At 64.7% G+C, this 57,671-nt stretch carries 46 protein-coding genes (2 of these 46 only partly in view); 26 read left to right on the top strand and 20 right to left on the bottom strand.

The window, feature by feature from the left end; all coding sequences use genetic code 11:
* From RM190_RS10555 to RM190_RS10565, 3 genes are all read left to right on the top strand, one after another.
* A protein-coding gene (locus tag RM190_RS10555; RefSeq protein WP_311759397.1) for a hypothetical protein crosses the window boundary here: on the top strand, nucleotides 1-381 show its 3' portion. Its footprint begins 225 nt before the window's first position; only the last 381 of its 606 coding nucleotides appear in the window; its start codon lies off the left edge, out of view; it ends in the stop codon at nucleotides 379-381.
* On the top strand, nucleotides 378-1,442 hold the full coding sequence (locus tag RM190_RS10560) for a YihY/virulence factor BrkB family protein (protein ID WP_311759398.1): 1,065 nt from the start codon (nucleotides 378-380) through the stop codon (nucleotides 1,440-1,442). Before RM190_RS10555 ends, RM190_RS10560 begins: the two co-directional genes overlap by 4 nt.
* 191 nt (nucleotides 1,443-1,633) lie before the next feature.
* Nucleotides 1,634-1,930 carry a PRC-barrel domain-containing protein gene (locus tag RM190_RS10565; RefSeq protein WP_311759399.1) on the top strand — a complete coding sequence of 99 codons (297 nt, stop codon included), beginning with the start codon at nucleotides 1,634-1,636 and terminating at the stop codon, nucleotides 1,928-1,930.
* 93 nt (nucleotides 1,931-2,023) lie between these two features.
* On the opposite strand, the gene RM190_RS10570 is transcribed toward RM190_RS10565, so the two are convergent.
* The 19 genes from RM190_RS10570 to RM190_RS10660 form a co-directional block, all read right to left on the bottom strand.
* Complete coding sequence (locus RM190_RS10570) at nucleotides 2,024-2,737, bottom strand: PP2C family protein-serine/threonine phosphatase (protein WP_311759400.1); 714 nt, start codon at nucleotides 2,735-2,737, stop codon at nucleotides 2,024-2,026.
* Nucleotides 2,734-3,384, bottom strand: coding sequence for a type VI secretion system-associated protein TagF (gene tagF / locus RM190_RS10575; RefSeq protein WP_311759401.1), 651 nt, complete (start codon nucleotides 3,382-3,384; stop codon nucleotides 2,734-2,736). Before tagF ends, RM190_RS10570 begins: the two co-directional genes overlap by 4 nt.
* Nucleotide 3,385: 1 nt before the next feature.
* Nucleotides 3,386-6,988 carry a type VI secretion system membrane subunit TssM gene (tssM, locus tag RM190_RS10580; RefSeq protein ID WP_311759402.1) on the bottom strand — a complete coding sequence of 1,201 codons (3,603 nt, stop codon included), beginning with the start codon at nucleotides 6,986-6,988 and terminating at the stop codon, nucleotides 3,386-3,388.
* Nucleotides 6,988-8,382, bottom strand: coding sequence for a type VI secretion system protein TssL, long form (gene tssL, locus RM190_RS10585; protein ID WP_311759403.1), 1,395 nt, complete (start codon nucleotides 8,380-8,382; stop codon nucleotides 6,988-6,990). Before tssL ends, tssM begins: the two co-directional genes overlap by 1 nt.
* 12 nt (nucleotides 8,383-8,394) lie before the next feature.
* Nucleotides 8,395-9,735 carry a type VI secretion system baseplate subunit TssK gene (tssK, locus tag RM190_RS10590; protein WP_311759404.1) on the bottom strand — a complete coding sequence of 447 codons (1,341 nt, stop codon included), beginning with the start codon at nucleotides 9,733-9,735 and terminating at the stop codon, nucleotides 8,395-8,397.
* Nucleotides 9,736-9,757: 22 nt separating this feature from the next.
* Nucleotides 9,758-11,182, bottom strand: coding sequence for a type VI secretion system-associated FHA domain protein TagH (tagH, locus tag RM190_RS10595; RefSeq protein WP_311759405.1), 1,425 nt, complete (start codon nucleotides 11,180-11,182; stop codon nucleotides 9,758-9,760).
* A 1-nt stretch (nucleotide 11,183) separates the two neighbouring features.
* Nucleotides 11,184-11,474 carry a PAAR domain-containing protein gene (locus RM190_RS10600; protein WP_311759406.1) on the bottom strand — a complete coding sequence of 97 codons (291 nt, stop codon included), beginning with the start codon at nucleotides 11,472-11,474 and terminating at the stop codon, nucleotides 11,184-11,186.
* Nucleotides 11,471-12,052, bottom strand: coding sequence for a DUF6931 family protein (locus tag RM190_RS10605; protein ID WP_311759407.1), 582 nt, complete (start codon nucleotides 12,050-12,052; stop codon nucleotides 11,471-11,473). The genes RM190_RS10600 and RM190_RS10605 overlap by 4 nt, the downstream gene beginning before the upstream one ends.
* Nucleotides 12,053-12,064: 12 nt before the next feature.
* Complete coding sequence (locus tag RM190_RS10610) at nucleotides 12,065-14,125, bottom strand: type VI secretion system Vgr family protein (protein WP_311759408.1); 2,061 nt, start codon at nucleotides 14,123-14,125, stop codon at nucleotides 12,065-12,067.
* 31 nt (nucleotides 14,126-14,156) lie between these two features.
* A complete protein-coding gene (gene tssH / locus RM190_RS10615; RefSeq protein ID WP_311759409.1) occupies nucleotides 14,157-16,868 on the bottom strand; it encodes a type VI secretion system ATPase TssH in 2,712 nt (903 codons plus the stop codon).
* A gap of 12 nt (nucleotides 16,869-16,880) precedes the next feature.
* Nucleotides 16,881-17,915, bottom strand: coding sequence for a type VI secretion system baseplate subunit TssG (gene tssG, locus RM190_RS10620; protein WP_311759410.1), 1,035 nt, complete (start codon nucleotides 17,913-17,915; stop codon nucleotides 16,881-16,883).
* The gene (gene tssF, locus RM190_RS10625) at nucleotides 17,879-19,753 is read right to left on the bottom strand and encodes a type VI secretion system baseplate subunit TssF (RefSeq protein WP_311759411.1); all 1,875 of its coding nucleotides are present in this window, start codon (nucleotides 19,751-19,753) and stop codon (nucleotides 17,879-17,881) included. The genes tssG and tssF overlap by 37 nt, the downstream gene beginning before the upstream one ends.
* 4 nt (nucleotides 19,754-19,757) lie before the next feature.
* On the bottom strand, nucleotides 19,758-20,255 hold the full coding sequence (gene tssE / locus RM190_RS10630) for a type VI secretion system baseplate subunit TssE (RefSeq protein ID WP_311759412.1): 498 nt from the start codon (nucleotides 20,253-20,255) through the stop codon (nucleotides 19,758-19,760).
* Entirely contained in the window at nucleotides 20,248-21,057 is an 810-nt protein-coding gene (locus RM190_RS10635; RefSeq protein WP_311759413.1) for a type VI secretion system accessory protein TagJ, read from the bottom strand. Before RM190_RS10635 ends, tssE begins: the two co-directional genes overlap by 8 nt.
* 61 nt (nucleotides 21,058-21,118) lie before the next feature.
* Complete coding sequence (locus RM190_RS10640) at nucleotides 21,119-21,610, bottom strand: Hcp family type VI secretion system effector (protein ID WP_311759414.1); 492 nt, start codon at nucleotides 21,608-21,610, stop codon at nucleotides 21,119-21,121.
* 76 nt (nucleotides 21,611-21,686) lie between these two features.
* Nucleotides 21,687-23,180, bottom strand: coding sequence for a type VI secretion system contractile sheath large subunit (gene tssC, locus RM190_RS10645; RefSeq protein WP_311759415.1), 1,494 nt, complete (start codon nucleotides 23,178-23,180; stop codon nucleotides 21,687-21,689).
* 3 nt (nucleotides 23,181-23,183) lie between these two features.
* The gene (tssB, locus tag RM190_RS10650; protein WP_311759416.1) at nucleotides 23,184-23,687 is read right to left on the bottom strand and encodes a type VI secretion system contractile sheath small subunit; all 504 of its coding nucleotides are present in this window, start codon (nucleotides 23,685-23,687) and stop codon (nucleotides 23,184-23,186) included.
* Nucleotides 23,688-23,743: 56 nt separating this feature from the next.
* The gene (gene tssA / locus RM190_RS10655) at nucleotides 23,744-24,772 is read right to left on the bottom strand and encodes a type VI secretion system protein TssA (RefSeq protein WP_311759417.1); all 1,029 of its coding nucleotides are present in this window, start codon (nucleotides 24,770-24,772) and stop codon (nucleotides 23,744-23,746) included.
* A 172-nt stretch (nucleotides 24,773-24,944) separates the two neighbouring features.
* The gene (locus RM190_RS10660) at nucleotides 24,945-25,850 is read right to left on the bottom strand and encodes a M15 family metallopeptidase (protein ID WP_311759418.1); all 906 of its coding nucleotides are present in this window, start codon (nucleotides 25,848-25,850) and stop codon (nucleotides 24,945-24,947) included.
* 174 nt (nucleotides 25,851-26,024) lie between these two features.
* On the opposite strand from RM190_RS10660, the gene RM190_RS10665 reads away from it, so the two are divergent.
* Nucleotides 26,025-26,504, top strand: a complete 480-nt coding sequence (locus RM190_RS10665; protein ID WP_311759419.1) for an OmpA family protein — start codon at nucleotides 26,025-26,027, stop codon at nucleotides 26,502-26,504.
* A 7-nt stretch (nucleotides 26,505-26,511) separates the two neighbouring features.
* Nucleotides 26,512-28,644: a serine/threonine protein kinase gene (locus RM190_RS10670; protein WP_311759420.1), complete on the top strand. Its 2,133-nt coding sequence runs from the start codon at nucleotides 26,512-26,514 to the stop codon at nucleotides 28,642-28,644.
* On the opposite strand, the gene RM190_RS10675 is transcribed toward RM190_RS10670, so the two are convergent.
* Nucleotides 28,633-28,962 (bottom strand): hypothetical protein, encoded by a 330-nt coding sequence (locus RM190_RS10675; protein ID WP_311759421.1) that lies wholly within the window; start codon nucleotides 28,960-28,962, stop codon nucleotides 28,633-28,635. The two genes, RM190_RS10670 and RM190_RS10675, sit on opposite strands and share 12 nt — an antisense overlap.
* A 31-nt stretch (nucleotides 28,963-28,993) precedes the next feature.
* Here RM190_RS10675 and RM190_RS10680 point away from each other — a divergent pair, with 31 nt between their 5' ends.
* From RM190_RS10680 to RM190_RS10780, 21 genes are all read left to right on the top strand, one after another.
* Nucleotides 28,994-30,595, top strand: a complete 1,602-nt coding sequence (locus RM190_RS10680) for a ShlB/FhaC/HecB family hemolysin secretion/activation protein (protein WP_311759422.1) — start codon at nucleotides 28,994-28,996, stop codon at nucleotides 30,593-30,595.
* A gap of 58 nt (nucleotides 30,596-30,653) precedes the next feature.
* Entirely contained in the window at nucleotides 30,654-35,531 is a 4,878-nt protein-coding gene (locus RM190_RS10685) for a two-partner secretion domain-containing protein (RefSeq protein ID WP_311759423.1), read from the top strand.
* Complete coding sequence (locus RM190_RS10690; RefSeq protein ID WP_311759424.1) at nucleotides 35,515-37,452, top strand: caspase family protein; 1,938 nt, start codon at nucleotides 35,515-35,517, stop codon at nucleotides 37,450-37,452. The genes RM190_RS10685 and RM190_RS10690 overlap by 17 nt, the downstream gene beginning before the upstream one ends.
* Before the next feature lie 266 nt (nucleotides 37,453-37,718).
* Nucleotides 37,719-38,648, top strand: coding sequence for a hypothetical protein (locus RM190_RS10695; RefSeq protein ID WP_311759425.1), 930 nt, complete (start codon nucleotides 37,719-37,721; stop codon nucleotides 38,646-38,648).
* A 290-nt stretch (nucleotides 38,649-38,938) separates the two neighbouring features.
* Nucleotides 38,939-39,997 carry a LacI family DNA-binding transcriptional regulator gene (locus tag RM190_RS10700; RefSeq protein WP_311759534.1) on the top strand — a complete coding sequence of 353 codons (1,059 nt, stop codon included), beginning with the start codon at nucleotides 38,939-38,941 and terminating at the stop codon, nucleotides 39,995-39,997.
* A gap of 96 nt (nucleotides 39,998-40,093) precedes the next feature.
* The gene (locus tag RM190_RS10705; protein WP_311759426.1) at nucleotides 40,094-41,341 is read left to right on the top strand and encodes an ABC transporter substrate-binding protein; all 1,248 of its coding nucleotides are present in this window, start codon (nucleotides 40,094-40,096) and stop codon (nucleotides 41,339-41,341) included.
* Nucleotides 41,342-41,441: 100 nt separating this feature from the next.
* Nucleotides 41,442-42,359 carry a carbohydrate ABC transporter permease gene (locus RM190_RS10710; RefSeq protein WP_311759427.1) on the top strand — a complete coding sequence of 306 codons (918 nt, stop codon included), beginning with the start codon at nucleotides 41,442-41,444 and terminating at the stop codon, nucleotides 42,357-42,359.
* Nucleotides 42,356-43,186, top strand: coding sequence for a carbohydrate ABC transporter permease (locus RM190_RS10715; protein ID WP_311759428.1), 831 nt, complete (start codon nucleotides 42,356-42,358; stop codon nucleotides 43,184-43,186). The genes RM190_RS10710 and RM190_RS10715 overlap by 4 nt, the downstream gene beginning before the upstream one ends.
* A gap of 6 nt (nucleotides 43,187-43,192) precedes the next feature.
* The gene (locus tag RM190_RS10720; protein ID WP_311759429.1) at nucleotides 43,193-44,803 is read left to right on the top strand and encodes a glycoside hydrolase family 43 protein; all 1,611 of its coding nucleotides are present in this window, start codon (nucleotides 43,193-43,195) and stop codon (nucleotides 44,801-44,803) included.
* Nucleotides 44,804-44,815: 12 nt separating this feature from the next.
* Nucleotides 44,816-45,826 carry an ABC transporter ATP-binding protein gene (locus tag RM190_RS10725; protein ID WP_311759430.1) on the top strand — a complete coding sequence of 337 codons (1,011 nt, stop codon included), beginning with the start codon at nucleotides 44,816-44,818 and terminating at the stop codon, nucleotides 45,824-45,826.
* A complete protein-coding gene (locus RM190_RS10730; protein ID WP_311759431.1) occupies nucleotides 45,823-46,935 on the top strand; it encodes a Gfo/Idh/MocA family protein in 1,113 nt (370 codons plus the stop codon). Before RM190_RS10725 ends, RM190_RS10730 begins: the two co-directional genes overlap by 4 nt.
* Complete coding sequence (locus RM190_RS10735; protein ID WP_311759432.1) at nucleotides 46,932-47,585, top strand: ThuA domain-containing protein; 654 nt, start codon at nucleotides 46,932-46,934, stop codon at nucleotides 47,583-47,585. The genes RM190_RS10730 and RM190_RS10735 overlap by 4 nt, the downstream gene beginning before the upstream one ends.
* Nucleotides 47,586-47,678: 93 nt before the next feature.
* A complete protein-coding gene (xylB, locus tag RM190_RS10740) occupies nucleotides 47,679-49,124 on the top strand; it encodes a xylulokinase (protein ID WP_311759433.1) in 1,446 nt (481 codons plus the stop codon).
* A gap of 25 nt (nucleotides 49,125-49,149) precedes the next feature.
* Nucleotides 49,150-50,460, top strand: coding sequence for a xylose isomerase (gene xylA, locus RM190_RS10745; RefSeq protein WP_311759434.1), 1,311 nt, complete (start codon nucleotides 49,150-49,152; stop codon nucleotides 50,458-50,460).
* A 223-nt stretch (nucleotides 50,461-50,683) separates the two neighbouring features.
* Entirely contained in the window at nucleotides 50,684-52,192 is a 1,509-nt protein-coding gene (locus RM190_RS10750; protein ID WP_311759435.1) for an ABC transporter substrate-binding protein, read from the top strand.
* An 80-nt stretch (nucleotides 52,193-52,272) separates the two neighbouring features.
* A complete protein-coding gene (locus RM190_RS10755; RefSeq protein WP_311759436.1) occupies nucleotides 52,273-53,214 on the top strand; it encodes an ABC transporter permease in 942 nt (313 codons plus the stop codon).
* The gene (locus tag RM190_RS10760; protein ID WP_311759437.1) at nucleotides 53,214-54,077 is read left to right on the top strand and encodes an ABC transporter permease; all 864 of its coding nucleotides are present in this window, start codon (nucleotides 53,214-53,216) and stop codon (nucleotides 54,075-54,077) included. The genes RM190_RS10755 and RM190_RS10760 overlap by 1 nt, the downstream gene beginning before the upstream one ends.
* 1 nt (nucleotide 54,078) lies before the next feature.
* Nucleotides 54,079-55,203, top strand: coding sequence for an amidohydrolase/deacetylase family metallohydrolase (locus RM190_RS10765; protein WP_311759438.1), 1,125 nt, complete (start codon nucleotides 54,079-54,081; stop codon nucleotides 55,201-55,203).
* 22 nt (nucleotides 55,204-55,225) lie between these two features.
* Nucleotides 55,226-56,233, top strand: a complete 1,008-nt coding sequence (locus tag RM190_RS10770) for an ABC transporter ATP-binding protein (RefSeq protein ID WP_311759439.1) — start codon at nucleotides 55,226-55,228, stop codon at nucleotides 56,231-56,233.
* Nucleotides 56,230-57,192, top strand: a complete 963-nt coding sequence (locus RM190_RS10775; RefSeq protein ID WP_311759440.1) for an ABC transporter ATP-binding protein — start codon at nucleotides 56,230-56,232, stop codon at nucleotides 57,190-57,192. Before RM190_RS10770 ends, RM190_RS10775 begins: the two co-directional genes overlap by 4 nt.
* On the top strand, nucleotides 57,182-57,671 hold the 5' portion of the coding sequence (locus RM190_RS10780) for a RidA family protein (protein WP_311759441.1). It continues 20 nt past the right edge of the window; 490 of the gene's 510 nt are visible here — the first part of the coding sequence; it begins with the start codon at nucleotides 57,182-57,184; its stop codon lies off the right edge, out of view. The genes RM190_RS10775 and RM190_RS10780 overlap by 11 nt, the downstream gene beginning before the upstream one ends.

Here is a 57,671-nt window from a genome sequence, read left to right on the forward strand (position 1 = left end):
GAGCGCGAGCGGGCAAGACTGATCTGCCGTCCGCAGGCAAGGGCAAGGCAGGCGTCCATTCCCGGCCAATGGCCCCGCCGCGAATTCGATCTGATCCTGCTGTCGGATATCATCGCCCGGCTTGGGCGGGGGGAACTGCGCCTGCTTGCGCAGCGCTGCGCCGAAAGCCTGAGCGATTGTTGCGAACTGGTGATCTTCTGCGACCTGACGGACGGACAACGAAGCCAACGCCTCGCAGCAGCCGAAGAGATCGGGAACGCGCTTGGCCAGTTGCGGCAGATCCAGCTGACCCGGCATGCATCCGCCCCGGGCTATCTGCACCAGACCATCCTTGCGCGGCATGTGGCCCCTTCGCGTCGCGAGACATTCGAGGCGGCATGAAACCCGCCCCGCACGCGCCAGACCAACTCGCCGGCGCTGCGGCGGCTTCACCGGCAAGGATTCCCGCAAAGGGATGGAAGCAGATCTTCGGCCGGTTCAGGAAAGAGCTTGTCGAGGATCACGTTTCCGTCGTCGCGGCGGGCATTGCCTTTTACGGGCTGCTTGCGCTTTTTCCGTCCATCGTCGCCCTGGTCGGGATCTCGGGTCTTTTCCTTGATCCCTCGGATCTGGGCGGCGAACTCGCGCGCTATTCCTCGCGTCTGCCGCCAAGCGCGGCAGAGATCATCAGGGGACAGGTCGTCTCTGTCACCGGAGCCAGCGGCACCAGCAGCGGAGTGGTGGCGCTTTCCGGGCTGGTCCTGGCGATCTATGGCTCGATGAAAGGTGTCATGACCCTGATCGAGGGCCTGAACATCGCCTATGATGCCGACGAGGAACGGGGCATCGTCCGGCTTTATGTCACGGGATTCGTACTGACGGTGGCGATCCTTTTCGGCTTTCTGATCACCTTGGCGCTGGCGCTGCTTCTGCCCTCCATCGTCGGCCTTTTGCCGCTGGGCGGCTTTGCGGAAGCGGTCATTCCCTGGGCAAGCTGGGTGATCCTGGCGCTGTTCACGATGGCGGGCCTGGCCTTCATCTATCGCTTCGGACCCTCACGGTCACAGCCGCGCTGGCGCTGGATCAGCCCCGGCGCGGCGGCCGCCACCCTGATCTGGATCATCGCGACGGCCGGGTTCTCGGTTTATGTCCAGTACCTGGGCACCTATTCCGAGACATATGGCGCATTGGGCGGGGTGGTCATCCTGCTGACCTGGCTGTGGCTGTCGGCCTTTGTCGTGCTGTCGGGGGCCGAACTCAACGCCGAGATCGAGAAGCAGGCAACCGGCGCGCATTTGGACCCGCCGATCACCCCGCCGATCAACCCACCGGGGGATGCGAAGACGTCCGTCACCGCCACGCAGCATCCCCGCCGCCTGTCGCCCCTTTTCCTGCTGACCGGGCTGGTGATCTGGCAGGCATTGCGCCGAAAAGACCGGGACGCCCCGCCCCATCGCCGATAGGGCCGACAGTCGCGCGGCACGATCAAGGGTGAAATCCTGCCCGCACCCCGGAAACATTCCGCCGAGTCGTGGGTTGGCAGGGCCTTGGAAAAGGGCGGGTCAGCCTCGAACGCGCAAAGTAAATCGGGATCCGGGCCGGACTGTCCGGGGGGACGCCTTTTTCACCCTGCAAGCCACTGAAAGGACCTGACATGGACCACACATTGCACCAGCGTCTCGATGAGACCGAAAAGACCGATGCCGTGCTGACGGGCGCGACCATCTATGGCCCTGACGATGAAACGGTGGGAACCGTCTCGCATCTTCATGGCGTGGGCTCCGACGCCGAGATTGTCATTGATGTCGGCGGCTTTCTGGGCATCGGGGCAAAACCCGTCGTCATTCGCGTGGCCGAGATCGACTTCATGCGCGACGAAGATGGCACGGTCCACGGCGTCACCCGCTTCGACAAAGAGGCGCTGAAGGCGCTGCCAGAGCATCATCACTGACACTTCCCGGCGCTGGACGTATGACGCCGCGCGCGACGCGTCGGCGTCATCCATCCGCTGGCCCGGCCAAGCCGCGCCCCGCGATCACCGGGCCTAGGCCGCGTCCACCACCACGACCGAGATATTGTCCGCCCCGCCGCCGTCCAATGCGGTCTGGATCAGTCTGGCGCACAGGATCTCCAGCGGGGTGCCGGTGACGATGGCGCGCAGATCATCGAAATCCGCGTATTTCGTCAGCCCGTCCGAGCAAAGCAGGAAACGGTCGCCGCGCCTGATGTCGCCACGGATCTTGTCAAGCTCCAGCACCTCGCCCACGCCGACCGCGCGGGTGATGGCATTGGCATGGGGGTGGCCCTCGGCGTCGCGCCATGACATTGCGCCTGCCCTGACCAGATCACCGGCAAGGGAATGGTCCGAAGTCAGCAATTCGATCCCGCCATCGCGAAAGCGGTAAAGGCGGCTGTCGCCGACCCAGAAGGCGACGAAGTGGTTGTTCGCCACCAGAAGCGCCACCACGGTCGCCCCGATGATCGCGCCGTTTCGCCGTTCGGTTTCGGCGCGGATGGTATCGTGGCTGGCCAAAAGCGCGTCGCGCAGGGCATGCATCGCCTCGGCGGGCGCCAACCCCACGGCGACCGAGGCGACCGTCGCAGCCACGGTCTGGCTGGCGAAGTCCCCCGATTCATGCCCGCCCATCCCGTCCGAGACCAGCCAGATCCGCTGCTCGGGCAGTGACAGAATGGAATCCTCGTTCACGCGGCGCACGTTCCCGATATGGGTCGCACTGCTGTAGAACAGTTGGGTCATGGTTGAAGTCCCGCAGGGTCGATCAACTGGGCGAAACGGGCGGCGGGGGGCATGCCGGCGGACAGGAACAGGCACTGTCCCCCCGGCATCAGGGCCGAAAACACCGCCGGGCGCGGAAATTCCCGCCCCGCCAGCATTGCCGCCAGCGCCGGGGCGGGATCGCTGGCCCGAAGCCACAGGAAGCCGGGCACGGCTGCACCATCGCTGCCTTCCAGCGCGGTGGAGGCGGGTATCGGCGACAGGCGCTCTTTCAGCGATGCGGCGGACAGGTCCTGATCCAGCGCGGACAGCGCCACCTTTTCCAGGGCATCGAATTGCGCGCCCGCGGACAGATGCGCGGCCACCGGGTCGACCCCGTCGGGCAAGGCGCGCACCAGGGTCAGCGGGAACTGCCGTCCCGCCTGATCGACCGATGCCATCAGCACCCCCTGCGCAGCTTCGGCCCCTGCAAGTCCGGGTGCCAGCGTGAATCGCCAGATCGGGGCCGACAGGTAGCAATCATCCCATCCGCCTGCCAGCACCGCCCGCGCCGCCAGAATGCCGGATTGCAGCCAGACGTCCCAGCCCGCGACGAAATCCGCGGCCACGCCGAAGCGGAAGAAGTCGCCCAGCCCCGGCATCTTTCCAAAGGCCCCGAACACGGCCATCTCAGAACGACGCCGGGCACGAGAACTCTCCCAGCGCGGCCAGCGCGAAGGGGTTCATGACCGAGCCTGATTGCATCCCGAAAATGGCGATGCGCCCGCCCACCTTGAAGATCACCCGCGTGCGGTCGCTGACATTCGTGCGGCGGATCTCGGCGGCGTCCAGCAATCGAAACAGCGCCCAGGGCCCGTCCCGCGCAATCGAGTTCTCGGATCCTTGCCGGGGTGGGTCCATGAACACCCTGCCCATCCCGACCGCCCCCGGCCAGGTGATCGCGGCAGGGGCGGGTTGGCTCTGCCCCTGAACAAAGCCGACCCGCGTGCCGTCAAGCTCCAGCAGGATCGCGTTGGCCTGCGGATCCAGCGCCTCGGGGGTGATCTGGAACTGGACCTGCGGCGTCGCGCCCGTGGCAAAGAAGGCATCGCGGATGTCCGACGCGTGCTGCATCTGAAGCAGGACCTGCGGCGAGATGCCAAGATCGGTGTCGTTCACCTTGCGGAAGGTCCAGGGCCGGCTGCGCCGGTCCACATGCTCGGCCAGGTTCTCGGAAAAGAACTTGTCGATCAATGCTCCCGGCGCGAACAGGCTGGTGAAGTCCTGAATCGAGATATCCGCCGCCGCGCGCCTGCTGAACGGGTATTTGTTGGTGGTGGCCTGCTGGCACAGCGGCAGGACCTCGGCCTGCCATTTCGCGTTGATCGAGGCGCGAGTCCCGTCGGCGGCAATCCCTGAAGACCCGGCCACGACCTGCGACACCCAGCGCTGGATCGGAACCGGAAGCTGCGAGGCGACCTGAACCAGCTTCTGGATCGCAGGGGCCGAGTTTTCGGCCTTTGCCGCGCCACCCGCGAAGGCCAGCTTGTTCAGTTCCTGGTTCAGGTCCGCCAGACTGGCGATCAGCGTGTCGACGGGCGAAGGCGCGCCGTCCTGTGCCGTCACCAAGGCCTGGATGGCCTCGAACCGCTTCTGGACATAGCTGCCTTGGGGGACCGGCTCCCCGCCCGGAACCTCTGGCGCGGATAATGCATCCAGAATCTTGCGGCTTTGCGCGGGCAAGGTGGACAGCGCCCCGCTGGGCAGCACCTTCACTGGCAGGGCGGCCGCGACCGCGCCCACATCCGCCGCCACCTCTCCGCCGGTCTTGCTGTCCGCCGGGGCCGGGGTGGGGTCGTCGACATCGGCAAGCCTTGTTTCCTTTGCGATTGCCTCAAGCACATGGCGGATGGGGGATGCGGGGCCGGACAGGACATTCGTCACCTCGACCGCATGCGGCAGCGATTGCAGGGGCACGATGTCCAGGTCGGACAGCATCTGGTCATAACGCGCGACGTAATCGTTATAGTAAAGCGCCAGGATGTCGCGGGACAGCGCGGTCAGCGCGTCCTGGGACAGTTGCTGGGATGCCGCGGGCCCCAGCACGAAGGCGTCGCGCTGGATCTGTGCCGAGACGCGCAAGGCTTCGGGCAGAAAGACCTCGTGGAAACCGCGGCGGGTATAGATGCCCTCGATCCCCTCATTCAGCGGCTTGCCCGATGACCGGACAAAGGCCCGTGCAATGGCCGGGCCGCCGATGTCCGTCGGGCGCCACGCGGGCAGTTGCCTGGCCATGTCGGTTTGCATGATGCCCTTGTAGATCCGCTGGGCCTGCGGCATCCGCGTCAGCACGTCCTGGACCTGTGCGACCAGATCGGCGTTCAGGTCGATCTTCTGCATCGGTGCCGACAGCAGCGCGTCCAGATGCTGCGCCAGAACCGCACGCAGTTCGTCCCGGCTGGACCCGGCATAGGCGCGCGACCAGTCCGCCGCAAGCAGGTCCTCGACCATGTCGCGATCCATCGGCCCGACCTGACCCAGCATCAGATAGACCTTGAGCAGATCGAAAAGCGCCACCTGATCGTTGATGCTGCTTTGCATCTGGTCCTCAAGCCGGACCAGCAGGCGGGGCAGAAAGTGGCGGTTCAGCGCGGCCCGATAGGCAAGGCGACCTTCGTTCCCAAGCACCGCGGACTGGTCCAGCCCCCAACCAAGCCCCGCCCGCGTCAACGGCACGCCCGCGCCGGGAATGGTGCGCAGATATTCCAGCGCGGGCACGACCAGCGGCAGGTCGCTGTCGGCCACTGGCCCGGGCGGGATCGTCGCGGCGGCCGCGCGATATCCTTCGACCTGGGTTTCGACCTGTTCCCGCAGCCGCGTATTGTCCTGCCACAGATTGTACCAGAGGATGCCGACCGCCACGGCCGACAGCACCGTCGCCGTGATGGCCGCGTATCTGGTCCAGCGATAGCGCCGCTCGACCTTGTCATCGGCGCTGACCAGTCCCGCCTCGGGGAAGATCACGCCATCCAGCAGCCGCGTCAGGAAGAAGCTGCGCCCCGTCCCCTGCCCCGTGCCGATGGCCTGCCGCCCGATGCCGAAGCTGCGCGCCATGCCCATCATCAGCCGGTCGATGGGCGTGCCCTCTTGCGTGCTGGAGACGAAATACACGCCGCGCAGAAGCTGTGCGTGTTCATAGCGGTTTTCCTGGAACACCTCGGTCACGAAATCCCTTGCCAGCCGCCGGACGGATGCCAGCTGCCCCGGGAACCCCGCGATCAGGCTGCGGCGCTGCGGATCGGTTTCGCTTTGCATCCGTTCCAAAACATGCGCGTTCAGGCGGGCCATCAGCAGGTCGAATTCCTCGTCGAAGGCGGCGGATGAGGAAGGCTGCGTCTTGCCCTGCGGCAGCGGCAGGGTGAACCCCCAGACCTGCTCGCGCAGTTCCTTGGGCAGGCGGTCATAGGTCTCGGAAAAGCCGGCAATCAGGTCGGCCTTGGTGAACATCATGTAGACCGGAAAGCGCACGCCCAGCTTTTCGCGCAACTCGTGCAACCTGCGCCGGATCGCGGCGGCATTGGCCTTTTGCGTCACCGGATCCTGCATCAGCAGGTCGGACAGTCCAAAGGCCACGATCGCGCCATTGATCGGCTGCCGGCGCCGGTATTTCTTGAGCAGGGCCAGAAAGCCCATCCAGCCGGCATTGTCCGCGCTGGCATCGCTTTTCTGCGTGGTATAGCGCCCGGCGGTATCGATCAGCACCGCGCCGTCGGTGAACCACCAATCGCAGTTGCGCGTCCCCCCGACACCGCCGATCGAGCCCGCCCCCATCTCTTCGGCCAAGGGGAAGTTGAGGCCGGAATTGACGATGGCGGTGGTCTTGCCCGTGCCGGGCGGGCCGATGATGACATACCAGGGCAGGACCGCCAGATGCCGCCCGCCGCCCTTGGTCCGGCGCAGTTTCGACAGGGCCTGCTTCAGCTTGTCGCGCAGGTCGGCCAGTTCGGCCTCGACGCCAAGATCGGTCAATGGCTCGGGGTCGGCAGTGGCGACGATTTCCTCGGCCATCTTCGTTTCGCGCTTCTGCCCGCGCAAAAGCAGGACCAGCACCATCAGCAACGAGGCGATCCACAGGATGGCCAGCCCCACCAGACGCCCCGGCACCTCGACAAAGGGACGGGCCTCTCCGAAGGCGAAGAAGGGGCCAAGCAGCCACAGGACCGCGGAAAGCACCAGGGTCAGGATCACCGTGATCCCGATCGACGATCCCAGGGCCGCCAGAACCTTGCGCATCACTTCACCGCCTTTTCGGTAGCGGGGACCGAGGCGGCAGGCACGCCTTCCCGCTGCAGGACGATCTCGATCCGGCGATTTTCGGCCCGCCCCGCGGCCGTGTCGTTCGGGGCGATGGGTTCGCGATCGGCGCGCCCCTCGGCGGTCAGGCGCGCGGGATCGGCAATCTGGGTCGCCAGCATCTTGCGCACGCTTTCCGCCCGTGCCAGCGACAGGTGCATGTTCGAGGGGAAGCGGGCCGAGCGGATCGGCTGGCTGTCCGAGTGGCCCGCGATCAGCACCGGGCCGCTGGTTTCTGCAAGCGCGGCCGCCACGCGTGAGATCGGGGCCTTGAACTCGGGTTTCAGCACGTCCGAGCCCGAGCCGAACATCCCCGCCCCCTTCATGCGAATGGTGATGGTGTTGGCATCCTGAAAGACGGTGACCAGCTTTTCCTCGATCTCGGCGCTGAGAAAACCGGCGATGCGCTTCATCTGTTCTTCGTCATAGACAGGGGCAGCCGCGACCGGCGGCGCGCGGCGGGCCAGTTCCGGGGGCGGGCCGCTTTCCAGCGTGGTCATGGTGCCCAAAAGCCGTTCCGTCCTGGAGGACAGCGCCCAGGACAGGCTGAGAAAGCCCATTGCGCCAATGGCCGCCATGACCGTCGCCGCGATCCAGAAGGGCCGCCATGCCGAAAGCGCCCGGAAGGGTTTTTGCACCCCCTTCCAATGCGGTGACAGGTCGGATTCTACGGGGCCGCGCTGCTGCCTGATCGTGGAGGCCAGCCCCTGGCGCACCTGCAGGTGGCGATCCGCGCCGCCATTCTCGACGCGCAGCCGCCCCTCGAAGCCCAGGGACAGGCACATGAACAGGAATTCCAGCAGGACGATATTGCGCGCCGGATCCTGCTCAAGCCGCGACAGCAGATCATAGAAACGGTCGCCACCGACGGTTTCGCGGTGAAAGGTGCTGACCAGGCTTTGCTCGCCCCAGCCCGAGGTTCCACCCCAGGGGGTGTTCAGAACCACGTCGTCCAGCGTCGCGCAAATGGCATAGCGCGCGACCTTGACCTGCTGGGGGTCGCAGCCGCGCCTCATGGCGTCGGTTTCAAAGCTGCGCACGCCTGCGATTACCGCCTGACGCAGGGCCTCGGGGTCGGTGTGCTGCGCGCGATTGCGGATGCGACTGATAAGCGCGAACAGCGTGGCGGCACTGGCAACCAGCGGGTTCATTCCGGTCAGGCTGTCATCAAGCGCGGAATCCGCCGGCTCTGGCGCGGGCGCGGCCACGGGCGCGGCATGGGCCTCGACCGGGAGGGCAGATGCGATCCCGGCCCGACGCCCGCCGGGATTGGGGCGGATCACCGTCCGGTCGGTGTCGTCGGGTTCCGCAAAAGGATCTTCGTCAACCGTCATCGCCGGCCATCCTTACCCATGCCGTATCGCCCAAAGCTCCATCTTCAGGCCGGGGTAATCTCCGGCCACATGCACCGCGATCCCGCCCGAGGTGGGCATCCTTCCCCATGCCGGGCTGTCGGGGGCGACCTCGAAATAGACCATGTTCGCGTGATAGGGGATCTGGCGTGGCGCGACCGGCAGCGGGCGCAAGGCGATCCCCGGCAGGGCCGAGTTCACCATCTGGCGGATCTCCTCGACCGGGCCCAGCTTGGCCTGATCGGCAAAATGGCGGCGGATGTTTTCCGAGGGCGTGTCGGCACTGACCGCCAGCACGAACCCGGCATTGCCGATCAGCTTGCGATCCGCGATCAGCCCCACCGAAATGCCGTATTTGCGCGCCTCAAGCGGGATCGAGACGGCATTCTGTTCCAGCACCGCCGACAGGTAGCGGCGCAGCATCCGGATCACCGGCGCGAAGGTCGCGTTCAGGTCGTGATGCTGATAGGGCGGAAATTGCGGCACCTGCTTGTCGGCGGCCATGAAGGTGGACAGCTCGCCCGCCAGCGCGACGCAATCGCGGTAAAGCTGCACCGGATGTCCGTTTTCGATATTCCCCAGATGGCGAAAGACCGGCAGGTTGCGATTGATCGCCATCAGCAGCAGGAAATCCTGCAGCTCTGCCGCGCCCCGCACCGATCCCGAGGCCTGAAGCCGTCCCGCCAGCGCCTGCATCCTGTGGTCAAGAAGACCGTCGATCTCGCGCACCAGCGCCTCGAGCACCGGCGCCGCGCGCAGATCCAGCACCGAGGGAATGAAGGCGCGGTCCAGAACCACCTCGCGGTCGGGGCGAACCTCGATGACGCGGGCAATCGGAATGGTCAGGCGGTCGCTCAGGTCATCGACCGCAAGGCCGAATTGCATCCGAAGCTGTCCCACGACCAGCCGCGCCGACTTGCGGCCCGCGCCCATCGTGTCGGTCACTTCGATCTCGGCGGGGCGCAATCGCGCCGCGGACATGTCCAGCCCGGACATGTCGACCTCGGCCGCGCCCTGCCTGCGCGCGGGCAGGGTCAGCAGCACGACGCAATCCTTGATCGTCGCGGGCACCTCAAGCGCGGGGGGATGGTCGTCGGATTCGGGCAGGCGAAAGGCGGTCCCGTCCGGCCACAGCCCCGCCGCCGAACGCAGCGCGACGCGCCCCGACTTCAGCGCGTCGGGATCGATTTCCATTGCCGTCAGCCCCCAGCCATAGGGGACCAGCGCGCGCGCAAGCCCCGCGCGCATGGCTTCGGCATGGCGGTCGCCCTGCTGGAAATGGTGCGGCTGAAGGAACATCCCTTCGGTCCAGAGCACTTTGCTATCCCAGGCCATGCCAGCACTGTCCTTCCTGTGGTTACTTCAGACGCTCAAGCTGCTTTCGGTAGGCGCGCGCAAATTCATGCGCGAACAGGTCCTGAAAATCGTTTTCGGCCTGATCGGCGATTTCGGCGTAATGGGCTTCGTAGATTTCCCAGTAGCGCGCCTTGCGGCCCTTGATGAAGCCGCCGATCCCGCCCCCCGCGGTCAGGCGCGATTCCAGCGTCTTGGGGTCGAACTTGCGCAACAGATCCTTCAGCGCGGCCTCGATCCCGGTCAGCATGGCGACCTCATGCGCCTTCAGATCGTCCAGCGCCTGCGTCGCCGCGACATCCGCGGGCAGCCAGCCGGGCGCGGTGGGAAACACCATTGCCTCGACCGCCTGACCGGGGCTGACGCTGAATTTCAGCGGGTTGTTCCCCCCGGCCGAGATGACGGTCTGGCCAAGGCTCAGCTCCTGCTTGATCGAGGCGCGGGTCATCAGCACCTCGCGCAGCCCCTCGATCATGCTGCGCATCGCCTGCCCAAGCCGGGTCATTGCGGCGACCATGTCGGCATCGGGGATCGCCATATGCCCCGCGCCAAGCGCCTCAAGAAAGGCACGGGTCGCGGCATCCGGCCCTGTGACGGACGGCGGCTCCGGCGCGAGATGAATGGGCGGAGGCGGCGGCTCCGGCGCAGGTTCGGCCAAGGCCGGGTCCGGCAGATCAGCCGGTGGCGGGGCGGCATTGGATGCGTCGGGTTGGGTCGGCTCGGGCGGTTCGGTCAGGTCGTCCCAGTCGTCGGGAATGGTGTCGCGGACCCGGGGCGCGGCGAAATGGTCCTGCGCGGGCGCGGCGCGCTCCAGCATCGAGGCCCCCACTGACGGATCCTCGTCCGGGAGGTCTGCCAGATCATCGGGCGAAAGCGGCGGCAAAAGCCCGTCCTCGCCCAATTTGGGCCGCGACACGCTGGCGGGTCCGCGCAGCGGCGCCGCACCCAGCAGATCGTCAAGAAAATCGCGCTCGCCGCTGTCCTCGGGCAGGAACTGGTTCCCGGCGGGTTGGTTTGGCGGGGGATAGGGCGCGGGTCCGGGCACCATGTCGGCAGGAACCGGATCGTCGGGCAAGGGATCGGGGATCAGGTCCTGCCGCGCGGGCGAGGCACCGGGCGTCACGCTGACCAGCAGCTCATAGCCCCCGAGGGTCAGGATGTCGCCGTCGCTCAGCGGTGTCGGCACCCGGCCAAGGGGGATCTTGCCATAGTTCAGGAAGGTGCCGTTCGCGGAAAAGTCGATGACGACGAAGCTGCCGCCCTGATCTTCGATCGTGCAATGCCGCTTGGACAGCTGGCGATCCGGATCGGGAAGCACCAGGTCGTTTTCCGGCGCGCGCCCGATGGTCAGCGCCGTTCCGCGCAGCACGACGGGCTGGGCATTGCTGGGGACGATTCCGGTGGTCTGAAAGCGCAGCGTGACCGCCATCCTATCCCCCCGTCAGGACCGTCATGGCGCCCAGGACGATCGCCCCCCCGCCAGCGCAGGGATCCACCCCCATGCGCGCCGCCGGCAGGCACGAGATCAGCACCGTGGCCGAGCCCTTGACGATCGGATGCGGGCCCGGGGGCAACACGCCCGCGCACAGGTCGGTGATCCTTGCCGCGGGCAGGTATTGCACCAGAACGGTCGGCGCGCATGGCCCGGTGATCGGCGCGGGCGCACCCAGGCTGAGGGCGCAGATATGGCTGTCGGTCAACCGGGCCTGAGGGAACGTCATGGCTGGCCCCTTCCGTTTCCGCCGCGCGCAATGTCCAAGCCGCGATCGATCAGGCGCGCGGTCTCGGTCCTGAAATCTCCTGCGCGGCGCGCGATGCACAGGACATTCATCCCGAAAGAGGCCGCCTCGGACGCGCCGGGGGGCGAGGGAAGGCGGGCCAGATCTCCCGCGCCCAGCGTGCCATCGGCAAAGACCGCCGCGGTCGCGCACAAGGTCAGATCATCGTCGGGATCGGCAGCCTCAAGCGCCTGCCGGGCGGCGGCCTTGGTCTCGTCGCCGGGCTTGCGCACCCATGCCTCGGCCGTGGTCAGCGTCGGCGGCGCCCCGGCGTCAGGGGCCAGGGTATCGCGGGCGGCAAGACATGCCCACCAGACCCTTTCGCGCGGCGGCAGGGCGACCGACAGCAGGCGCAGAATGTCCATGTCCGCCGCCTTCTGGTCCAGGACCGACAGCGTCTGGGCCACATCCGCGCTGGCGGGCAATCCGGTCCTTTCGACAAGACGCGCATTGGCGGCGGCCAGCATCCGCGCCGCCGGACCGGACGGGATCTTGCGCAACCCTTCGAAACGCGAAACCACGGGGCCGTCCTCCTAGTTTATCATGGTAAGCGCGCCCTTCAGGATCAGGATCGCGTCACCCTTGACGGTTGTCATCGGCGCCTTCGCCTCGATCATCGCGGTGCCCTCGACCTTGATCATCGCGCCCTTCACGGTGACGCCGGTCTGGTCGATCTTGATGGAGCTGGCGCCGACCTGCAGCAGGATCTCCTGCATCGCCTCAAGCTTGATCTTGCCAAGTGCGGTCGTCAGCGAGAAATTCCCCTGCGAGACATCATGCGTCACGTTCCCGGTCTGGACGGTCTCGCTGACGTTCCCCCGTTCGACGATCGCGGTCACGTTCCCCGTCACCTTCAGGTCGGACTTTCCCTCGATGGTTTCCGTCTTGTCCTTCTTGATCGCGATGGTCTGGTTCCCCTCCGCGACGGTAAAGCTGTGGTCGCCGGTCTTCAGGGTCTCGGTCAGATTGCGATGGACCGTCAGGGTCATGTCGCCCTTGTCCTGCTTTTCCGGCCCGACGGTGATGGTGGCATTGTTCTTGACGATCTGAGTATAGTCCTTTTCCGCCTGAAAGCGGACCAGCTCTTCGCCTTTCTTGTCTTCGAACATCAGCTCGTTGAAGCCGCCGCCTTCCTTCGACGAATTGGTCTTGATGCCGGACTGTGTCTGGTTCGCGGGCAGGGTCCAGGGCGGCATGGTATTGGCGTTGTAAAGCATCCCCAGGATGATCGGCCGGTCGGGATCGCCATTCTCGAACCCCACCAGAACCTCTTGCCCGATGCGCGGGATCGAGACCATGCCCCAGGACTTGCCCGTCCAGGGCTGGACGACACGCACGAAGATCCCCGCCTTGTCGTCCATCTTGCCAAGGCGATCCCAGAAGAACTGGACCCGGACCCGGCCATATTTGTCGGTGTGGATTTCCTCTCCGGCCGGTCCGACGACGGTCGCGGTCATCACGCCGGGCACCTCGGGCCAGGGCGTCAGCAGCGGCGCGCGGAACTGAACCGATTTCGGGATGCTGCCAAAACGGGTCATGTTGGCGTCGGTTCGCATTTCGGACGGCAGGGGCAGGATGTCCTCGGGCGGATCGACCTCCGTCGGGTCGGTCTGAAAGGCATGGCTGGTCGTGGTGACAAGATATTCGCCATCCGGGGCGTTCTGCGGATGGTGGTTGATCTGCGTTGTCGATCCGGCCGCCAGCCGCATGTCCGAAGTCACCCCCGACCACAAGGCATGCCGGGCGGCCTCGGCCTCCATCAGGACACGGGCGCGGGCCTTGCCCAGCCCGGTTTCCCGGAAATGCCCCGGCGAGAGGTAGTTTTCATATTCCCTGTGGCTATGGCGGCCCTTGGGCAAAGCCTGCACGGCCATCAGCTTCGCGTTCGATTTTTCAAAGTTCTGGTCCGCCAGCGTGACCTTGCCCGTCGTCAGCGCCGCCATCCCGTGCAGGTCGCGCACGCGGTTCTGCTGGGGCACGTTGTTGGTCAGGTCATCGTCATATTCCAGCGCCTCTCCCGGCATCGGATCATGGCCGCTGATCGCATCGACCAGCACCATCGTCTCGGTCTGGCCTTCATGCGTGAAATAATACGAGATCCCCTCTTCCTCCATCAGGCGGGACAGGAAGTCGAAATCGGTTTCGCGATATTGCAGGCAATAATCCCTGCGCTCGTATTGCTGGGTCAGGCGGTTCTTCAGGCTGCCAGACAACCCGTAATCGCCCAACACCTTCTGCACGATCTCGGGCGTGCTTTCGTTCTGGAAGACGCGGCATTCCTTCGTGCGCCCCAGCAGCCAGATGCGCGAGCGCGCCTCCAGCAGATAACGCCCATAGGCGCGCCACACGCCCCGATATTCCGCCGAAATGCAAAGTCCGCGGAAAACCCGCGAGACGTCCCCGTTCTCGGATTCAACGGACAGGTCAAGCGCCTTGCCGACAAAGTCGCCAAGCACAAGGCTTCTGTCCTTGGACAGCACCTCGATCCGGGTTTCAGTGATCTGGCTCAGCCCTTCAAGCACAAGCGCGCGGCGAACCTGAAGACCTTCGACCGGGCCTTCACCCATCACGTTCAAGAACAGCTTGTTCCCCATCGCCTGAAACCTCCTTTCCGCAGTGCAATCATCACGGGCGCACCCCCTGCCCGTCGAAACCATAGGTGAACCTGTTGTCGGCCACGTCGACGCGCACGCTTTCAACCGGTTTTCCGTCAAGCATGCGGCGCAGGAACTCGGCCGAGATCTCGGGCAGCATCGTGTTGGTCACGATCGCGTCGATCATGCGGCCGCCCGACTCGACCTCCTGGCAGCGGGCGACGATCGTGTCGACGACCGCGTCCGAATAGGTAAAGGGCACGTCATGCGTTTCCTGCACCCGGCGGGCAATGCGGTCCAGTTGCAGGCGGGTGATCTTGCCGATCATGTCCGGGGACAAGGGATAGTAGGGGATCACCACCAGCCGACCCAGCAGCGCCGCCGGGAACACCTTCAGCAAGGGGTCGCGCAGGGCCTTGGCAATCCCTTCGGGTTCCGGCTGCAGATCGGGGTCGCCGCACAGGTCCATGATCAGTTCCGAGCCGACATTCGACGTCAGAAGGATAAGGGTGTTCTTGAAGTCGATGCGCCGCCCCTCGCCATCCTCCATCACGCCCTTGTCAAAGACCTGGAAGAACAGCTCGTGCACGTCGGGATGGGCCTTTTCGACCTCGTCCAGCAGCACGACGGAATAGGGCTTGCGGCGCACGGCCTCGGTCAGGACGCCGCCCTCTCCGTAACCGACATAGCCCGGAGGCGCGCCCTTGAGGCTGCTGACGGTATGCGCCTCCTGATACTCGCTCATGTTGATGGTGATAAGGTTGTGCTCGCCGCCATACATCAGCTCGGACAGCGCCAGCGCGGTTTCCGTCTTGCCCACGCCCGAGGTGCCCGCCAGCAGGAACACCCCCACCGGTTTCGAGGGATTGTCCAACCCCGCGCGGCTGGTATGCACGCGCTTCGCGATCATCTGCATCGCGTGGTCCTGCCCGATCACACGGCGGGCCAGATGCTGGTCCAGTTCCAGCACCGTGCGGATCTGGTCGCCGACCATCCGCCCCACCGGAATGCCGGTCCAGTCGCCGATGACCGAGGCGACCGCCTGCTCGTCCACGATCGGCAGGATCAGCGGCGCTTCGCCCTGCAGGGCGGCAAGTTCGGCATTCCTGGCCTTCAGCTCGACCAGCAGCGCGGCGCGATCCGGGTCCGGCGGGGGCGCGTCCGGGTCCGTGGGGGTGTCCGGGGCCGCATCTGCGGTTGCGCCGCCCTCGCGCAGCTTGGCGCGCAGGGCAAGGATCGCCTCGACCACGGATTTTTCGGTTTCCCATTTCTGCGTCAGCTCGGCCAGCCGCGCTTCTTCCTGCGCGCGCGCCTCGGTGATGGCGGCGCGGCGGTCATCGACGGCATAACCCGCGGTCTCGTCCCGGTCGATGATGCCCAGCTCGGTCTCGAACGCATCGATGCGCTTGCGGGCATCGTCCACCGCCGCGGGCACGGCATGCTGGCTGATCGAGACGCGCGCCGCCGCCGTATCCAGCACGCTGACCGCCTTGTCGGGTAGCTGCCGGACGGGGATATAGCGCGCGGACAGCGCCACCGCCGCCTCGATCCCCTCGTCCAGGATCTGCACGCGGTGGTGCTTTTCAAGAATCCCCGCGATGCCGCGCATCATCGTCACGGCCTTGGGGATCGAGGGCTCATCCACCACCACCGTCTGGAAGCGCCGGGTCAGCGCCGGGTCCTTTTCGATATGGCGCTTGTATTCGGCCCATGTGGTCGCGCCGATGGTGCGCAGGGTGCCGCGCGCCAGCGCCGGTTTCAGCAGGTTGGCCGCATCCCCGGTCCCCGCCGCCCCGCCCGCGCCGATCAGCGTATGGGTTTCGTCGATGAACATGATGATCGGGGTGGTCGAGGCCTGCACTTCTTCGATCACCTGCTTCAGGCGGTTCTCGAATTCGCCCTTCATGCTGGCGCCGGCCTGCAGCAGGCCGACATCCAGCGCAAGGATGCGGGCGTCCTTCAGAGAGGGCGGCACGTCGCCGCGCGCGATGCGCAGGGCAAAGCCCTCGACCACGGCGGTCTTGCCCACCCCGGCCTCGCCCGTCAGGATCGGGTTGTTCTGCCGCCGCCGCATCAGCACGTCCATGACCTGCCGGATTTCCTCGTCTCGGCCCATGATCGGGTCGATTTTGCCGTCGCGCGCGGCCTGCGTCATGTCCGTGCAGTATTTCTTCAGCGCCTCTTCCTTGCCCATCTCGGCCGGGGACAGGGCGCCCGAGGCCTCGCCCGGCTCGGCCCCGCCGCCCGCGGTCGCGGTCATCGCATCCTCGGGCGAGCCGTCGGTGATCTTGAAGAAATGCTCGGACAGGTCGTCTGCGCTGATCTTTCCGAACTCGGCCGAGATCCCGGTCAGGATCCGCTTCAGTTCCGGCGTTTTCAGCATGCCCAGCACAAGATGCCCGGTGCGCACCCGCACCGCCGAATACATCAGCGAGCCGTAGACCCAGCCCCGCTCCATCGCGTCCATCAGGTGCTGGGACAGGTCGATGATGGCGCTGGCCCCGCGCGGCAGCGCGTCAAGCGCGCGCTGCATGTCGGCGGCCAGCCGCGCCTCGTCCAGACCGTGGTGGCGCAGGATGCGCATCACGTCGCTGTCGGGCTGGTTCAGGATCTGCGCCAGCCAATGCACGATCTCGACATAGGGATTGCCCCGCAGCTTGCAAAAGACGGTCGCGCCCTCGACGGTCTGGTAGCCAAGCTGGTTCAGTTTGCCAAACAGGGCGACGCGGCTGATTTCTGTCATCTTCGCTGTTTCCTATCCTGCGGCCCGGTCCGCCATTTCGGGCGGCGAGAGGTGAAGATCATCCGCATCCGCCGCGCTTGGCCTTGCGCCAAGCCAGGATGTCAGGCCCAATCGAGTGTCGCCGTCCAGGCAGGTCTGGGGCACCTGATCCGCGCGCAGGACCAGCACGACATCCCAATCCAGCGCCAGACCGCAATAGTTGCGCACGATCGCCGCCAACCGCTCCAGCGCCGGGGTGCCCGGTAGAAGGCGGTCGTAATCGGCGCGCGACAGGGGCCCAAGCCGCAAGCGGAACTTGGCCGTACGCGACCAGACCCTTTCGCCGATGCAGGTTCCCAGACCCAGCCCGGAGCCCGAACCCAGCCGCCAGCGGTCGTCCGGCTCAAGCTCAAGCCAGCAGCCCACGAATTCCTCGACCGCGACACCGGTGTCGAAGAAGGTCGAGACGATCGCCCGCAACCCGTCGGGATGGCGGGGACCGGGCGACAGGAAGGCGGCGAAATGGCGGCGCGCCAGATCGGGCATCGCGTCCCGGTTCTGGAAGGCCGGACCGGCATGGCCCGACAGCGCGGCGATCTTGCGCTCAATCCGCCCGCCCATCCCGCGGTCCAGATCCGCTGCGGGCTGGCCCGTGGTCCAGGCGCGATAGAAAAGCTGCGCCAGCCTGTGGGTCAGCAGATCGGCGAAGGCCACCAGCGTCGGGTCGCGCTGGTTGATCATGCGGTCGCGGGCATAATCGGTCAGGTGCAGGGGCAGCGGTCCGTGTGGACCGAAAAGACCGAAGGCCTGCTGGCGCAGCTGACCGCGACCCGCGCCATCGGGCGGGTCGAAACGCGTGATCGTGTGCGGGGGAAAGGCGGTCGAAGGATCCTGCCCAAGGCGAAGCGGATCTTCGCGCGGGCGGCGCGCGGTGCCCAATGGGGGATGGTCGGCGAAATGCGCCTCGATCACGCGCAGCGCGTGAAAAAGGTGAAAGCGGGGAAACGACGCGACCAGATGGTCGTAATGCGTCACAGCACCCGCCCCAGACCGCTTTGCGGAGTCCATCGCGCGAGTTCCCCCCTTTGGCTGGTTTCCAGGACTGTCTCGGTAAAGCTGTTGATGGTGACGTGGCGGCGCAGGAACCGCTCAAGCACCGAGGCAAGCACATAGGTGCCGGTCCCCTCGAACGCGCCCTCGTCCATGCGCAGGCGGATCTCAAGCCCGCGCACGGCGGTGGACAGCAACCCGTCCGAGATGCGCCGGACGATGGGGCGGGTGTCCACCCCCACAAGCCCCTCGATCTGCCGCAGGACGGCGCGGTCGGCCAAGGGGGCGTAAAGACCCAGCAATTCGCGCAAGGCGGCCGCGCCGCTGCCCCCGGCCGTATCCGCAAGCGACAGGTAGTTCAGCCCCAGATGTCCGATCAGGCGCCAGGCGGCCTCGCCCTGCGCAAGGGACGGGCGCGGCCGCGTCGGGGCCACGGCGACCAGCACCGCCGAGACCGGGCCGCATTCGGGCATGTGGAACAGGTTCCGCGCGCCCGAGCCCAGCAACAGCGGCAGGTCGCGGTTCGTGACCAGCGCGCGCACCGCAAGCTGCTGGATGCCCGGCGGCCAGGGCGCCATTGCCGGATCCACCAGCGCCAGCCAGATCTCGGACCCAAGATAGGATGTGCGCGTGCCCGCCAGATGCTCTCGCTCGGTGCGCTGGCGAAAGCGGCGGTTGATCTGGAAATAGGCGGGATGGCGCGAGCCCGCGGCGGTCAGCTCGTCGGTCGAGAAGAACGGACGGAATGTCAGGTTGTCCTGCCCCTCGCCGCTGATCCCGGCGACCGACAGGATGCTGTGCACCTCATGATCCAGCGGCGCATTGCGGTCGGGAACAAGGTGATGCTCGGTGTCGCGTTCCGACAGCATGACCCGGTCGCAACGCTTTTCGAACAGGTTGACGGCGGGCACGGCAAAAAGGGTAAAGGCATCGGGTGCGATCCCATGCGCCAGATCGGCCCGCCCCTTTCGCAGCAGGATATAGACGTCCACCGCATCCTGCGTCGCCCGTGCAAGGCCCGGACCAAGGCCGGTCAGGTCGACAAAATGGAAGCGTTCGGGCAGCGCGAAATATTCCTGCAGCAGGCGGTAGCCGTCAAAGCTGGCGCGCGGCGTGGGCAGCAATGCCTCGTCAGGCGAAAACCCCCGCGGCTCGACCCCGCCGGGCAGCGGCAACACCCAGTCATCGCGACGGTCGATCGAGCGCGCGACCAGTCCGGTCGTTTCGGTGCACAGCAGTTCGTGCAGCGCCCAGCCGCTGGCGGCATGGCCACCAAGAAACAGGGTCAGCCGCTCGATCGGCAGCGCCCCGATCAGCCCGCCATCGGCGCGGGCCAGGCGCAGGCGGATGGCGGCCCGCGCCTCGCCCGCGCCGGCGACGCCAAGGGCGACCAGCGCGCCGCGTCCGTCGATATATTCGGCCTCGGCAATGCGAATGGGCCAAAGCGTCACCTCGGCCGCGCTGCGGAATTGGCAGGCGGTCTGCTGACCGGCGCTGAGTTCCGCATGCAGGGCGCTGTGACGCGGCACGCGATACCCCTCGGCCAGCGCCGGATTGGCCAGATCGGGCACCAGTTGCGCGATCATCATCGACGGGGTCGGCGAAAGGTAATGCGGATAGACGATCTCGCACAGGGCCGAGGAAAAGGCCGGGTATTGCAGCTCAAGTTCCAGCTGGACGCGGGCCGACAGAAAGGCCGCGCCTTCCAGCAACCGCTCGACATAGGGGTCCACGACCTCGGTGCCGTCCATGCCCAGCCGCGCCGCGATCTTGGGAAAGGATTGCGCGAATTCGACGCCCATCTCGCGCAGATAGGAAAGCTCGGCCTCGTAATGGCGCAGCAGCCGGATATCCATCGTCCTATCCTGTCCGGGCCACGGTCGCCTCGCCCGTGGTCATGTCGATCTGGGTGCGCAGATAAAGCTCGGATGGGATCGGTTGCGCCCAGATGTCGGCGCGGATGTTGAAGACGACCTGTGCGCCCTTGGCGGCCGCCGGGTCGCCGGCCTGGATGTCCAGCGAACCGGCGCGCAAACGCGGCTCGAAGGTTTCGATCGCGCGCTGGATGGATTGACGCAGCATCGCCGTCCGCGCCGGCCCTGCAGACTGCCCCGAGATGCTGGCGACCCCATAGCACAGGACCGACCGCGCCGCCTGCGGGAACAGCGCCGGATCGACCCCGTTGCCGCTGCTGGTGGTGTTCATCAGCCAGGACAGGTCGCGCAGCACGATCTCGCGCAGGCGCCGCAGGTCGATCACCCATTCCTCGCGCGGTTCCTGCGTCACCTCGCGCTGGTTGTCGGTGAGCCGGTCAAGAAGCGAGGGTTGCAGCCGCTCGGTGATGGTCTGGTCAGCCATCGACGCGCCCCGGATCCAGCCGCAGCGCGCGCAGGTCCATCAGCGGCAGGTCGCCCGCATCGGTCGTCAGAAGGCGTTGTCCGGTCCCCGCCCAGGTCTCGCTGCCCAGATCGCGCCAGTCGGTCGCCAGCGCCATCCGCGCGGCACCGCTGCCATCGCGGGTGGTTTCGGGATAGCGGGTGGGGATCAGGGCCACCGTCTCGCCTCCATTCGCGAAGGTCAGGTTGGCCGGCATCCAGACCCGGTCGCGCAGGTCCGTCGGTGGCTCGATCCGCACGGCGGACAGGCGGTCAAAGGGCAGCCAGTAGTATTTCCCGTCAATCGTCGCCTCAAGAACCGGGCCAAGGCGCATGTCCGCGTCGGCGATCCAGGTGAAGGCCGTCCCGTCGGCCTCGCCAGAGGTCGCAGGCGCACTGTCGAAAGCCTGCGCGCGCAGGTCGGCGGCCCGGCTGCCCTGCCCCTGCGACAGCGCCTGCAGCGCCTCGATCTGCAGGGCGATCCAGCCGGGCGGCTCGCCAAGGACCAACGGGAGTTTTTCGCCCTGAAAGACCTTTTCGCGGAAGACCTCGCAGATGATCGCTTCGCGATAGGTCTGCGCCATCGGCAGGGCCAATGCGTCCAACTCGGCGCAAAGCTTCAGCTGCGTGATCGCCCTTTTCCAATCGCCCTGAATGCAAAGCAACTGGAACAGGAATATGCGCAGCTTCGCATCACCGGGATGGGCCCGTATCTCGGCCGAAAGCGCGGCAAGCGCACCCTCGGGGTCGCCTGCCTTCAGATAGCCATCCGGTGTCACCGGCATCCTCCCAGCGGAAAAGGGAACCGCGACCCCGGGACAGCCGGGGCCGTAGATGCTTTGCGGGTCAAGCGTCGACGTTCTCGGCGATGTTGAACGTCACGTCCGGCGTCAGGCCCTTGTCGCCCGTTTTCTTCTGTTCGGTATAGGTCAGCTTGACCTTCGCGAAGTTCAGGGTGATGTTTTCGGTCAGCCGATCCTCGCCACCGCTGCCGCCGGTCGAATAGCTGGTGATGATTACCTCCTCCATCTCGATATGGAGATAATCCAGCGGCTTGTCCCCGGCCTTGCGCATGATCAGTTCGGCCTTGGCGTGGTGGGTGCCCTTGAGGGTTGATTTGATCAGATCGGTCGAGGCCAGATCGATATATTTCGTGACCGATATATCCTGGACATTGGCCTTGCCACCGCCGCCACCGCCGCCGGTATGGGTCGTCCCCGAGTTGGAAACGCCCCAGCTCCAGGCCAGGATGTCAATCCAGCCCTTGTCGCCCGAATATGTCGCGTCCCTTGCCTCGCCCTTGATCTCACCGACCTTGAGAAACATGTCTACTGCCAATTGACTTCTCCCTAGAGTGATATGGTTTGCGATGATCGTTCAGGGCCCGCCCCGCAATAAGGGCGGGATATTCGTCTCAGGCCTTTTCACTGGGCAGCTTGGACACCAGCCGCAGTGAAACGGTCAGTCCCTCAAGCTGGTAATGCGGTCGCAGATAAAAACGCGAGGTGTAATATCCGGGGTTGCCCTCGACATCCACGACTTCGACGCTGGCATTGGCCAAAGGCTTTCTGGCCTTGTCATTCTCGCTGGAGGTGGCGGGGTTCGGATCGACATATTGCAGGATCCAGCTGTTCAGCCATTTCTCCATGTCGGCCCGGCTTTTATAGGACCCGATCTTGTCGCGGACCATGCATTTCAGGAAATGCGCAAAGCGGCAGGTCGCGAACAGATAAGGCAGACGTGCCGCCAGATTGGCATTGGCGGTTGCATCCGGGTCGTCATATTCCGCAGGCTTCTGCAAGGATTGCGCACCGATGAAGGCGGCAATGTCGGTATTCTTGCGATGGACCAGCGGCATCATCCCGTTTTTCGCCAATTCCGCCTCGCGCCGGTCGTCGATGGCGATTTCGGTCGGACATTTCATGTCCACCCCGCCATCATCGGTCGGGAAGGTATGCGTGGGCAGCCCCTCCAATGCGCCGCCCGATTCCACGCCACGGATGCGCGAACACCAGCCGTATTGCTTGAAACTGCGGTTGATGTTCATGGCCATTCCATAGGCCGCGTTGATCCATGAGAAATTGGCGGAGTTTCCGTCCGCTGTGTCCTCCTCGAATGCGAATTCCTCGATCGGGTTGGATTTCGCTCCATAGGGGCGGCGCGCCAGAAAGCGCGGCATTGCCAGCCCCAGATAACGGCTGTCGTCACTTTCGCGCAGACTTTTCCAGCTGGCATATTCCGGCGTGCTCATGATCTTGGTCAGATCGCGCGGATTGGCCAGTTCCTGCCAACTTTCGAACTGCATCAAAGCCGGGTCCGCACCGGTGATGAAGGGGGCATGGGCGGCCGCCGCAATCTTGGCCATCTCGCCCAGCATCTCGACATCCGGGCCGGAATGGTCGAAGAAATAATCGCCGACAAGGCAACCGTAAGGTTCGCCGCCCAATTGGCTGAATTCCTCGGTATAGATCTTCTTGAAGATCGGCGACTGGTCCCAGGCCGCGCCCTTGAATTTCTTCAAGGTCTTGGCAAGATCCTTTTTCGAGATGCTGTAGACGCGGATCTTCAGCATTTCGTCGGTTTCGGTGTTGTTCACCAGAAAATGCAGCCCGCGCCACGCGCTTTCAAGCTGCTGATATTCCGGGTTGTGGATGATGGCATTGACCTGTTCGGCAAGCTTTCGATCGATCTCGGCAATCATGGATTCGATCGAATGGACCACGTCTTCCGAGATCAGCGCCGTATTGGACAGCGCCTGCTGCGCCAGCGTCTTCACTGCGGATTCCACGGCCGAGCGCGCCTGATCGGTGCGAGGCTTGAATTCCTTGGTCAGAAGGTTGGCGAATGCGCTTTCATCCAGCGCCACGGCGGCCGCGGCATCCTGGGACTGGGCTTCCCGTTCCACCATGTCTCATTCCTCTCCTTCTGCGGGTTTGGGGGCAGCGGCAAGGCTTTGCAGAAGCGCGGGATCGTTCATCGCCTTGGCGATCAGATCCTCGGCCCCCGGCTTGCCATCCATATAGGTGACGAGGTTGGACAACTGGTTGCGCGCCTCGACCAGCTTGCGCAGCGGCTCAAGCTTCTGCGCGATCGCGCCGGGCGAGAAATCCTCCATGCTTTCAAAGGTCATATCGACGGAAAGATTGCCCTCTCCCGTCAGGGTATTGGGCACGCTGAAGGCCACGCGCGGGGCCATCGCCTTCAGGCGGTTGTCGAAATTGTCGATGTCGATTTCAAGAAACTTCCTGTCGGCGATGCCGGGCTGCGGCGTGTTCGACTTGCCCGCCAGATCCGCCATGACCCCCATCACGAAGGGCAGCTGGATCTTCTTTTCGGCACCATACAATTCGATGTCGTATTCGATCTGGACCCGTGGCGCGCGGTTCCGCGCGATGAACTTCTGTGAACTTGCCATCCGTCGCTCCCCCTTGGTTCGGCCGCCTTCCGGACACCGGGGCGGTCCTCCGTCTCTCAGTCGTCGTCCTGCAAGCCGGCGAGATTGCGAACATTCTCGACCCCGCCCGGCGCGATTTCCTTCATGATGGTGATGAAGTCCGCGCCGACCAGCTTGCGTGCCCGTGACAACAGGATCGGCAACGGGCTTGAAGGTTCGTTCGCGGCGTAGAATGCCATGATGCGGTCCAGCGCGGCGCGCACGTCGGCCGCGGAACTGATCGCCCCGACAGGCGCGGCTGCAATCTTTTGGGCGGGGGCCGCGGCCTCTTGCGCCACCGCTTCGTCGACCGGTCCATCCGGTTGCGTCTCATTGCCCAGGGCATCGGCGAATTGCATCGCGGCGCGGCGCAAAAGCCGGTCCAATGGCGCGAAATCGGGGCCCTGACCCGGTGTATGCTTGTCAAAGACCGCGCTTATCGCATCCAGATCGCGGCGCAGCCCCAGAACTGCCGCCTGGCGCGATTCAAGCAGCGCGGTGTCGGTGTCGCGAAACGCCGCCGAGACGGTCGCGGCGTCGGGCGTGCCGCCAGCGATCTCGCCCAGCGAAATTGCGATGTCGCGCAGGTTGATGTGACCGAGGGCCGGGCTTTGCGCAAGCGGGGCCAGCAGGACGCCGCGCAGGGTGGTATCATTGTCGACCAGCCCCAGAACCGTGTTGATCCGGGCGGTCGGGTCATCGCCGTCATCGGGGTCCAGCAACGGATGGCAGGTCGGCCACCATTGCTCCAGCAGGCCGCGCAGCAGGGCGACCCCTTCGGCGAATCCCTGCACCCCCTCGGTCTGCAAAAGCGCCCGCGCCAGAAAGATGGCGGCGCGCAGGTCATGCGCGCGGTCAAGCACTGCCAGCGCGTGTTGGCGCAGCTTTGTATAGTCAGGTTCTTCGCCCGACAGGAACTCTGCCCCCGACTGGCGCTCGGGCTTGATTTGAGCAGCCTTCTCCATCGCGAGAAATTCCGGATCATATTCCAGATCATTCCCGCTGGGTATTTCGGAACTACGCTCAATTAGCAGAGAATCAATCGGAACATAAACGGAATCAGGCACATTCTTGCTCGCACAAAAATGATGAATACCAACGAAACCCAGATTGCTGTAACGGTGCACCCTCGCACCTAGCCGGTCAAGAAATATTCACGCAAAGGTTTAGCCATCTAACTTGACCCTCGTTTTCAGCGCCTTGGCCAATGTTGGATGGTGGTAATGCTGCGGTGCAGGGTCAGATCTTTCCGGCGGCGCGCCAAGCCTCAAGCGTAGCGCGGCTGACTTCGAAATGCATCGAATCCTCGCGAGAGAAACCGGCGCCCCAGACCCAACCCTCTTCATGGAAGAAATCCGCAAGGATGGTCAGGCCCAGCTGGGTCCGGCCATCGGCGAATCCGTCAAGGTGGCCGTCGATATTGAGATCGATTGCAAGCCCGAAGGAATGGGTCGATGTCAGGTCCGTCGTCCCTCGAATCCGACGCACGCAAAGCGAACCAGAGGTATTTATGCGGTCATAAAGATCCTGATCCACCGCCCGGACCTTTTCAAAGACCCTGGTCAGGCTTTCCACTGCGGGTCGCAGCATCTGGACCTTTACCGGGCCAACCGTATCGACGACCAGCATGGCCTGCAGCTTGGGATTGTCCATTCCCTCGCAGTCATCCGTCAGCACTTTCCTTGGACGACCCAGAAATCCTTCAAGGAATGCGGACGAACCCACTGTTTGTCCTTTGTTTACATTGCGCCGGTTGGCGATAAGCACGACCGTGGCGTAATCTCCGGCGATGCGGTTTTCACCGTCGCGCGAAATTGCCGATTGCGTGTCCGCAGCCGGGTTTTCAGCCGAAGACGGAACATCCTCGGGCAAGGCGGCCTGGTCTATGCCGAGGCTGTCGATCTGGTTTGACAGCGCAACCAGTTGTTCCTGCAATCCAAGAATCTGCTGGTTAAGATTTTCGATCTCGATTCGTGCCTGACTGTCGACCGCCGAGCCGCCCGCGACTTGTTGGCGCTGGGACAAAGCCGTCCAGACCCCATATCCCAACAAAGGCAGCACCAGAAGAGCAATCGCTGTGACGACAAAATGGACCGGCTTCACGAAGCTTCCCCGTCCGAAATAGCCAGACGATGCGGCCGCCAATCTTCTCTGTCAATTGGCGCAAGCTGCAATCGGACTCGCGTAATGATCGGCACAGGTATAAATTTGCAGGTGCTTTCCGCTTGATGGAGTGATTCCATGAAGTCCTTGTTCATCTGCTTTTCATTGATTTTGACAATCGGGTTATGGCATTTCCCCGCGCATGCGCAGTCCGCGATGTCCGAAGACGACATTTCCGAGGCTTTCGCAAAGCAGAAAAGCCGGGGTCTGGTTCTTGTTCCGACCGGACAACAGCCGGAGGTTAGCGCGGATACCAGCCAGAAAGATGCCACCAAGGTCGACTACGTGGCGCTGCCGCAGGACGAACAGGTCAATGTCTCGATCCATTTCGATCTGGACAGCGCGGCGCTGCGCGAAGACCAGAAACCCGCGCTGGCCGCGCTTTGCAACGTGCTCAAGAAAAGCCCGGATGTCGTGCTGCGCATCATCGGCCACACGGACATAACCGGGACGGTCCAGTATAACGAGCGTCTTTCCGTTTTGCGCGCGGAAGAGGTGAAGCGCTATCTGGCCGCCAATTGCGGTGTCCCGGAAGGGCAGATGCAGGCGGTGGGCGTGGGCGCGCGCTATCTTCTGGACGAAAAGGATCCCCGGGGCGAGGTCAACCGCCGCGTCGAATTCCAGGCCCAGTCCTGACGGGCCGGTGGACAAGGTGACAGGGCAGGCGCCCATCTTCAAACCCGGCGATGTGCTGAACAACACCTATAGGATCGAGGCGATCCTGGGGCGGGGCGGCACGTCGGAGGTGTATCGCTGTCGGTCCGAGATTTCGGGCAAGGTGGTTGCCCTGAAGGTCTTGCGATCCGAATTCGCGGGCAATGCTGACTATCTCGCGCTGATGACGCGCGAGGAAAACGTCCGCGACATCCATCACGACACGATCGTTCACTATTATGACACGCAGCGCACGCCTGACGGCACCGTCTATCTTGTGATGGATTTCGTCGACGGGCCGTCATTGGACGCGAAGATGCGCGCAGGAGGCATGTCCGCCGAGGCGCTGCTGACCGTGGCCGGCCGCGTGCTGGAGGGGTTGGCGGCCGCGCATGGGCGCAACATCATCCACCGCGACCTTTCGCCCGACAACATCATCCTGCGTGGCGACGATCCTGCGAAGGCCACGATCATCGACTTCGGCATCGCCAAGGACTCCAACCCCGGCGCCGAGACCATCGTGGGCGGAGAGTTCGCCGGCAAATACGCCTTCGCCGCACCCGAGCAACTGGCGGGCAAGGCCGATCCCCGCACTGACCTTTATGCGCTTGGGGCGCTGCTGCTGGCCATTTTCCGGGGCCGGTCCCCCGATAGCGGCGCGAACCTGATGGAGGTCGTGAACCGCAAGGCGCAGCCGCTGGATATGTCGGGGGTTCCGCAGCCCTTGGGCGAGTTGATCGACCGGTTGTCGGCCCCTGCCCCCGAAGCCCGCTTTCAGTCGGCCGAGGCCGCGCTGGCATTTCTGCGCACCGCTTCCGCCCCCGCCGATGCAACGGTGATCGTGCCCCGCAAGGTGACGCCCCCTGCCCCCGCGCGGGTCGCGTCCGCGCCAAAGCCCGCACCGACTGAGCCCGGATCCCCGGCTTCGGGCGGCCCGAAACGCAGGACCGCGCTGATCGCTGCCGCGCTGGCCCTGCTGGTCGTTGCCCTTGGTGCAGTTGAGTTTGCGACCGGCACGCTTGGCATCTTCACGCCCCGGCTTCCCTGGGCAAAGCCCTTCACCCTGCAGATTTCGCGCGTCGATGGTGCCGGACCGGTCGCCGAGGGCTTCGTGCCCAGCCCGGAAACCGCGCAACTTCTGGGGGCCGCGCTGGCTGCGCAGGGCGGGATGCCCCCCACGCTGACCGTGGCGCGAGGCGATCTTGCCGAGGGCTGGGGGCAAGGTGTCGTCCAGCTGGTGCAGACACTGGCGGATCTGCCGGAATACCGGCTGTCCGTGTCGGACAATCAGGTGACGGCGAATGGCCTGACCAATATCCGCGCCGATTACGACCGGCTGAAGACCGAATTGGTGGCAATGCCCACAGGACTGACCGGCACCGCCCAGCTTGAACTTGGCCCCCGCATCCTCAGCCCTCAAACCGTCATTTCCATCCTGCGCGCGCATGAGGATTGCGGTCGGCTGACGGTAGCCGACGCACCCTCGACCGGCTGGGGCGCGGGCGCCAACCTGCATGTCACCGGACGCGTCGCCCATGCCGAGACGCAGGCCGCGCTTCGCGATGCGCTGACCGAGGCAATCGGCAACCGGGTCGCGCAGCTGGATCTTGAGGTCCTGAACCCGACGCTGTGCCTTATGGATGCCAATACCCCCTCGGCCGAGCCTGCCGGCCTTGTCTTCACCTTCGGCTATGGCGATCGTCCCGATCCGAATCCGAAGGCGCAATATGTGGTGGGCGACAATCCGGTCATCGACCTGACCCTGCCGGCCGACCTGAAGGACGGCTATCTTTACGTTTCGGTGCTGGACGTTTCCGGCAACGTATTTCACCTGCTGCCCAATGTGAACCGGCAGGAAAACCGGATCCGGGATCTGGGCGATGGCCCGCTGCGCCTGTCCTATGGGTTGGAGCAGGCGAAGGGCTCGGATCGGCTTGCCTTTACGGTGGATGGCAGTTCGCTGGGCAAGACGCGCCTGATCGCGTTGATCAGCGACCAGCCGTTATTCGACAGCCTGCGCCCGATAACCGAAAGCGCGGAAAGCTATGCCAAGGCATTGCAGGAAGTTTCCGTCCCCGTCCGCAGCCTTGATTCCGCCATTCTGACGACGTCAAAGCCCTGAAGGGGCAATATCGCATGCGAAGATAATCCGGTCGGCACGGAAAAAAGACAGCATTGGTTTTGGAAATTTCTTGACCTGATGGAAATAGACAAGAGAATCCGAAATGCCCGAATTTGAAATAATCCTTTCTGCGGAACGGGATTCAGCAAAAGCCTCGGCAAAGGAATTCACAGAATCACGGCCCGGTGATAACCTGAATCGCAGACTCTTTGGAGGATGAAACTTGGCATTCATGCGACACTGGTCCGCCACTGCATCATTTACCCTTTTGACGCTGACCTGTAATGCCGCGCTGGCCCAGACCGCGTCGCAGATCACCAAACCCAGTTATGAGCCCTCCTTGCAACGCATGACCGGCTCGCTGGTCTTCAGCGGCGCTCCGGGACTGGCCGCGCCCGCGGGTGCCGAAAAGCTGTCGGTCCAACTGTCCGGTGTCACGGTCGAAGGCGCGCTGGCCGGGACCCAGGCCGCCACCGACACGCTGCGCCAGCGCCTGACCGGAAAGCGCATCCCGGTTTCCGAGATCTTCGCCGCCGCATCCGATCTTGAGGCCAGTTATGTCAAGCAGGGCTATGTCCTGTCGCGCGTGGTCATTCCCCAGCAGACGCTTGAGGACGGCGGCACGCTGCGCCTGACGGTCGTCGATGGCTATGTCGAGCAGGTCGATGCAAGCGCGGCCCCGCCCGAATTGCGCGCCCGGCTGGAACGGACCACCGACCCGCTTGTCGACCAGCGCTCTTTGCGACTGCCGGATATCGAACGCAGGCTGCTGCTTGCGGGCGACATGTTCGGCGTGGCCCTTGGCTCGGCCCTGTCCACCGGGTCAAAGCCCGGCGGAACGGTCGTCATTCTTGAACCGCAATTCCGCTCGGTTACCGGATTTGTCGGTCTGGACAATACGTTTTCCGAGGAACTCGGCCGCTGGAATCTTAGCGCTGGCGTCGAATTCAACGACTTTCTGAACATGGGCGAGGTGTTTTATCTGCGCGCCTCGGGGCACCCCGCATTGGGGGATGACGGGTATTTCGCCGATGAACCCCGATTGCGCACCCTTGCCGGGGGTGCGATCTTTCCCCTTGGCTATAACGGCCTGACCTTCGGGGTCGAGGGCGCGAATTCCCGAACCGGCCCCGACAATAACGCGGTCGCCACGCCGTCGGATTTCAACCGCGTCTCTTTCCGGCTGTTCTATCCGGTGGTGCGCACGATCAAGCGCAATCTTTCGGTCACGGCGGCGCTGGATGTGCAAAGCGACAAGCAGGATCTGAATACCGATTTCGCGGATTTTCCAATCTATGAGGACCGCACCCGCGTCTTTCGTCTCAGCAGCGACGGGAACTGGCAGCTTTCGGATACTGCGGCCATCAGCGGGGGGGCGATCCTGTCGCTTGGCATCGACGGTCTGGGCGCGCGCAGTGCCCAGGACGCCGAAGACAGCGACACCCCGCTGTCGCGCGCGGGCGCGGATGCCGATTTCACCAAGCTGGAAGTTTCATTTCGCTATGACCGCAGCTTCCTGCAGGACTGGGCATTTTCCCTGTCCGGGCAGGCGCAGACCTCGTTCGGAAAGCCCCTGCTGTCGAGCGAGCAATTCGGCATCGCCTCGTCCGAGGGCGTGTCGGCCTTTGACCTGGGAAGCATTACCGGCGATTCTGGCTGGCTTTTGCGCAGCGAGGTGGCGCGCAACTTCCCGATCCAGGCCTTTGGCCGGCCCTTGCAGGTCAGCCCCTATCTGGCCGTGGCCGCAGGCTCGGTCCGTCTTGAACAACCATCATCGCTTGAGGCCGCGCGCATCAACGCAAACACCTTGGGCATCGGCGTCGATCTGCGGATGATCTACGACCCCAACTATTCCTCCGCAGTGGTCAGGCTGGAATATGGCAAAGGGAACAGGGACGATGACCAAAAGGACGAGGACCGCTTCACGATCGTCAGCTCCTATCGCTTCTAGCCGGCGACGCGCGCTTTGGGCCGCGCTTCTTGCGGGCAGCGCGCTTGTGCTGCCCGGCGTGACCACTGCCCAGACCCTGCCGAACGGACATAATGTCGTCGCGGGCTCTGCCAATGTCTCCTCGTCCGGCGGCAGGATGCAGATCAACCAGAACAGCAATCGCGCCATCATCAACTGGGGCAGCTTCGGCATCGGGTCGGGCGCTTCGGTGCAGGTCATCCAGCCGGGGCGGCGCTCGGCCCTTTTGAACCGCGTGACGGGCGACACACCGACCCGGATCGACGGAAGCCTTGGCGCGAACGGACAGGTCTTCATCGTCAACCGCAACGGGATCGCGATCGGGCGGAATGGCCGGATCGCGACGGGCGGGTTTGTCGGATCGACGCTGGACATCTCGAATGGTGACTTCATGGCGGGGCGGTTGCGCTTTTCGGGCGACAATCCCGGCGCGGTCACGAACGAAGGCCGGATCGACATCATCCCCGGCGGCTATGCGGCGCTGCTGGGCGGACAGGTCAGCAATTCCGGCACGATCCGGGTGCCGCTGGGCCGGGTCGGACTTGGCGCGGGTCAGCGCGCGACGCTGAACCTGTCGGGAAATGACTTCCTGTCGGTGGCGCTGCCCCCCGATGCGGGATCGCATATCGAACAAAGCGGCCGGATTTCCGCCGATGGCGGCTCGATCGAGATGAAGGCCGCATCGGCCCGCAATGCCGCGCGCCAGACGATCAACCTGTCCGGCGTGGTCGAGGCGCGCAGCGTCTCGGGTCGATCCGGGCGGGTCGTCCTTGGCGGCGGCGATGGCGGCACGGTCCGCGTGACCGGCCGCGTGGATGCCAGGGGCGGGGTGCGGGCGGCCCGCGCGGCCTCCGTCCGGGCGGATCGTCCCCCCACCCGGCCCGAGCGTGGCGGCGACATCACCATCACCGGCGACCGGATCGAGCTTGTCGGGGCCACGCTGGATGCCAGCGGAACCGGCGGTGGCGGGCTGATCCGCGTCGGCGGCGACTATCAGGGCCGGGGTGCCCTGCAGCGGGCAAGCGTCAACCTGATCGGCGCGGGGACGCGGATCTCGGCAGACGGGATCGGCAATGCCGACGGCGGGCGCGTCATCCTGTGGTCGGACCTTCTGACCGAATTCGACGGCGGCGTTTCGGTCCGGGGCGGGGATGACGGCGGAGACGGCGGATTTGTCGAGATTTCGGGCCGCGAAAGCCTGGCCCTGCGCAGCCCGGACATCCTGCTGACCGCGCAGAACGGTCGGCCGGGCCATGCGCTGTTCGATCCCCTGGACATCATGATCGTGGATGAGGATTCCTATGACTCGCTCAACCCGACGCATCTGCTGGACACGCAGATTTATGCGATGGCCGAAAACCCCGGCACCTATGAATTCCGCACCTCGGGGCCCAGCCTGCCGGGGGGCGATGATCCGGGCAACATCACCTTTGCGACCGCGCTGTCCTTCGGTGCTGATCTTGGTGGAACCGTCCTGAATTTTCAGGCCGACAACGACATCATCATAGATGAGCCGCTCAACTGGGGTGGCCTTGCAAGTGTCAGCCTTGGGGCGGGCGCGGATATCGCCGTCAACGCGCCCGTAAGCTGGACAAACCAGATGGAGATGCAGGCCGCGACCAGCATCAACCTGAACGCGGCCCTGAACGCGCCCGCCGGGACCCTGTGGCTGGACGCGCCCCGGATCAGGGCCACCGGCAGCGTCAATGTGGACGAATTCCGGCTGCTTGAAGGGTCGAACTGGGTGCAGAACGCGGCCACGCTTCCCGCCTTTTCCGCCCGCGATTTCTGGTTTGATCCAAGCGCAAGCTTTCTGCGGGCGCGGGGCGGTGCGGGCACCACGGCCAACCGCTATGTCATCACCGACGTCTATGGCCTGCAGGGCATCGGCTCGCCCGGCTACCGAGGCGCGCATTATGCGCTTGGCGCGAATATTGCGGCCGGCGGCACCGCCGAATGGACGGAACCCTGCGACGGCCGTTGCCTGAGCGGCTTCCGCCCAATCGGCAGCACCGGCACCCCCTTCACCGGCAGTCTGGAGGGGACGAACCGTTCCATCACCGGGCTGACACAAATCGTCGACGGTCGCTTCGGCGGGATGTTCGGTGTGATCCAGGGCGCGACCATCCGCAATCTGCGGCTTCTGAATCTGGACCTGACGACCTTTGGCGGACATGCGGTTGGCGGTCTGGTCGGGCAGGCCTTGGCCAGCGCGGGTTCGAACGTCATCCAGAATGTCGAGGCCAGCGGTCGCCTGGAAGCGACCGTGGGCGAAGACGAGGTGGCGCATTCCATGTTCGGCGGGATTGTCGGGCAATTCGCGGATGGCACGATCACGAACGTGACCTCTCGGGTGGCGCTGGACCTGTCCGGTTCAGCGGATGATGGCGGAGAGTCGGTGCATCTGGGCGGGGTCGCCGGACGCGTTTCGGGGGGGACGACGATCTCGAACAGCCGCTATGCGGGCACCATCACCTCGGAATTCAGCGGCGCGGAAGTGGGGATTGAGGGTCCGCCCGTCACCAACCGTATCGGCGGGATCGCTGGCCAGACGACGACAGCGGACCGCATCATCGATTCATCCGCAGCGGTCACGATCCGCCAGGAAGGAAGCGGCAGCTGGCTGATCGGCGGCCTTGTCGGCCAGAATTCGGGAACGCTCAACCGGGTCTCGACCAGCGGCACGATCGCCCTGACCTCGGGCGAGGGTTTTGCCTTTAACCGCAACAGCGCGTTCGGCGGTCTGACTGGCACCAACATCGGCGCGGTCACGCGCAGCAGCTCCAGCGTCGGTCTTGACATCGAAACAGCGGGACGCGTTGCGGCGGGCGGGCTGATCGGCGCAAGTTCGGGACGTGTCGAGACCTCCTTTGCGACCGGAAATCTGCGCGTCAACCTGGCCAGCCCCGGAGAGATGACCAGTCTTGCCGCGGTCGGGGGGCTTGTCGGCATCAGCACCAATCGCATCCGCTACAGCTTTGCCACGAACCAGGTGAACATCTCGGGCGTGGCAGATGTCCGCGCGGGGGGACTGGTCGGGTGGAATACCGGCGCGGTGCGTTTCTCGCGCGCGACCGGTGGCCTGACGGTCGGGCTGGGGGGCCCCGAAACCTCCAGCCTGCAGTTGGGCGGGTTGGTCGGGACCAATGACGGTCAGATCACGGATTCCTATTCGCTGGCCTCGGTCGACTATACAAGCGCATTGCCCGCGTCGGTGGGCGGGCTGGCCGGAACCAACCAGAACTGGATCGCCCGCAGTTTCGCGGCGGGGCCAGTCAATACCTCGTCTGCGGGAACGCGTGTCGGCGGATTGGTCGGCAGCGCGGGCGAAGGGGCCAGAAGCTGGCTTTCCTTCTGGGACCGGAACGCCACCGGGCAGGGCAGCTCAGCCGGGGGCATGGGCCTGACGACGGCCCAGCTGACCGATACCGAGTTTTTCCTGAGCGTCGCGGATGGCTGGGATTTCCACAATGTCTGGGCGCCGGGCGGGCGCGGAAACTATCCGGGGCTTTACAGTCTTGACCGCGTGTTGTGGGCGGAACCGAACGATCTTTCGGTCACCTATGGCGACAGGCTGCCGGGGCTGGGGGGAACGGTCCACGGGCTGGGGCTTTACCTGTTTGGCGCCGAGGACGACATTCCTGCAACCGACGGCATCTTCCGCGTGCAAGGCACGCCGCGAAATGCCGGAAACTATGACATCCTGACCGACGCCTCGGTCACATCCGCCGGGGGACAGACCTTCAGCATCGTCGCCTCGGACGCGACGCTGCGGATCAACCGCGCGATGCTGCGGATATCAGTCGCGGATCTGGAAAAGCTTTACGGAAACGACAGAAGCCTTACCCTGGCCGATGTCACGCTTGGCGGGCGGCTGCGCTATGGCGACCGGTTGGTCTCGGTCGATCTGGCCAGCCTTGGTGCGGCGGGCCGGGCATGGGTGGCGGCCTATCCGATCACCGCCGCGAACGCGGTCATTTCCGGCGATGGTGCACCGGCGACGTCCAATTACAACATCACCTATGAGGGCGGGCAGCTGAATGTCCTGCCGCGCAACATCACCCTCGACGTTCTGGACAGCGTCATGCGGGTGGGCGGCACCCCGATGTTCGACTGGAACCGCGTCGCGGGCGATCTTGTCAACGGGGACACCATCACCGGCATATCCCTGTCCAGCGAGGGCGATCACACCAGCCCCCCCGGTGCCTATGAAATCACGGCCACGGATGTGCGCATGCGCGACGGGGCCGAGGTGAACTATCGCATCGCCATCGACCCGGGGATTTTGCGCATCCTGCCCCAGCCTTCGGGCAATCCCTATCCCGGCACCTCGCAGAATACGGCCCCCGTCCCCAACCCGACCGACAGGACCGAGATCCTGCTTGCCGCGGTGCTGCCGGGCGATGCATTGACCGACCCATCCGCGCGCCGCCCGGCAGATGTCGCCGAGGCCGAGGAGCTTTCGCGCCTTGCCGCGATCTCGCAGGAAATCTCGCTGCAGATCGAGAATTGCAACCAGCACGAAGGTCCGACCGAGGACATGCTGGCCTGTATCTCGCGCGCGCTTGACCAGTATTCCACGGCGCTTGACGATCTGTCGGCCAGCCTGCCGCCCTCGATGCAGAACGTTTCGGCGATCCTGCGCAAGGCAAGCACGGATATCGACCAGACCCGACGCCGGTCGATCGCGCGTCTGGGCAGCGCCACGACCGAGGAAGAGCGTCGCTCGATTCGGCGCGAGGCGCTGCGCGAGGCAAGCCGCACAATGTCCGCCGCGAGGGCCGAGATCGTCAAGCGGGTCGAATTGCTGCGCGCGGACGATCCCGCCCTGGCCCGCGCCAATTCCCGCCAGGAGGGGTTGATCCTTGCCACTGTCGAAAAAGCCGATACCACGCTGGTCCGTGCCGTCGGCCTTTGAACGGGTTGCCGGCATCCTCATCGTCTGGGCGGTGCTGGCGATCACCCTGTTCGCCGGACCGGCGCGGGCCGAGCAGCGCATCGCGCTGATCATCGGGAACGCCGCATACAGCGCGATCCCCAGCCTCGACAACTCGGCCAATGATGCCAATGACATGGCCTTGACCCTGACTGAACTGGGCTTTCGGGTCACCTTGGGCATCGACCGCAGCCGCGAGGAAATGCTTGACCTGATCGCAGGCTTCGGCGCCGAGGCCAGGACAGCAGATGTGGCGCTGTTCTATTACGCCGGGCACGCCTTTCAGGTTTCCGACAGCAACTATCTGATTCCGACGGATTTCAACCCCGTGAATCTGGAACAGGCCGCGGCGGATTCGATCATGCTGGATGTCGCGCTGAATGCCCTGGCCGAAGCGCCCGGCCTGAAGATCGTGATGCTTGATGCCTGCCGCGACAACCGCAACCAGATCCCCGGGGTCAGGGACGGCCTGGCGCGGGTCGGCAGCGCGGCGGATTTCCTGATCGTCTATGCCACGCAACCCGGTGCCGTGGCCTCGGACGGCAAGGGTCGCAACGGCACCTTTACCGGCGCGCTGCTGCATCACATCCGCACGCCCTCGCAGGACATATCGGAAATGATGATCGCCGTGCGAAAAGAGGTCATCGCGCAAAGCGGCGGCCTGCAGATCCCCTGGGAAAGCTCGTCGTTGACGCGGCGGTTCTTTTTCGATGACGGCCCGCCGACCGCCAATTCCGACACGATGCTGTATCAAGCCGCGGTGCGCAGCTGGGATAAGTCGTTGATGAACCTTTATCTTCAGCGCTATCCCGAGGGCGTCCATGCCGGCGACATTCTGGCCATGCTGACCGAAGGCAAGACCGCGAACACCCAGCTGCGCAGCATCGGCCCCGACGAAGAAAGCGGCGAACAATTGTGGCAACTGGCGCAGCGCAATCGGCTGAGGCCGTTGTTCGAAAGCTATCTGAACACCTATGCCTCGGGGCCCCATGCCGATGAGGCGCGGCGCATCCTTGCGGAAATGCCCCCGGACGCGGATCAGGATCCGGCGCGGCGCTGCGAGTTGCAGGCCAACCACCCCCGCGATGGAACCGAAACGACGCCCGGCGTCCCGTTCGAGCTGCTGGCCCGCAATTCGGTTGCCGCTATCCGCGATTGCGAAGAGGCCGTCCGTCTCAACCCCGGACAGGCACGGTATCTGGCCCTGCTGGCCCGCGCCTATGCGGCCTCGGGCCTGCGCGACAAGGCGGTCCCGCTTTTCGAACAGGCGGCCGACCAGGGCGATCTGCGCGCAATGGTCAGCCTTGCCCTGATCGTCGAAACCGGGGACGGCGCGGAAAAGGACCCCGCCAAGGCGCAGGCGCTTTTCGAAAAGGCGGCCGCCGCCGGCAGCCCCGATGCCGCAATCAACGTCGCCATTCCCTTGCTGGACGAAAACCGCAGCGCCGCCGACCACAAGCGGGGGATCGCGCTGATGCAGCAGGCATCCCAAAGCGGGGCCGCGATTGCGACGTTCAACCTGGGCCTGCTGGCGCGGGACGGAAAATTCGGCACCCCCGCCGATGCGAGGGCGCTGTTCGAACGCGCCGCACGCGAGGGTGAACCCAGGGCCTATCGGGAAGCCGCCTATCTGCTGGCCGAAGGTCACGGCGTTGCCAAAAGCGGCTTGGAGGCATCGAAATACCTGCTTCTGGGGGTCGCCTCGGATGATGGAAGCCTGTTGCAGGAACTGACCGCGCCGGGCCAGTCCTGGCCAAAGGATACGCTGGTCGAGATGCAGCGGCGCCTTGGCCGGGTGGGGCTATACTCCAAGGGCTTTGACGGGTTGCCGGGGCCGGCCCTGAAGCAGGCCTTGGAGAAATGGCGAAACGGGGGCTTCAATGCCTCTGCCCTTGGGAGCTAGGGCGGAAGGACTTTTCCGCGCGGTGGAACATCCCAATTCTGGCAGACTGCTTCCGACGACCTTCTGGCAATGCTTCGATGCTCCGCGGGACAGCAGTGCGCTTCGGACTGAAGATTATTGATCGGATTAGCCCCGTGTGGCATTCTATTTACATGTTTTTGCGACCGCAAATCCGGTGATATTCGAACGGCCGGATCGTTCGGGACTTTACGGCGACCAGAAAGACCCCATCCAATTCCCACGGCCTTGGATGACAGGAGCCCCCGATGCCCAAGCTTGAATTCAAGGTGAAATTCGCCTCGCGTGCGGATTCAACGCCCACGCATGATGGGTGGACATACCATCACGTGCTTCCATGGCGATATTACTATCTGATGGGATATATCATCGCCAATGTGGCGCGCATGAAATTTCTCATGAACGACTATGGCGTCGGCCTGAACCCCTTGCTGGCATCTGCCGTTTCCCAGGAAAGAAAAACGAATTCAGGTATTGTCGAAAAGCTTTATGGTCCGGAAGTTTCGGATTTCAACAGGAACCTGAACGAAAGCGGTCCGAAGCTGCTTCGAACGCTTTTGCCGCTGCACGGCTGCAGGAATGAGGGCAGCGATTCCATCGTCGATGAGATCAAGAAGGCGGGCCAATTCGATCTGGGCGCCATCGGAAACCTGTGTGGCGCGCCAAAATTCGGTGGTTTCCTGGGCATGGCCCCAGAACACAGAAGCGATGATCTGGGCGATCGCGCCGAACGCCTGCGCCCGCCCGGCGCAAATCAGGCATGGTGGGCCGAGCTCAGCATGCTGAGGACCTATCTTCAAAGTTTCTGCCGCACCATCGGCGATGCCGGTGCCGGACACGAGATCCCGGCCAAGATCGACTATGACGATTTCACGCAATTTCTTGAGGTCGTGCGAAGGCTGTCTGCCTCGCACAATCAGGTCTATGGCATGAATTGCGCAGACTGGTACATTCACGTCCCCGGCCATGGCAGCAGAAGAAACTGGGCCTATGTCGAGGGCGTAAAAGCCCCCCCGCGGCATATTTCGAAGGCCGGCGCGATCTTCGCCGTGCGGCCAGAGGACGTGATCCAGAGCGGGCTGAAAGTGTCCTACAAAGAGGTGGAGAAATGCCGCCTTGATGACAAGTTGTTCAGTCCCGACGGCAACAACAAAAAGGCCTTCGCCTGGCTGAATTGATCTGACGGGCACGGCCCCGCGCTGTCTGCGCGTTCCGGCTTTCACGATCAACAAGCCTTTGCGGCGCGCCAGCGGATCGGCAGGAAACCCATGCTCCGATGATGACCTTGGTCGCAGGGGCGTCCCCTGGTCAAGGTTCCGGTCGGGATCATCCCGTCCGCGGCAAGCGGGTCTGTCGTTGCAACCCGGCAGCCAACCAGACCCCAACGATGTTCCTCTGCTTGCGCCTTGCCTCTGTAAAATCCTGATGTACGATCATCAAATTGAGCGGAGGAACCAAGTTGAAACAAGTGACGGACGAGGCCAGATTGTCGGCTGGCCTGACGCGACGCCCGACTGTTCACGATGTGGCGCGCGAGGCGGGCGTCAGCCTTGCCACCGTCGATCGCGTGTTGAACGACCGTCCGGGGGTTCGCAAGGCGACGGCCAAGCGCGTCGGAGACGCCATGGCCAAGCTGGGCTATGAACGGGACATGGCGGCGGCGAACCTGTCCAAACGCCGCCAATACCGCCTGGCCTTCATTCTGGCGGCAGGCACGAACAGCTTCATGCACATGTTGCGCGACGCCGTATCCGGCACCGCGTCCTTCACCAGCGTGGACCGGGTCGAGCTTGAGACGATCCTTGTCCCCCCGTTCGACGGGCAGGCCTTGGCTGAGGCGCTTGACGCCCTCAACCCCGATCAGGTCGATGGCATTGCCATGGTCGCCACCGACTCGCCCGAGGTGCGCGACGCGATTTCGCGGCTGGTGGCGCGTGGCGTTCATGTGCTGACGCTGGTTTCGGATGCGCCAACCTCGCGGCGCGCGAAATTCGTGGGCATCGACAATGTGGTAGCGGGCCGGACCGCGGCCGGGATTCTGGGGCGCTGCTGTTCCGCACCGGGCAAGATCGCGATCGTGATGGGATCGTCGCTGCTGCGGGACCATGTCGAGCGCCGTCTTGGTTTCGAGACGGTCATTGCACGCGAATATCCGCACCTGACCTGTCTGCCCCCGGTCGAGGGTCGCGATGACGCCGACACCGTCGCCCGATTGCTGTCCGCGCAATTGCAGGCCGATCCCGACATTACCGGAATCTACAGCCTTGGCGCGGGCAATCGCGGCGTCGCCCGCGCGCTGAAATCCTGCGCCGGACGCAAGCGTATCTCGGCCGTGGTCCACGAACTGACCCCCTCGGCCAGAAGCGCGCTGATCGATGGCACCTTTGATGCGGTCATCAATCAGGATGCCGGGCATGAGGTGCGCAGCGCGGTCAGGATCCTCAAATCCCTGATTGACGGCCGTCCGACCTTTGACGCGCAGGAAAAGATCAGCATCGACATCTTCATGCGCGATAACCTGCCCTGAACCGGCGCGTCAAATTTGAGGGTTGCCAATCCCCAAAACTGATGTACGTTCATCAAAAGTAAGCAAGCCCACCCTCGGGCTTGAAGGGAGGAAATCATGAAGGCTCTTTTGGGGGCGGCGGCGCTTTGCGCTTTTGCCGCGATGGGCGCGCATGCCGAAACTTCGGTCAAGATCCTGCGCCCGGAATCGAACAGTCCCGGCCTGAAGCAGTTCTTTACGGACGTCATCGCAGAATACGAAGCCGCCCATCCCGACGTGAATGTCGAGATCGAGTATTTCGCCTCGGAAGCCTACAAGACCAAGCTGCCGACGATGCTGCAATCCGAGGCGCGCCCGGACCTGATCTACAGCTGGGCGGGCCTGACGCTTTCGGATCAGGTCAAGGCGGGGCTTGTACAGGACATCTCTGCCTCGCTTGAACCGGACTACCTGAAGACCTTCACCCCTGCGTCGCTTTCGGCCTTCAGCGAAGGCAACGCCGTCTATGGCCTGCCGATGGAGGCGCGCCTTGTCGTCTTCTTCGCCAACCAGTCGCTGACCGACAAGGCGGGCGTCGATCTGGCCGGGATCAAGACCTGGGACGATTTCCTGGGCGCGGTCGGCAAGCTGAAAGAGGCCGGGATCACCCCGCTGGTCGCGGGCGGCAAGGACAAGTGGCCGCTGCATTTCTATTACAGCTATCTCGCCCTGCGCGAAGGCGGCCCCGAAGGGATCCGCGCCGCCATGTCCGGCGACGGCGATGGTTTCCAGTCGCCGACCTTCATCGGCGCGGGCGAACGCTTCAAGCAGCTGATCGACCTTGACCCCTTCCAGCCCGGCGTGCTGAGCACCGCGCAGGAACAAAGCAACACCATGTTCGCCGAGAACAAGGCGGCGTTCATGCTGATGGGCGACTGGGCCTATACCCAGACGATCGGGGTCGAACAGGGCAAGCTGCTGGATGGTAGCCTGCGCATCCTGCCTTTCCCCGCGCTGTCGGACAGCAAGGCCGATCAGGCCGCGACGCTGGGCGGTGTCAACGGCTATGCCGTCACGACCGGCGCCCCGCCCGAGGCCGTGGATTTCCTGAAGTTCCTCGTCAATGCCGAGCATCAGCGCGAAGGCGCGCGCCGCGCCCTGTTCGTGCCCGTCCTGCAAGGTACGGGCGAGGCGATCGAGGTTCCCTTCACCAAGGAAATCAACGCGATGCTGGAAGCGTCGCCGAGCCACCAGATCTTCCTTGACCAGTTCCTTGGCGCGCAGGTCGGTGGCACGATCAACGACATCTCGACGGACATGGTGTCCGGCGACGTGACGCCGCAAGACGCGGCCGAACGCATCCAGGAAGCCTGGGACTTCCGCTAAGTCCCCGTTTCGCTTCCTGAAACAAGGTCGCGCCACCATTCGGGTTGCGCGACCCGACCCGACCTTTCCAGATAAAAGGCAGGTGCCCCACATGGCTGCCGTGAACACGCATGCGGAGACCTCCTCCGCAATCGACAAGCCACGCCGAAAGGCCATCAACGGGCGCCTTGCCGCGACCCTGGTCCTGCTGCCCCCGGCGTTGGTGCTTTTCACCCTTTTCGTGATCTATCCGCTGCTGGGTTCGGGGATCTATGCCTTCTATGACTGGAACGGCTATGGAACGCCCACCGATTTCGTCGGCTTCGCGAATTTCGAGCGGATGGCAAACCATTCCGTGTTCCAGCAATCGGCGCTGAACTCGCTGAAGGTGATCGCCGTATCGCTGCTTGTGCAGTTGCCGCTGGCCCTGCTGCTGGCATTGCTGATCTATCGACGCACGCCCGAGAACACGGCCTTCCGGCTGGTCTTTTTCCTGCCCTATATCCTTGCCGAGATCGCCGCCGGGCTGATCTGGAGCTTCATCATGGACGGAAATTTCGGCGTCGTCGCCGACATCACCCGGGCGCTGGGGATCGAGCCGTACTTCCTGACCTCGGATCGCAGCTGGGCATTTACCGCCGTGCTGGTCGTCATCGTCTGGAAATATTTCGGCTTCCACATGATGATCTATATCGCAGCACTTCAGGGCGTGCCCAAGGACATGATCGAGGCCGCCCGGATCGAGGGGGCAAGCCGCCTTGGCGTCATCCGCCATGTCCAGATCCCCATGATCAAGCCCGCGATCGTGGTCTCGGTCTTCTTCTCGGTGATCGGCGCGCTGCAGGTCTTTGACGTGGTTATCCCGCTGACGAATGGCGGCCCGGCGAACTCCAGCCACACCATCGTCACCTATCTTTATACCTTCGGTCTGGCGCGGCTGAAGATCGGCTACGGCTCGGCCATCGGGGTGACGCTGTTCATCACCGCCGTGCTGGTCGCGGTCTTCTATCAGCGCCTGTTCATGAGGAAGCCGGCATGACCCGTTCCAACCTGATCCGAGAGATCATCCGCATCGGCTTTCTCTGCATCGTCGCCAGCTTCGTCCTTGGCCCATTGGCCGCGACCGTGCTGGGCGGGTTCAAATCGAATGCCGAGGTCCAGACCAGCGCGCTGAGCCTGCCCGCAGTCTGGCGGACGGACATCTATGCCGACATCCTCAGCGATCCGGGCTTCTGGCGCTATCTTGGCAACTCGCTCGTCATCTCGGTGGCGACGGTGGTGCTGACGTTGCTGGTCGGATCGGCTGCGGCCTATGTCTTTGCGCAGGTGCGCTTCTTCGGCTCGAAGATGCTGTTTTCCTATCTGTCGCTGGGGCTGATGTTTCCCTTTGCGACCGCGATCCTGCCACTTTTCGTGCAGGTGCGCGATCTGGGACTGCTCGACACCTATTGGGCGGTGATCCTGCCGCAGACCGCCTTTGGCCTGTCGCTGGCGATCCTGCTGTTCCGCACCTTCTTCAGCGAATTGCCCAAAGAGCTGTTCGAGGCCGCCTATGTCGAGGGCTGCGGCTATATCCGCTTCTTCTGGCGGTTCACCCTGCCGCTTTCGACGCCCATTCTGGCGACGGTCGGCGTCTTCGTCTTCGTCCAAAGCTGGAACAACTTCCTGCTGCCGCTGGTCGTGCTGAACTCGCGCGAGGCGTTCACCTGGCCCTTGGGCATGATGCAATATCGCGGCGAGTTTGCGGTCGAATGGAACCGCACCCTTGCCTTCGTCACCCTCACCATCCTGCCGGCCGTGGTCTTCTTCCTCGCCGCACAGAAATACATCGTCGCCGGGCTGACCGGTGGCGCAGTCAAAGGCTGATCCGACATGAATGCAATCATCCAGAACCCGATCCTGCGCGGCTTCAACCCCGACCCTTCGATCCTTCGCGTGGGTGACGATTACTATATCGCCACATCGACCTTCGAATGGTTTCCGGGCGTGCAGATCCACCATTCCCGCGACTTGCAGAACTGGCGCCTGCTGACCCGTCCGCTGAACCGCGAATCCCAGCTCGACATGCGCGGGGCCGAGGAATCGGGCGGTGTCTGGGCACCATGCCTGACCCATGCCGACGGCAAGTTCTGGCTGATCTTCTCGGACCTCAAGCGCCGCACCGGCAGCTTCAAGGACAGCCGCAACTATCTGGTCACGGCCGACAATATCGAGGGGCCGTGGTCGGACCCGATCTATCTGAACGGGTCGGGCTTCGATCCGTCGCTGTTCCATGACGATGACGGGCGCAAATACCTGCTGAACATGGTCTGGAACCACCGCAATACGGAAAAGGGTGGCAAGTTCGGCGGCATCCTGTGCCAGGAATATTCGGTCGAGGAACAGCGCCTTGTCGGCCCGATCACCAATATCTATCGCGGCACCGACCTGAGGCTGACCGAGGGGCCGCATCTGTACAAGCGCGACGGCTGGTACTGGCTGCTGACCGCCGAGGGCGGGACCGAGTACAACCACGCCGTCACCATCGCGCGGTCGCGGAACCTGCTGGGGCCGTATGAGACCGACCCGGCAAAGCACATGCTGACCTCGAAGGACGCGCCCGACGCCGAACTGCAACGCTCGGGTCATGCCGATATCGTCGAGACGCAGGACGGCGAATTCTACATGGTGCACCTGTGCTCGCGGCCCCTGCCCGGCCTGAAACGCTCGGTTTGCGGGCGGGAGACCGCGATCCAGAAGATCATCTGGGAACCGGGCGAGTTTCCGCGCCTGGCCCATGGCGGCAATGTCCCCGCCGCGCAGGTGCCCGCCCCCGACCTGCCCGTGCAGGTCTGGCCCGAACCGCAACGGGAATTCGACTTTGCCCCCGGCCCGCTGCCCCAGCCGCTGCAATGGCTGCGCACGCCGCAGGCCACCCGCATCTTCTCGCTGGAAGACCGCCCCGGCTGGCTGCGCATCTTTGGTCGTGAATCCCCCGGCAACCGCTTTGAACATGCCGTCGTCATGCACCGCCAGACCGAATGGGCCTATGACGCCGAAACCGAGGTCGAGTTCGCGCCGCAGGGCTATCTGCAGATGGCCGGTCTGCTGTGCTACTACAACGCCTATCTGTTCCACTACCTCGCCATCACCGCGACCGAGGATGGCGCGCGGGAACTGATCGTGATGTCGGTCAAGGGCGACTATCCGATCGGCGCGGTCGATTATCCGCTGGACCAGCCGATCCCGCTGCCTGCGACGGGCGCGATCCGGCTTGGCGTCTCGGTCGACCGGGACAGGCTCAACTTCCGCTATGCCCTGCCGGGTGGCGAATGGCAGCCGGTTCCGGTCACGCTTGACGCCTCGCTGCTGGCGGACGAGGCGGCGGGCAATGCCTGCGGCAGCCATACCGGCGCCTTTGTCGGCATGGCCGCCCATGACATCGCCGGTACCGCGACCCCGGCCGATTTTTCCCATTTCCGCTACATGCCGCGCCCGGCTTGACAGGAGGCCAGAATGGCAGAGGTCAGACTCGACAACATCACCAAGACATTCGGCGGCGTGACGGTCATCCCGCAGCTGGACCTGCTGGTTCCGGACGGATCGTTCACGGTTCTGGTCGGGCCGTCGGGCTGCGGCAAGTCCACGCTGCTGCGCACGATCGCCGGGCTTGAGACGCCCACCGCAGGCCGCGTCCTGATCGGCGGGCGCGACGTCACCGATGAGGAACCCTCGCAGCGCGAGATCTCGATGGTGTTCCAGTCCTATGCACTGTTCCCGCATATGACCGTGGCGCAGAACATCGATTTCGGCCTACGCCTGCAAAAGATGCCGAAGGCCGAACGCGAGCAGCGCGTGGCCCATGCGGCCAAGATCCTTGCGCTGGAAAGCTATCTGCAGCGCAAGCCATCGCAACTGTCGGGTGGTCAGCGCCAGCGGGTCGCCATCGGCCGCTCGATCGTCAGGAACCCCAAGGTCTTCCTGCTGGACGAGCCGCTTTCGAACCTTGACGCCGCGCTGCGCGGGCAGATGCGGGTCGAACTGGCGCAGCTGCACCGCTCGCTGAACGCGACCATGATCTATGTCACGCATGATCAGGTCGAGGCGATGACGCTGGCCGACCAGATCGTCGTCATGAATGGCGGCAAGATCGAACAGGTCGGCGCACCGATGGACCTTTACGACCGTCCCGCCACCGAATTCGTCGCGGCCTTCATCGGCTCGCCCAAGATGAACTTGCTGCCGGGTCGCACCATCGGGCGTCAGGACGTGCGGACCGCGGGCATCCGCCCCGAGCATATCCATGTCGACGGCAGCAGCGGCACCTGGCAGGCCCGCACCGAGGTGGTCGAGACGCTGGGCGCCGACACCATCGCCTATATGAGCGCCGAGGGCATCGACAGCGTCACCGTCCGCCTGCCCGGCCACATGCGGCTGAAGGTCGGGGACAAGCTGTTCCTGACGCCCGAACCCGCGAACCTGCACCTGTTCGACGAACGCGGTCAGCGAATGGAGGCCCGCGCATGAAACCCCTTGGCATTGGCGTCATCGGCTGCGGCGTCATCAGCGACATCTACATGAAGAACTGCGCGATCTTTCCCCAGATCGAATTGCGCGCAGTCGCCGACATGCGCCCCGAGGCCGCGGCGGCCAAGGGCGCGGAATACGGCGTCCCCGCCGTGACCGTGGACGAGCTGCTGAAGCGCGAGGATGTGGACATCATCCTGAACCTGACCATCCCAAAGGCCCATGTCGAAGTCGGGCTGATGGCGCTGGACGCGGGAAAGCATCTTTATGCCGAAAAGCCGCTGGCGGGTTCGGTCGCCGACGGGCGCAGGCTGCTTCAGGCGGCACGGGCCAAGGGGCTGCGGGTCGGTTCCGCACCCGACACCTTCCTTGGCGGCTCGCATCAGACCGCGCGCAACCTGCTGGATACGGGTCGGATCGGGCGGCCCACCTCAGGGACGGCGGTGATGATGGTCGCGGGGCATGAGCGCTGGCACCCCAACCCCGACTTCTACTATGCCGGGGAAGGCGCTGGCCCGCTGATGGACATGGGCCCCTATTACATCACCGCGATGGTCAACCTGCTGGGACCGGTGTCGCGCGTCGTGGGGCTGGCCGCGAAGGGACGCGACCGTCGCGTCATCGCGACGGGTCCTCGCGCCGGGCAGGAAATCCCGGTCGAGACCCCGACCCATGTCACCGGCGTAATGGAATTCGCCTCGGGCGCGCTGGTCCAGATCGTCACCAGCTTCGACGTCAAGGCGCATCGCCACACCCCGCTTGAGCTTTACGGCACCGATGGCGCGATGCTGATCCCCGACCCGAACCATTTCGACGGTCAGGTGATGCTGCATGACGCCGACTGGCAGGCCCAGCCCATGCGCCATGCCCATGGCGACGGCAATTATCGCGGCCTCGGCCTTGCCGACATGGCCGAGGCGATTGCCATCGGCCGCGATCACCGGGCCTCGGGCGCGCTGGCGCTTCATGCGCTGGACGTGATCGAGTCCCTTTTGCGCGCCGCCGGCACCGGTCGGGCCGAAACCCTGACCACCAGTTGCGACCGCCCCGCGCCCCTGCCGATGGGGACCGCGCAGAGACAGATAGAGACCATGGAGATGGCACAATGACCCGCAAGGCTTTGGTATTCTTTGGCGGCTGGGACGGGCATGAGCCCGGCCCGACCTCGGAAATCGTAGCAGACATGCTTGCGGCCGAAGGCTTCGACGTCACCCGCAGCGAAGGCACCGCGATCCTTGGCGAAGGCGACCTCTCCAGCTTCGACCTGATCGTGCCGGTGGTGACGATGTCCGATGTCGAGGCGGATGCCGTCAAGCGCCTGACCGCCGCGGTCGAGGCCGGGACCGGTCTGGCAGGCTTCCACGGCGGCATGGCCGACACCTTCCGCAAGAACACCGACTATCAGTTCATGGTCGGCGGCCAGTTCGTCGCCCATCCCGGCAATGTCATCGACTATCGCGTTGAAATCCTTCGGAACGGCGACACGCTTCTGGATGGGATCGACGATTTCGATTATCACTCCGAGCAGTATTACATGCATGTCGATCCCCGCATCGAGGTGCTGGCGACCACCACCTTCTCGGGCGAGCACGCGCCCTGGGTCAAGGACACGCAGATGCCCGTGGTGTGGAAGCACGGCTATGGGCAGGGTCGCGTCTTCTATTCGGCGCTTGGCCACAAGGCGGCGGAATTCGACCATCCGCAGATGCGCGAAATCCTGCGCCGGGGCCTGCTTTGGGCGGCGCGCAAGGCCGACTGACGCAAAGAACCCATCCGACCCCGGACCTTGATCCAAATCCAGCAACGCGCCGCATCGGGATGTGGCGCGCGGCTGCAGCATTTCAGGCAAGACATGACCTATCTTGGCATCGATCTCGGCACCTCCAGCGTCAAGCTGCTTCTGATCGACGACGCACAGCGCATCATCGGCTCGCAAAGCGCCGAGTTGCAGATTTCCCGCCCGCTGAGCGGGTTCAGCGAACAGGATCCCGCCGACTGGATCGCCGCGACCAGACAAGGCGCGCAGGCCCTGCGCGCCGCGCATCCGGTCGCCTTCGCGGCCATCAGGGGCATCGGCCTGTCCGGGCAGATGCATGGCGCAACCGCCCTTGGGGCGGATGACGGCGTCCTGCGCCCCAGCATCCTGTGGAACGATACCCGCAGCCATGCCGAGGCCGCTGCCCTTGACGCCGATCCCCGGTTCCGCGCGATTTCGGGCAATATCGTCTTTCCGGGCTTTACCGCACCCAAGCTGGTCTGGATGCGCAACCATGAACCCGACCTGTTCGCGCGGGTCGCCAAGGTGCTGCTGCCCAAGGATTACCTGCGCCTCTGGCTGACCGGAGAGCATGTCTCGGACATGTCGGACGCCGCCGGGACAAGCTGGCTTGATACGGGAAAACGCGACTGGTCCGACGAACTGCTGGAGGCGTCGGGGATGAGTCGCGACCAGATGCCCCGGCTGGTCGAGGGCACCGAGGTTTCCGGCCATCTGCGCCCCGAGCTTCTGTCCGAATGGGGACTTTCCGGACCCGTGGCCGTCGCGGGCGGCGCGGGGGACAATGCGGCGGCCGCCTGCGGCATGGGCACGGTCGCGGCGGGGCGGGCCTTCGTCTCGCTGGGCACCTCGGGCGTTCTTTTCGCCGCAAATGACCGCTATCGCCCCCGGCCCGAAAGCGTGGTCCATGCCTTTTGCCACGCCCTGCCGCAGACCTGGCACCAGATGGGGGTGATCCTGTCCGCGACGGACGCGCTGAACTGGCACGCGCGCACCAGCCGCGAAAGCCCGGCGGCGCTGGTCGCGGAACTTGGCAGCACGCTGCGGGCGCCTGGCGTCACCTTCCTGCCCTATCTGTCGGGCGAAAGGACGCCCCATAACGACGCGGTCATTCGGGGCGCCTTTGTCGGACTGGACCACGCGACCGACCGCGCGGCACTGACACAGGCGGTGCTTGAAGGCGTGGCCTTCGCCATCTGCGACAATCTTGAGGCGCTGCGCGCCGCAGGAACGGAACTGACCGCAGTCACGGCGGTCGGGGGCGGCGCGCGGTCGCATTACTGGCTGGGCGTCCTTGCCACCGTCCTGGGCCTGCCCGTGGCGCTGCCCGCGGATGGCGATTTCGGCGCGGCCTTCGGCGCGGCGCGGCTGGGGCTGATCGCGGCCACAGGTGCCGATCCGCTGGACGTCCTGACGCCCCCGGAAACCGACCGCATCTTTGCCCCCGAACCCGCGCTGCGGGATGCCTTTGACCACGCCTATGCCCGCTACCGCGCACTTTATCCCGCCCTGCGCGACTGAATCCTGACAACGGAGACCACCCACCATGAGCACCGGATTTTTCGGCGATATCGAACCGATCCGCTATGAAGGCCCCGAAAGCACCAACCCGCTGGCCTTCCGCCACTACAACCCCGACGAGATCGTCGCCGGCAAGCGGATGGAGGATCACCTGCGCTTTGCCGTCGCCTATTGGCACAGCTTCGACTGGCAGGGCAGCGACCCCTTTGGCGGGCGCACCTTTGACCGCCCCTGGTATGACGGCGGCATGGAGAAGGCCAAGCTCAAGGCCGATGTCGCCTTCGAGATGTTCAGCCTGCTCGGCACACCCTATTACTGCTTCCACGACGCCGATGTCCGCCCCGAGGGCAAGGATTTCGCCGAGAACAGCCGCAACCTGTCCGAGATCGTCGACGTCTTCGAACGCAAGCAGGCCGAGACCGGGCGCAAGCTGCTTTGGGGCACGGCGAACCTGTTTTCGCATCGCCGCTTCATGTCGGGCGCCGCGACCAATCCCGACCCCGCTGTCTTTGCCTTCTCGGCCGCCACGATCAAGACCTGCATGGACGCCACGATGCGTCTGGGCGGCGAGAACTATGTCCTTTGGGGCGGCCGCGAAGGGTATGAGACGCTGCTGAACACCAATCTTGGGCAGGAGCTGGACCAGCTGGCGCGGATGCTGCATCTGGTCGTCGACTACAAGCACAAGATCGGCTTCAAGGGCGCGATCCTGATCGAGCCGAAGCCGCAGGAACCGACCAAGCACCAATACGATTACGACGTCGCCACGGTCTATGGCTTCCTCAGGCGCTACGGGCTTGAGAACGAGGTCAAGGTCAATATCGAACAGGGCCACGCCATCCTTGCCGGGCACTCGTTCGAGCATGAGCTTGCGCTGGCCGGGACGCTGGGCATCTTCGGGTCGATCGACATGAACCGGAACGACTATCAGTCGGGCTGGGACACCGACCAGTTCCCGAACAACGTGCCCGAAATGGCGCTGGCCTATTACCAGATCCTGAAATTCGGCGGCTTCACCACCGGCGGCACCAATTTCGACGCCAAGCTTCGCCGCCAGTCGCTGGACCCGCAGGACCTGCTGATCGCCCATATCGGCGGCATGGATTGCTGCGCGCGTGGCCTGAAGGCCGCGGTCCGGATGCTTGAGGACGGTGCCCTGGAAACCCCGTTGGCCGCGCGCTATGCGGGTTGGACCGGGCCGCTGGGCCAACGTCTTCTGGACAAGGGGACGACTCTGGACCAGATCCACGACCTTGTCTCGACCGACGCGATCAACCCGACCCCGGTTTCGGGCCGTCAGGAATATCTGGAAAACATCGTCAATCGTTACGTCTGACGTATCGGGAACAGCCCCGGAAAAGCCCGCCGCGAGCGGGCTTTTCTGTCGTGGCAATGGCGTTCACGGGCGCACCCTGACGCGGGCCTGTCGGGCCCTGCCGGCCAGTCCCCGCCACCCAATACTCCGTTATTATAGAAGATGATTGACACCTATGTAACTCACCCGGCTTACTCCCTGTTGCGGACTATATGCCATTATAACAGAATACAGGGAGCATCAGATGAATCTTCGCGCCACCTGCATTGCCAGCGCCGCCCTTCTGGCGCTTGTTGCCGCGGGCCCGGTCGCCGCCCAGACCAAGGTCGACGTCGCCTTGATCGGGGATGCCGATACCTTCGATCCGATGGTTTCGACCAAGGACGTGGTCAGCATCGTGACCCAGCATTTCCTGGAAACGCTTTATACCTTCGACAAGAATTGGCAGGTCGTGCCCCTGCTGGCGGCGGACATGCCCAAGGTCAGCGAAGATGGCACCACCTATACGATGCCGCTGCGGCAGGGCGTGACCTTCCATGACGGCTCGTCGATGGACAGCGCCGACGTGGTCGCATCGCTGAACCGCTGGAAGGACGTGGCCAGCCGCGGCAAGGCGATCGCGGGCCAGATCAGCAGCATCGAGGCGACCAGCCCGACCGAGATCACCATCAAGCTGAGCGAGCCCTATGCCCCCCTGACCACGCTGCTTGCCTTTTCGAACTCGGCCGCGGTGATCTATCCGCAGGAAATCATCGCCCCCGAGATCAAGCAGCCGATCGGCACCGGCCCCTATAAGCTGCAGGCCTATCAGCCCGACCAATATACCCAGTTGGTCCGCTTTGACGGCTATACCCAGCCCGGCGCGGCGGCGGGCGAACGCGAGCAGATCCCCGACGAGATCCGCTTCATCCCCGTGCCCGATCCGAACACCCGGGTCGAGGGGTTGCTTTCCGGCCAGTTCGACTATGCCGACAGCCTGTCCACCGAGGTCTTCGACCGGATCGAGGCCTCGGACGTGGCGGAGCCGGTGCTGCTTCAGGCCTTTGGCTGGCCCACCTTCCAGGTCAACCACAAGAAGGGGCTGATGACGGACCTGAACATCCGCCGCGCCGTCCAGGCCGCCCTGCCCTATGACGACATGCTGTTCGCGGCCTTCGGCAACGAGAAGTTCTTCCAGACCGACGGCGCCTATTATCCCGAAGGCTGGCCCTGGCATACCGAGGAAGGGACCGAGCTTTACAACCAGAACGACCCGGAAAAGGCCGCCGAATATCTCAAGGCGGCAGGCTACGACGGCAAGCCGCTGCGGATCCTGACCTCGCGCCAATACGAGTTCCATTACCAGATGGCGGAAGTGGCCCGGATGGCGCTGGAAATGGCGGGGTTCAAGGTCGAGCTGGACGTGGTCGACTGGGCGACGCTGGCACAGAACCGGGACAATCCGGACCTGTGGGACATCTATATCACCCATTCGCCCTTCCTGCCCGAACCGACGCTGACCTCGTCGCTTTCCTCGACCTCACGCGAAGGCTGGGCCAATCCCGAGAAGGAAGAGATCCTGAAACGCTTTACCCATGAAAGCGATCCGGAAGCGCGCAAGGCCATCTATGCCGAGCTTCAGCGCAAGATCTATGACGATGTGGGCATGATCAAGATCGGCAATTTCAGCGCCGTGCAAGGCAAGTCGCGGGCGCTGTCGGGCGTCACGCCCTCGCCCTGGCCCGCCTTCTGGAACGCCTCGAAGAAGCAATAGGCCGTGCCGAACGGTCGCGCGGCCCGCCGCGCGGCCACACCCAGCCACACCGACGCTTTTCGCAACGTATCGAGCCATTTATGCGCAGCTATCTGTTCCGTCGCCTGATCGGCATGATCGTCGTCATCTTCCTTGTGCTGACCATCGCCTTCGTGCTGGTGCGGCTGGCACCGGGCGATCCGGCGGCCTTGATGCTGGGGCCCGACGCCACCCCGGCCGAGGTCGCGGCCCTGCGCGTCAGGCTGGGGCTGGATCAGCCGATCGTCGTGCAATACGTCACCTTCCTTGCGAATGCGCTGCGGGGCGATCTGGGCCAGTCGCTGTTCTTCAACCAGCCGGTCACGCAGGTGCTGGCCGACCGGGCCGAGCCGACGGTCTTTCTGGCGATCTTTTCGCTGCTGGTCGCGCTGGTCATCGCCACGCCCATCGGCATCCTTGCGGCCTATCGCCGGGGTTCGGTGCTTGACCAGGGTTCGATCACCTCGGCCATGCTGGCGGCGGCGGTCCCCAGCTTTCTGACCGGGCTGATATTCCAGCGCTATCTTGCCACCGACCTGGGCTGGTTTCCGGCCTCGGGCTATGGCGGCGCGGATGCGGGATTTGCCGAAAGGATGCGGCATCTGTTCCTGCCCGCGATCACGCTTGGCATCACCAATTCGGCGCTGATCCTGCGGTTCACCCGCGCCTCGATGCTGGAGATCCTGGGCGAGGATTACGTCCGCACCGCCCGCGCCAAGGGCATGAGCGAGCGCCGCGTCGTCCTGCGCCACGCGTTGAAGAACGCGGGCATCCCGATCATCACCGTGGTCGGCCTGACCTTCGCGCTGCTGGTTTCCGGCGCAGTCGTGACCGAGCGCGTGTTCAACCTGCCTGGCATGGGCAATCTGGTCGTGAACGCGGTCCTGCGCCGAGATTATCCGGTGATCCAGGGCACGCTGATCGTGGTCGCGGCGCTCTATGTGCTGGTGAACCTGCTGACCGATCTTCTTTACCTCGTCGTCGACAAGAGGGTGAAATACTGATGGCCGGTTCCGCATCCCCGCTCGCCGCCGGGCCGGGCTTTCGCAAGCTGATGCTGCAACGCCCCTCGGTCGCGGTGACGCTGGCGATCTTCCTGCTGATCGTCGCGGCCTGCTTCCTGCTGCCGGCGCTTGGCGTGACCAGCATCGGGGGAATGTCGGTCCGCAATCGCCTGACCGGTCCCAGCAGCCAGCATCTGCTGGGCGCGGATGCCTTTGGGCGGGACGTGCTGGGCCGCCTTTTGGTGGCGGGCCGGACCTCGCTGGGGATCGGGCTGGGCGTGGCGATCCTGTCCTCGGCCGCGGGGATCGTGATCGGACTGGTCGCGGGCTTTTTCCGCAGGCTCGACACGCCGCTGTCGCGGCTGATCGACGCGATGATGGCATTCCCCGACATCCTGCTGGCGCTGTCGCTTGTGGCGATCTTCGGCGGCTCGATGGCGAATGTGATGCTGGCGCTGTCCGTCGTCTATACGCCCCGCATCGCGCGGATCGTGCGCGCCTCGACCCTGGTGATCCGCGAACTGCCCTATGTCGAGGCGGCGCGCGCCCTGGGCACCCGCACGGTCACGATCATGCTGACCCATGTGCTGCGCAACATCATGTCCCCGATCCTGGTGCAGGCCACGTTCATCTTTGCCTATGCCATGCTGGCCGAGGCCGGGCTGTCCTTTCTGGGCGTCGGCGTCGATCCGAAGATTCCCACCTGGGGAACGATGGTGAACGAAGGACGGCAATATATCGACTCTGCCTTCTTCCTGATCCTCTTCCCCGGCCTCGCCATCGCGCTTTCCGTCCTGTCGCTGCAGATTGTCGGCGACGGCCTGCGCGACGCGCTGGACCCCAAACTTGCCAAGGAGACCTGAATTGCCGTTGAGACTGACGAACTTCAAACCCGTGGGCTTCGATGCCGCGCCCGACGAAATCTTCGTCGATGCGTCGGGCAAGGTTGCCGCGACCCCGGTCGAGGGGGTCGAGGTGCTGGACCTGAAGGGGGCGTATCTGTCGCCCGGCTGGTGCGACCTGCATGTCCATGTCTGGCACGGCGGCACCGACATCTCCATCCGCGCCGCGGAAGCGGGGCGTGCGACCGGCGTCACCGCCATGGCCGATGCCGGATCGGCGGGCGAGGCGAATTTCCACGGCCTCAGGGAATATGTCATCGACCCGGCCAGCGAGACGATCAAGGCCTTCCTGAACATCGGCTCGATCGGGCTGGTGGCCTGCAACCGCGTGCCCGAACTGATCGACTGGCGGTCCATCGACATCGACCGGACGCTGGCGGTGATCGAGGCGAACCGGGACGTCATCTGCGGCATCAAGGTCCGCGCCTCGGGTGTGATCGTGGGCAGCTGGGGCATCACCCCCGCCAAGATCGCCAAGCGCATCGCCGAGATGGTCGACCTGCCGCTGATGGTCCATGTCGGCGAGCCGCCGCCCCTGATCGACGAGGTGTTCGAGATCCTGACGCCGGGCGACATCGTCACCCATTGCTTCAACGGCAAGGCCGCGGGTTCGATCCGCGACACCGCCGCGCTGTTCAAGATGGCGCAGGACATGGCCGAACGCGGCATCCTGATGGATATCGGGCATGGCGGCGCGTCCTTCAACTTCAAGACGGCCCGCGACTCGATCGCCGACGGGTTGCGGCCCTTCTCGATCTCGACTGACCTGCACATGCGCTCGATGGAGACGCCGGTCTATGACATGGCAACCACGGTCTCGAAGCTGCTGGCCGTGGGGCTGAGCTTCGAGGATTGCATCCAGGCCACGACCAACGCTCCCCGGTCCGTGCTGGGTCTGTCGGGTGCGGACGGGCTGACGCCGGGCAGTCGCGCCGACTTCACGGTCTTCGACCTGGAAAAGGCCAGCATCGATGTCGCCGACAGCCAGGGCAATCACCTGGTGATGGACCGGGTGTTCGAACCGCGCATGACCGTCCTTGGCGACGACGCCCGGCCCGCCGCGCGCCGTTTGCCGCCTGCGGGCTGATCCCAAGCGAAAGGAGTTCCGGATGCAGACGCAGATGCCTGACGGCACGATCCTGTCGGTCGAGGGGCTGCGGGTGGGCTTCGGCAGCCCGAACGCGCCCGTGACCGCATTGCGCGATGTCAGCTTCACGCTGGCGCGGGGCCGCACGCTGGCGCTGGTCGGCGAAAGCGGATCGGGCAAGTCGGTCACGTCGCTGGCGCTGATGGGGCTTCTGCCTCCTTCGGGACGGATCCTGTCGGGGCGACTGGACTTTCTGGGGCGTGACGGCCGCGTCACCGATCTGGCGCGGCTGGACGCCGCAGGCTTTCGCCGCCTGCGCGGACCGGGCCTGTCGATGATCTTTCAGGAGCCCATGTCCTCGCTGAACCCGCTGTTCACCATCGGCGACCAGATCGGCGAGATGCTGCTGCTGCACGACGACGCCCCGGCGGCACAGCGGCGGCGCCGCGTGATCGAGATGCTGGAAATGGTCGAGATCCCCGGCGCCGCCGCCCGCTTCGATGCCTATCCGCACGAATTGTCCGGCGGCATGCGGCAGCGGGTCATGATCGCGATGGGCATGATCTGCCACCCCGACCTGCTGATCGCGGATGAGCCGACGACCGCGCTGGACGTGACCATTCAGGCCCAGATCCTGGACCTGATGCGCAGGCTGCAAAAGGATCTGGGCATGTCGATCCTGTTCATCACCCATGACATGGGCGTGGTGGCCGAAATGGCCGACGACGTCGCGGTCATGTATGCCGGCGCGGTGGTCGAGCAGGCCTCCGTTCTGGACCTGTTTGACCATACGCGCCACCCCTATACCCGCGGGTTGCTGGCCTCGATCCCCAATGATGGGCTGGGGCCGGATGAACGGCTGGTGCCGATCCCCGGCTCGGTCCCGCGTCTGGGGGCGCTGCCGTCGGGATGCGCCTTTGCGCCCCGATGCAGCCACGCCCAGCCAGAATGCCAGCGGCCCGTTTCGCTGGAGGAGAAGGCGGAAGGCCATCTTTCTGCCTGCATCTTCGATTTCGCGGGGGCGGCATGACCGACGCTTTGCTTCAGATCCGCAACCTGACCAAGCGGTTCCAGACACCATCCGGCACGGTCCACGCGGTCGAGGATGTCAGCTTCGACATCCCGCGCGGCTCGATCACGGGGCTGGTGGGGGAAAGCGGTTCGGGCAAGACCACGCTGGGCCGGACGATCCTGCGGCTGGTCGAACCGACGGCGGGCCGGATCACCTTTGACGGCACCGACATCACCCGCCTTGGCGCGGGCGGAATGCGCGACATGCGCCGCCGGATGCAGATCATCTTTCAGGACCCGGTTTCGTCCCTGAACCCGCGCCTGAAGGTGGGCGACCTGATCGCCGAGGGGCTGCGCGCCTTCGGCAACGGCACGGCCCGCGACCGGCGCGACCGGATCGCCGCGCTGCTGGAGGAGGTCGGCCTGAACGCCGATCACATGGACCGATATCCCCACGCCTTTTCGGGCGGGCAGCGGCAACGAATCGGCATCGCCCGCGCGCTGGCGCTGGAGCCGGATTTCATCGTCGCCGACGAAAGCGTCTCGGCGCTGGACGTGTCGATCCAGGCGCAGGTGCTGAACCTGCTGCTGGACCTGCGCAAGACCCGCAACCTGACAATGCTGTTCATCGCCCATGACCTGTCGGTGGTGAACTATCTGTGCGATCAGGTGGCGGTGATGTATCTGGGCCGGCTGATGGAAATCGGCCCGACCGACCGCGTGCGCAAGGGCTCGGCCCATCCCTATACGCGGGCGCTGAACTCGGCGATCCCGCAGCCGGACCCGCGCGCCGCCCGCAACCGCACGCCGCTGCAAGGGGACATTCCCAGCCCGCTTGCGCCGCCTTCGGGATGCGTGTTCCGCACCCGCTGCCCGCATGTCGCCCAGATCTGCGCCAAAGCCGTTCCCGGCCCGCATCTCATGGACCGAAATCATCAAAGCTACTGCAAGAGAACCGAGGAACTTTATGGACTCTGACGCGCTGGAAAGCACGCCCGAAACCCGCCTCGCCGCATTGGGCATCACCTTGCCCAAGGCCGCGCCGACGCCGATCGGATCCTTCCGCAATGTCCGTCGCGCGGGCAACATGATCTATGTTTCGGGACAGGGTCCGGTCCGGGCCGACGGCACGCTGATCCGCGGCAAGGTCGGAAGCGAGGTGACGGCCGAGGAAGCCCGCGATCACGCAAGGCTGGTCGCCGTCAACATCCTGTCCGCTTTGCGCGACGCGCTGGGGTCGCTTGACCGGGTCAGCGGCGTGGTAAAGCTGCTGGGCCTTGTCAACGCGGACCCCGATTTCGAGCGCCATCCCTTTGTGATCGACGGCGCCTCGGACCTGCTGGCCGACATTTTCGGCGAGGCGGGCATCCATGCGCGGTCGTCCTTTGGCGTCGGCTCCCTGCCCAACCGCATCTCGGTCGAGATCGAGGCGATCTTCGAGATCGATGACCGGATCC

This window comes from Paracoccus broussonetiae (genome assembly GCF_031854425.1).
Lineage (GTDB): Bacteria > Pseudomonadota > Alphaproteobacteria > Rhodobacterales > Rhodobacteraceae > Paracoccus > Paracoccus broussonetiae.

Bases quoted from the DNA above. Each gene is read 5' to 3' on its own strand.
- RM190_RS10770 (WP_311759439.1), top strand. From the start codon at position 55,226: ATGCAGACGCAGATGCCTGACGGCACGATCCTGTCGGTCGAGGGGCTG.
- RM190_RS10730 (WP_311759431.1), top strand. From the start codon at position 45,823: ATGAAACCCCTTGGCATTGGCGTCATCGGCTGCGGCGTCATCAGCGAC.
- tagH (WP_311759405.1), bottom strand. From the start codon at position 11,182: ATGGCGGTCACGCTGCGCTTTCAGACCACCGGAATCGTCCCCAGCAAT.
- RM190_RS10560 (WP_311759398.1), top strand. From the start codon at position 378: ATGAAACCCGCCCCGCACGCGCCAGACCAACTCGCCGGCGCTGCGGCG.
- RM190_RS10695 (WP_311759425.1), top strand. From the start codon at position 37,719: ATGCCCAAGCTTGAATTCAAGGTGAAATTCGCCTCGCGTGCGGATTCA.
- RM190_RS10735 (WP_311759432.1), top strand. From the start codon at position 46,932: ATGACCCGCAAGGCTTTGGTATTCTTTGGCGGCTGGGACGGGCATGAG.
- tagF (WP_311759401.1), bottom strand. From the start codon at position 3,384: ATGGCCGTGTTCGGGGCCTTTGGAAAGATGCCGGGGCTGGGCGACTTC.
- xylA (WP_311759434.1), top strand. From the start codon at position 49,150: ATGAGCACCGGATTTTTCGGCGATATCGAACCGATCCGCTATGAAGGC.
- tssM (WP_311759402.1), bottom strand. From the start codon at position 6,988: ATGCGCAAGGTTCTGGCGGCCCTGGGATCGTCGATCGGGATCACGGTG.
- RM190_RS10635 (WP_311759413.1), bottom strand. From the start codon at position 21,057: ATGCCGGTGACACCGGATGGCTATCTGAAGGCAGGCGACCCCGAGGGT.
- tssG (WP_311759410.1), bottom strand. From the start codon at position 17,915: ATGGACTCCGCAAAGCGGTCTGGGGCGGGTGCTGTGACGCATTACGAC.
- RM190_RS10775 (WP_311759440.1), top strand. From the start codon at position 56,230: ATGACCGACGCTTTGCTTCAGATCCGCAACCTGACCAAGCGGTTCCAG.
- RM190_RS10760 (WP_311759437.1), top strand. From the start codon at position 53,214: ATGGCCGGTTCCGCATCCCCGCTCGCCGCCGGGCCGGGCTTTCGCAAG.
- tssK (WP_311759404.1), bottom strand. From the start codon at position 9,735: ATGGCCTGGGATAGCAAAGTGCTCTGGACCGAAGGGATGTTCCTTCAG.
- RM190_RS10600 (WP_311759406.1), bottom strand. From the start codon at position 11,474: ATGACGTTCCCTCAGGCCCGGTTGACCGACAGCCATATCTGCGCCCTC.
- tssE (WP_311759412.1), bottom strand. From the start codon at position 20,255: ATGGCTGACCAGACCATCACCGAGCGGCTGCAACCCTCGCTTCTTGAC.
- RM190_RS10715 (WP_311759428.1), top strand. From the start codon at position 42,356: ATGACCCGTTCCAACCTGATCCGAGAGATCATCCGCATCGGCTTTCTC.
- RM190_RS10755 (WP_311759436.1), top strand. From the start codon at position 52,273: ATGCGCAGCTATCTGTTCCGTCGCCTGATCGGCATGATCGTCGTCATC.
- xylB (WP_311759433.1), top strand. From the start codon at position 47,679: ATGACCTATCTTGGCATCGATCTCGGCACCTCCAGCGTCAAGCTGCTT.
- RM190_RS10725 (WP_311759430.1), top strand. From the start codon at position 44,816: ATGGCAGAGGTCAGACTCGACAACATCACCAAGACATTCGGCGGCGTG.
- tssB (WP_311759416.1), bottom strand. From the start codon at position 23,687: ATGGCAAGTTCACAGAAGTTCATCGCGCGGAACCGCGCGCCACGGGTC.
- RM190_RS10565 (WP_311759399.1), top strand. From the start codon at position 1,634: ATGGACCACACATTGCACCAGCGTCTCGATGAGACCGAAAAGACCGAT.
- RM190_RS10570 (WP_311759400.1), bottom strand. From the start codon at position 2,737: ATGACCCAACTGTTCTACAGCAGTGCGACCCATATCGGGAACGTGCGC.
- RM190_RS10610 (WP_311759408.1), bottom strand. From the start codon at position 14,125: ATGGGGAACAAGCTGTTCTTGAACGTGATGGGTGAAGGCCCGGTCGAA.
- tssH (WP_311759409.1), bottom strand. From the start codon at position 16,868: ATGACAGAAATCAGCCGCGTCGCCCTGTTTGGCAAACTGAACCAGCTT.
- RM190_RS10665 (WP_311759419.1), top strand. From the start codon at position 26,025: ATGTCCGAAGACGACATTTCCGAGGCTTTCGCAAAGCAGAAAAGCCGG.
- RM190_RS10750 (WP_311759435.1), top strand. From the start codon at position 50,684: ATGAATCTTCGCGCCACCTGCATTGCCAGCGCCGCCCTTCTGGCGCTT.
- RM190_RS10705 (WP_311759426.1), top strand. From the start codon at position 40,094: ATGAAGGCTCTTTTGGGGGCGGCGGCGCTTTGCGCTTTTGCCGCGATG.
- tssL (WP_311759403.1), bottom strand. From the start codon at position 8,382: ATGACGGTTGACGAAGATCCTTTTGCGGAACCCGACGACACCGACCGG.
- RM190_RS10680 (WP_311759422.1), top strand. From the start codon at position 28,994: ATGACCGGCTCGCTGGTCTTCAGCGGCGCTCCGGGACTGGCCGCGCCC.
- tssC (WP_311759415.1), bottom strand. From the start codon at position 23,180: ATGGTGGAACGGGAAGCCCAGTCCCAGGATGCCGCGGCCGCCGTGGCG.
- RM190_RS10720 (WP_311759429.1), top strand. From the start codon at position 43,193: ATGAATGCAATCATCCAGAACCCGATCCTGCGCGGCTTCAACCCCGAC.
- tssF (WP_311759411.1), bottom strand. From the start codon at position 19,753: ATGGATATCCGGCTGCTGCGCCATTACGAGGCCGAGCTTTCCTATCTG.